This is a genomic window from Streptomyces phaeoluteigriseus, assembly GCF_001896135.2.
Classification (GTDB): domain Bacteria; phylum Actinomycetota; class Actinomycetes; order Streptomycetales; family Streptomycetaceae; genus Streptomyces; species Streptomyces phaeoluteigriseus.
This window is the reverse complement of the sequence record NZ_MPOH02000022.1, coordinates 57177-114329: the sequence shown is the minus strand read 5'-3', so window position 1 is coordinate 114329 and position 57153 is coordinate 57177. Positions and strand designations below refer to the sequence as shown.

Annotated in this window: 50 protein-coding genes and 15 pseudogenes (1 of these 65 cut by a window edge); 28 read left to right on the top strand and 37 right to left on the bottom strand. The window is 68.3% G+C overall.

Annotated features, from left to right (window positions below; all coding sequences use genetic code 11):
• Both BM536_RS36595 and BM536_RS36590 read right to left on the bottom strand, forming a co-directional pair.
• On the bottom strand, nt 1–594 hold the 5' portion of the coding sequence (locus BM536_RS36595; RefSeq protein ID WP_073497817.1) for a ParA family protein. 672 nt of this gene lie to the left of the window's left edge; only the first 594 of its 1266 coding nucleotides appear in the window; the start codon lies at nt 592–594; the stop codon falls past the left edge of the window.
• A gap of 991 nt (nt 595–1585) precedes the next feature.
• Complete coding sequence (locus BM536_RS36590; protein WP_073497800.1) at nt 1586–2155, bottom strand: hypothetical protein; 570 nt, start codon at nt 2153–2155, stop codon at nt 1586–1588.
• A gap of 927 nt (nt 2156–3082) precedes the next feature.
• On the opposite strand from BM536_RS36590, the gene BM536_RS36585 reads away from it, so the two are divergent.
• A complete protein-coding gene (locus BM536_RS36585) occupies nt 3083–3316 on the top strand; it encodes a hypothetical protein (RefSeq protein ID WP_073497819.1) in 234 nt (77 codons plus the stop codon).
• 324 nt (nt 3317–3640) lie between these two features.
• Here the strand turns inward: BM536_RS36585 and BM536_RS36580 are convergent.
• The 7 genes and pseudogenes from BM536_RS36580 to BM536_RS45115 all read right to left on the bottom strand — a co-directional run.
• A pseudogene (locus BM536_RS36580) lies at nt 3641–4531 on the bottom strand (IS3 family transposase); the annotation flags it as partial.
• On the bottom strand, nt 4512–4715 hold the full coding sequence (locus tag BM536_RS36575) for a hypothetical protein (protein ID WP_245873971.1): 204 nt from the start codon (nt 4713–4715) through the stop codon (nt 4512–4514). The pseudogene BM536_RS36580 and the gene BM536_RS36575, both read right to left, overlap by 20 nt.
• 606 nt (nt 4716–5321) lie before the next feature.
• Nucleotides 5322–6398, bottom strand: coding sequence for a winged helix-turn-helix domain-containing protein (locus BM536_RS36570; RefSeq protein WP_073499544.1), 1077 nt, complete (start codon nt 6396–6398; stop codon nt 5322–5324).
• Nucleotides 6399–7416: 1018 nt separating this feature from the next.
• Nucleotides 7417–7590, bottom strand: coding sequence for a hypothetical protein (locus BM536_RS40975; RefSeq protein ID WP_158086578.1), 174 nt, complete (start codon nt 7588–7590; stop codon nt 7417–7419).
• Nucleotides 7591–7626: 36 nt separating this feature from the next.
• Entirely contained in the window at nt 7627–7908 is a 282-nt protein-coding gene (locus tag BM536_RS44540) for a restriction endonuclease (RefSeq protein ID WP_342748874.1), read from the bottom strand.
• 46 nt (nt 7909–7954) lie between these two features.
• Complete coding sequence (locus tag BM536_RS44535) at nt 7955–8320, bottom strand: hypothetical protein (protein WP_342748873.1); 366 nt, start codon at nt 8318–8320, stop codon at nt 7955–7957.
• Between the two features lie 952 nt (nt 8321–9272).
• A pseudogene (locus tag BM536_RS45115) lies at nt 9273–10339 on the bottom strand (IS630 family transposase).
• Between the two features lie 905 nt (nt 10340–11244).
• Between BM536_RS45115 and BM536_RS36540 the strand changes: the two are divergent.
• Nucleotides 11245–11690, top strand: a pseudogene (locus BM536_RS36540) (lamin tail domain-containing protein).
• A 117-nt stretch (nt 11691–11807) separates the two neighbouring features.
• On the top strand, nt 11808–12005 hold the full coding sequence (locus tag BM536_RS40505) for a restriction endonuclease (protein WP_158086577.1): 198 nt from the start codon (nt 11808–11810) through the stop codon (nt 12003–12005).
• A gap of 135 nt (nt 12006–12140) precedes the next feature.
• Here BM536_RS40505 and BM536_RS36535 read toward each other — a convergent pair.
• The 6 genes and pseudogenes from BM536_RS36535 to BM536_RS36510 all read right to left on the bottom strand — a co-directional run.
• Nucleotides 12141–12725, bottom strand: a pseudogene (locus BM536_RS36535) (sugar nucleotide-binding protein); the annotation flags it as partial.
• A gap of 41 nt (nt 12726–12766) precedes the next feature.
• Nucleotides 12767–13710: pseudogene (locus BM536_RS36530) on the bottom strand (aminoglycoside phosphotransferase family protein).
• A 300-nt stretch (nt 13711–14010) separates the two neighbouring features.
• Nucleotides 14011–14415, bottom strand: a complete 405-nt coding sequence (locus tag BM536_RS36525; protein ID WP_073492583.1) for a hypothetical protein — start codon at nt 14413–14415, stop codon at nt 14011–14013.
• A 2-nt stretch (nt 14416–14417) separates the two neighbouring features.
• Entirely contained in the window at nt 14418–15092 is a 675-nt protein-coding gene (locus BM536_RS36520; protein WP_143651067.1) for a hypothetical protein, read from the bottom strand.
• A gap of 272 nt (nt 15093–15364) precedes the next feature.
• Nucleotides 15365–17050: a hypothetical protein gene (locus tag BM536_RS36515; RefSeq protein WP_143651065.1), complete on the bottom strand. Its 1686-nt coding sequence runs from the start codon at nt 17048–17050 to the stop codon at nt 15365–15367.
• Between the two features lie 709 nt (nt 17051–17759).
• Entirely contained in the window at nt 17760–18092 is a 333-nt protein-coding gene (locus BM536_RS36510) for a LuxR C-terminal-related transcriptional regulator (RefSeq protein WP_245873970.1), read from the bottom strand.
• Here BM536_RS36510 and BM536_RS45110 point away from each other — a divergent pair.
• Both BM536_RS45110 and BM536_RS36500 read left to right on the top strand, forming a co-directional pair.
• The gene (locus tag BM536_RS45110; RefSeq protein WP_107439661.1) at nt 18074–18610 is read left to right on the top strand and encodes a sugar nucleotide-binding protein; all 537 of its coding nucleotides are present in this window, start codon (nt 18074–18076) and stop codon (nt 18608–18610) included. The two genes, BM536_RS36510 and BM536_RS45110, sit on opposite strands and share 19 nt — an antisense overlap.
• Nucleotides 18586–18783 (top strand): hypothetical protein, encoded by a 198-nt coding sequence (locus BM536_RS36500; RefSeq protein WP_245873972.1) that lies wholly within the window; start codon nt 18586–18588, stop codon nt 18781–18783. Before BM536_RS45110 ends, BM536_RS36500 begins: the two co-directional genes overlap by 25 nt.
• Nucleotides 18784–18879: 96 nt before the next feature.
• Here the strand turns inward: BM536_RS36500 and BM536_RS36495 are convergent, their stop codons facing one another.
• Together BM536_RS36495 and BM536_RS36485 are read right to left on the bottom strand one after the other, a co-directional pair.
• The gene (locus tag BM536_RS36495) at nt 18880–19506 is read right to left on the bottom strand and encodes a class I SAM-dependent methyltransferase (protein WP_073492587.1); all 627 of its coding nucleotides are present in this window, start codon (nt 19504–19506) and stop codon (nt 18880–18882) included.
• Between the two features lie 755 nt (nt 19507–20261).
• Nucleotides 20262–20756 (bottom strand): YfbM family protein, encoded by a 495-nt coding sequence (locus BM536_RS36485; protein ID WP_073492588.1) that lies wholly within the window; start codon nt 20754–20756, stop codon nt 20262–20264.
• A gap of 781 nt (nt 20757–21537) precedes the next feature.
• Between BM536_RS36485 and BM536_RS36470 the strand changes: the two genes are divergently transcribed.
• The 3 genes from BM536_RS36470 (at nt 21538) to BM536_RS41975 (ending at nt 22534) form a co-directional block, all read left to right on the top strand.
• Nucleotides 21538–22074: a cupin domain-containing protein gene (locus tag BM536_RS36470; protein ID WP_245873969.1), complete on the top strand. Its 537-nt coding sequence runs from the start codon at nt 21538–21540 to the stop codon at nt 22072–22074.
• A gap of 35 nt (nt 22075–22109) precedes the next feature.
• Nucleotides 22110–22232, top strand: coding sequence for a hypothetical protein (locus tag BM536_RS39990; RefSeq protein WP_425444720.1), 123 nt, complete (start codon nt 22110–22112; stop codon nt 22230–22232).
• A 158-nt stretch (nt 22233–22390) separates the two neighbouring features.
• Nucleotides 22391–22534, top strand: a complete 144-nt coding sequence (locus tag BM536_RS41975; RefSeq protein ID WP_211363012.1) for a hypothetical protein — start codon at nt 22391–22393, stop codon at nt 22532–22534.
• 427 nt (nt 22535–22961) lie between these two features.
• Here the strand turns inward: BM536_RS41975 and BM536_RS41500 are convergent, their stop codons facing one another.
• Nucleotides 22962–23117, bottom strand: a complete 156-nt coding sequence (locus BM536_RS41500) for a DUF6131 family protein (protein WP_094103996.1) — start codon at nt 23115–23117, stop codon at nt 22962–22964.
• Between the two features lie 408 nt (nt 23118–23525).
• Here BM536_RS41500 and BM536_RS36455 point away from each other — a divergent pair, with 408 nt between their 5' ends.
• The 5 genes and pseudogenes from BM536_RS36455 (at nt 23526) to BM536_RS36435 (ending at nt 26508) form a co-directional block, all read left to right on the top strand.
• Nucleotides 23526–24356: a DUF2382 domain-containing protein gene (locus BM536_RS36455; protein WP_094103995.1), complete on the top strand. Its 831-nt coding sequence runs from the start codon at nt 23526–23528 to the stop codon at nt 24354–24356.
• A gap of 186 nt (nt 24357–24542) precedes the next feature.
• On the top strand, nt 24543–24812 hold the full coding sequence (locus tag BM536_RS36450; RefSeq protein ID WP_073492589.1) for a hypothetical protein: 270 nt from the start codon (nt 24543–24545) through the stop codon (nt 24810–24812).
• Nucleotides 24813–25318: 506 nt separating this feature from the next.
• Nucleotides 25319–25744: a phage holin family protein gene (locus tag BM536_RS36445; protein WP_211363015.1), complete on the top strand. Its 426-nt coding sequence runs from the start codon at nt 25319–25321 to the stop codon at nt 25742–25744.
• A pseudogene (locus tag BM536_RS36440) lies at nt 25741–26222 on the top strand (DUF3618 domain-containing protein). The gene BM536_RS36445 and the pseudogene BM536_RS36440 overlap by 4 nt, the downstream one beginning before the upstream one ends.
• A pseudogene (locus tag BM536_RS36435) lies at nt 26219–26508 on the top strand (DUF4235 domain-containing protein). The pseudogenes BM536_RS36440 and BM536_RS36435 overlap by 4 nt, the downstream one beginning before the upstream one ends.
• A gap of 413 nt (nt 26509–26921) precedes the next feature.
• Here the strand turns inward: BM536_RS36435 and BM536_RS36430 are convergent.
• Nucleotides 26922–27740 (bottom strand): SAM-dependent methyltransferase, encoded by an 819-nt coding sequence (locus BM536_RS36430; RefSeq protein WP_073492590.1) that lies wholly within the window; start codon nt 27738–27740, stop codon nt 26922–26924.
• Between the two features lie 347 nt (nt 27741–28087).
• On the opposite strand from BM536_RS36430, the gene BM536_RS36425 reads away from it, so the two are divergent.
• Nucleotides 28088–28342 carry a hypothetical protein gene (locus BM536_RS36425; protein ID WP_143651063.1) on the top strand — a complete coding sequence of 85 codons (255 nt, stop codon included), beginning with the start codon at nt 28088–28090 and terminating at the stop codon, nt 28340–28342.
• A gap of 702 nt (nt 28343–29044) precedes the next feature.
• On the opposite strand, the gene BM536_RS36415 is transcribed toward BM536_RS36425, so the two are convergent.
• Both BM536_RS36415 and BM536_RS36410 read right to left on the bottom strand, forming a co-directional pair.
• A complete protein-coding gene (locus tag BM536_RS36415) occupies nt 29045–29779 on the bottom strand; it encodes an alpha/beta hydrolase (RefSeq protein WP_073492593.1) in 735 nt (244 codons plus the stop codon).
• 715 nt (nt 29780–30494) lie between these two features.
• Nucleotides 30495–31337: an alpha/beta fold hydrolase gene (locus BM536_RS36410; RefSeq protein ID WP_073492594.1), complete on the bottom strand. Its 843-nt coding sequence runs from the start codon at nt 31335–31337 to the stop codon at nt 30495–30497.
• Between the two features lie 61 nt (nt 31338–31398).
• Here BM536_RS36410 and BM536_RS36405 point away from each other — a divergent pair, with 61 nt between their 5' ends.
• Nucleotides 31399–31875 (top strand): MarR family winged helix-turn-helix transcriptional regulator, encoded by a 477-nt coding sequence (locus tag BM536_RS36405; protein WP_073492595.1) that lies wholly within the window; start codon nt 31399–31401, stop codon nt 31873–31875.
• Nucleotides 31876–32205: 330 nt separating this feature from the next.
• A pseudogene (locus BM536_RS43545) lies at nt 32206–32424 on the top strand (hypothetical protein); the annotation flags it as partial.
• A gap of 38 nt (nt 32425–32462) precedes the next feature.
• Here the strand turns inward: BM536_RS43545 and BM536_RS45105 are convergent.
• Nucleotides 32463–32639, bottom strand: a pseudogene (locus BM536_RS45105) (LexA family protein); the annotation flags it as partial.
• A gap of 152 nt (nt 32640–32791) precedes the next feature.
• On the opposite strand from BM536_RS45105, the gene BM536_RS36390 reads away from it, so the two are divergent.
• On the top strand, nt 32792–33532 hold the full coding sequence (locus BM536_RS36390; RefSeq protein ID WP_073492596.1) for a class I SAM-dependent methyltransferase: 741 nt from the start codon (nt 32792–32794) through the stop codon (nt 33530–33532).
• 9 nt (nt 33533–33541) lie between these two features.
• Here the strand turns inward: BM536_RS36390 and BM536_RS43540 are convergent.
• The 4 genes and pseudogenes from BM536_RS43540 to BM536_RS36380 form a co-directional block, all read right to left on the bottom strand.
• A pseudogene (locus BM536_RS43540) lies at nt 33542–33774 on the bottom strand (ATP-binding protein); the annotation flags it as partial.
• 240 nt (nt 33775–34014) lie between these two features.
• Complete coding sequence (locus BM536_RS45100; RefSeq protein WP_425444722.1) at nt 34015–34218, bottom strand: Mu transposase domain-containing protein; 204 nt, start codon at nt 34216–34218, stop codon at nt 34015–34017.
• Between the two features lie 63 nt (nt 34219–34281).
• Nucleotides 34282–34374 (bottom strand): annotated as a pseudogene (locus BM536_RS45095) (transposase); the annotation flags it as partial.
• Nucleotides 34375–34516: 142 nt separating this feature from the next.
• Entirely contained in the window at nt 34517–35020 is a 504-nt protein-coding gene (locus BM536_RS36380) for a GNAT family N-acetyltransferase (protein WP_073492597.1), read from the bottom strand.
• Nucleotides 35021–35749: 729 nt separating this feature from the next.
• Here BM536_RS36380 and BM536_RS36370 point away from each other — a divergent pair.
• Nucleotides 35750–36480, top strand: a pseudogene (locus BM536_RS36370) (3-keto-5-aminohexanoate cleavage protein).
• 381 nt (nt 36481–36861) lie between these two features.
• Here the strand turns inward: BM536_RS36370 and BM536_RS40495 are convergent.
• Nucleotides 36862–37080, bottom strand: coding sequence for a hypothetical protein (locus BM536_RS40495; protein WP_073492599.1), 219 nt, complete (start codon nt 37078–37080; stop codon nt 36862–36864).
• 363 nt (nt 37081–37443) lie between these two features.
• On the opposite strand from BM536_RS40495, the gene BM536_RS36365 reads away from it, so the two are divergent.
• Both BM536_RS36365 and BM536_RS36355 read left to right on the top strand, forming a co-directional pair.
• Complete coding sequence (locus tag BM536_RS36365) at nt 37444–37998, top strand: DUF3291 domain-containing protein (protein ID WP_073492600.1); 555 nt, start codon at nt 37444–37446, stop codon at nt 37996–37998.
• Between the two features lie 496 nt (nt 37999–38494).
• Entirely contained in the window at nt 38495–39040 is a 546-nt protein-coding gene (locus tag BM536_RS36355) for an O-methyltransferase (RefSeq protein WP_079274965.1), read from the top strand.
• A gap of 913 nt (nt 39041–39953) precedes the next feature.
• On the opposite strand, the gene BM536_RS36345 is transcribed toward BM536_RS36355, so the two are convergent.
• Nucleotides 39954–41096, bottom strand: a complete 1143-nt coding sequence (locus tag BM536_RS36345; protein ID WP_245873968.1) for a glycoside hydrolase family 55 protein — start codon at nt 41094–41096, stop codon at nt 39954–39956.
• Between the two features lie 244 nt (nt 41097–41340).
• Here BM536_RS36345 and BM536_RS36340 point away from each other — a divergent pair, with 244 nt between their 5' ends.
• Complete coding sequence (locus tag BM536_RS36340; protein ID WP_073492605.1) at nt 41341–42042, top strand: CDP-alcohol phosphatidyltransferase family protein; 702 nt, start codon at nt 41341–41343, stop codon at nt 42040–42042.
• On the opposite strand, the pseudogene BM536_RS36335 reads toward BM536_RS36340, so the two are convergent.
• The 6 genes and pseudogenes from BM536_RS36335 to BM536_RS36315 all read right to left on the bottom strand — a co-directional run.
• Nucleotides 42043–42480 (bottom strand): annotated as a pseudogene (locus BM536_RS36335) (FAD synthase family protein); the annotation flags it as partial. It abuts the gene before it with no gap.
• Nucleotides 42477–44018, bottom strand: a complete 1542-nt coding sequence (locus BM536_RS36330) for a hypothetical protein (protein WP_073492606.1) — start codon at nt 44016–44018, stop codon at nt 42477–42479. The pseudogene BM536_RS36335 and the gene BM536_RS36330, both read right to left, overlap by 4 nt.
• A gap of 148 nt (nt 44019–44166) precedes the next feature.
• Nucleotides 44167–45417 (bottom strand): MATE family efflux transporter, encoded by a 1251-nt coding sequence (locus tag BM536_RS36325; protein ID WP_245873967.1) that lies wholly within the window; start codon nt 45415–45417, stop codon nt 44167–44169.
• Between the two features lie 449 nt (nt 45418–45866).
• Complete coding sequence (locus BM536_RS36320; RefSeq protein WP_245873966.1) at nt 45867–46922, bottom strand: YveK family protein; 1056 nt, start codon at nt 46920–46922, stop codon at nt 45867–45869.
• Complete coding sequence (locus tag BM536_RS43535) at nt 46886–47248, bottom strand: hypothetical protein (RefSeq protein ID WP_245873965.1); 363 nt, start codon at nt 47246–47248, stop codon at nt 46886–46888. The genes BM536_RS36320 and BM536_RS43535 overlap by 37 nt, the downstream gene beginning before the upstream one ends.
• Complete coding sequence (locus BM536_RS36315; protein ID WP_245873964.1) at nt 47245–48720, bottom strand: hypothetical protein; 1476 nt, start codon at nt 48718–48720, stop codon at nt 47245–47247. Before BM536_RS36315 ends, BM536_RS43535 begins: the two co-directional genes overlap by 4 nt.
• A gap of 295 nt (nt 48721–49015) precedes the next feature.
• Here BM536_RS36315 and BM536_RS36310 point away from each other — a divergent pair, with 295 nt between their 5' ends.
• The 3 genes from BM536_RS36310 to BM536_RS43525 are packed head-to-tail and all read left to right on the top strand — an operon-like array spanning nt 49016 to nt 51221.
• Nucleotides 49016–49996 (top strand): NAD-dependent epimerase/dehydratase family protein, encoded by a 981-nt coding sequence (locus BM536_RS36310; protein WP_073492607.1) that lies wholly within the window; start codon nt 49016–49018, stop codon nt 49994–49996.
• 32 nt (nt 49997–50028) lie between these two features.
• Nucleotides 50029–50511, top strand: a complete 483-nt coding sequence (locus BM536_RS43530) for a glycosyltransferase (protein ID WP_245873963.1) — start codon at nt 50029–50031, stop codon at nt 50509–50511.
• Entirely contained in the window at nt 50478–51221 is a 744-nt protein-coding gene (locus BM536_RS43525; RefSeq protein ID WP_245873962.1) for a glycosyltransferase, read from the top strand. Before BM536_RS43530 ends, BM536_RS43525 begins: the two co-directional genes overlap by 34 nt.
• A gap of 72 nt (nt 51222–51293) precedes the next feature.
• Here BM536_RS43525 and BM536_RS36300 read toward each other — a convergent pair whose 3' ends face one another.
• The 3 genes from BM536_RS36300 to BM536_RS36290 all read right to left on the bottom strand — a co-directional run bounded on the left by BM536_RS36300 (nt 51294) and on the right by BM536_RS36290 (nt 54594).
• Nucleotides 51294–52421 carry a glycosyltransferase gene (locus BM536_RS36300; RefSeq protein ID WP_073492608.1) on the bottom strand — a complete coding sequence of 376 codons (1128 nt, stop codon included), beginning with the start codon at nt 52419–52421 and terminating at the stop codon, nt 51294–51296.
• The gene (locus tag BM536_RS36295) at nt 52418–52975 is read right to left on the bottom strand and encodes an LbetaH domain-containing protein (protein WP_073492615.1); all 558 of its coding nucleotides are present in this window, start codon (nt 52973–52975) and stop codon (nt 52418–52420) included. The genes BM536_RS36300 and BM536_RS36295 overlap by 4 nt, the downstream gene beginning before the upstream one ends.
• Before the next feature lie 251 nt (nt 52976–53226).
• Nucleotides 53227–54594 carry a sugar transferase gene (locus BM536_RS36290; protein ID WP_425444721.1) on the bottom strand — a complete coding sequence of 456 codons (1368 nt, stop codon included), beginning with the start codon at nt 54592–54594 and terminating at the stop codon, nt 53227–53229.
• Between the two features lie 521 nt (nt 54595–55115).
• Here BM536_RS36290 and BM536_RS39965 point away from each other — a divergent pair.
• The 4 genes and pseudogenes from BM536_RS39965 to BM536_RS36265 all read left to right on the top strand — a co-directional run.
• Nucleotides 55116–55259 (top strand): annotated as a pseudogene (locus BM536_RS39965) (transposase); the annotation flags it as partial.
• 127 nt (nt 55260–55386) lie between these two features.
• Complete coding sequence (locus BM536_RS36275; protein WP_073492610.1) at nt 55387–55704, top strand: hypothetical protein; 318 nt, start codon at nt 55387–55389, stop codon at nt 55702–55704.
• Nucleotides 55705–55751: 47 nt separating this feature from the next.
• Nucleotides 55752–55898: pseudogene (locus BM536_RS43520) on the top strand (hydrophobic protein); the annotation flags it as partial.
• Nucleotides 55899–56399: 501 nt separating this feature from the next.
• Nucleotides 56400–56891, top strand: a complete 492-nt coding sequence (locus tag BM536_RS36265; protein WP_073492611.1) for a hemerythrin domain-containing protein — start codon at nt 56400–56402, stop codon at nt 56889–56891.
• Nucleotides 56892–57153 lie beyond the last annotated feature (262 nt).

The following is a 57153-nucleotide window of genomic DNA, read 5'->3' as shown; positions in this document are numbered from 1 at the left end:
GTGGCACTGCGGGTCGAAGTCGACGAGCAGCACCCGCAGACCGGGACCGGGGAGGTTTTCGATGTCGAGCGGATCGCCGTCCAACTCCGCGGTGTCCGTGTGGGTCTCGCTTGCACGCAGAGCCTTGGTGAGGGCCTTCGCCACACGGACGGGGTGCAGCTTGTCGGAGTCTTCCGCCAGCGCTTCACCCAGGCCGGCGGTGATGGCGGTCTTGCCCACTCCGCCCTTCTGGTTGCAGACGACGATGCGGCGGGTGATCGAAGGCCGCTCGATATCGGGTGCCGGGTTGGTGTCGAGCCACAACTGAACGGACTGGGCGAGCCCTTGGATGAGGGACACGCGCCGGTCGGAAGCGATCTGCCGGAAGTCCTCCCACTGGCCTGGAGGCAGGAAGGTGGAGAAGGAGTCGGCGCTGGCGGTGTCGACGGTCGCGGGGGTGGCGGCCAGGGTGCACCAGTCGCTGATGCCCTGTTCGACGGCAGCCTGGATCTCGATGCCGTGCTGAGCGGCTCTGATTTTCAGGTTCTGCCGGAGCCATCCCGGCAGTTTGGAGACGACCTTCTCGCGGTCGCTGGAGGTGACTGGCGAACTCATGAAAGACACCATACTAACGTCCTTGATCAAACGCAGCATCGACACGTTAGTTAAGCCAGGTTGATGCTGAAAGTGCGTCCCCACAGAGTGATTACGCGGTAATCACCACTCCCGGTTGCCCACCAACCCGAAACTGTCGGCACGGCTGATCCCTGGCAGTGCCTCCGAGGAAGACATCAGCCCCGCGAGCAGCCCGCCTCATGCTTCAGAAGACCAGCAACGACCACGCTGCACGGGTCAGCTGGGCAAACCGTTGACGTCGCCGCCCGGTCGAGACAGACCACGTGCACCAGACTCCATCAGTCCAGCGCCTCCCCCAGCCCAGCCACATCAGCAACCATCGAACCGGTACGCGCGATGAGTTGAGCCGGCATGAGACGGCCGTTCTCATCGAAGGGAACGGTCGACCGGTTGGCGGCGGGCAATCGGACACGACCGGAAAGGCCAACCACATCAGCCAGTTCAGCCCACGCCTTGAGACCGTGGCAGCGCTGGGTTCCGCTCGAGCCACCACAAGCTCCCCGCCCACTCCCCCGTAGACGGTGCCTGACGCTCGACGTCCCAACGAAACGACACAACCGTCGAACCAGCTCACCGGCCGCCGCACCGCTGTCTCCAGGCGACTGTCACAGGTGGCACCTGGACCGGTCCTCATGCGGCAGCGACGCATCGCCCAAAACAGGAGTCACCAACGCCAGTTGGAAGAGCCTGACCGCGGCGCCTCGGTCTCCGGCTCACGACGGACACCACTCCCCCGCTCAGCGTGCGAGCCGAGCGGATGTGCTTGCCCCGCAAGGGCCGATGCCCGCCTGCTCCCCCAAGCCGTGAGCGATTACGGCGTAATCACCAAGCATCACCGTGCATCGTCTTCGGACCCCACGCGGTCCCAGCCCCAAAGCCACGACCGCCGATGCGTGATTGTTAGGACCAGTCCGGACGACCACGCGGCACACACGGATGGAGACGGCGGTCTTGCCTGCTTCCTACGGAGTTACAGGGGTGCCAACTCCACCCTGCCTGTGAACCGGCCACCCACTTGATCGGCGAGCCAATGGACGCGGGCGATCTGATCGCCGTTCGGGTTCCGGACGTGCACGTGGATGGTGTGGTCCTGCGACGGCTCGTCCTGGTAGAGGTCTCGAGAATTCACACTCAGCGTGAGGTAGGCGTACTTCTGCGAGATCGCCTCCAGTCCCGCTTCGGGAACCGCAGGCCACCCATCCAGATCCCACCGAACAGCCGCAGCATCTGGCCCCAGAGCGGCGATGAAGGGCTCGGCGCAATCTAGCGGACGACCCCACTCGAACACCCGGATCGGCAGGCAGTCTGCAGGATCGTCGCCGACCTCCGACGAACCGTGCTCCTTGCCAGCCGACGCCCACCATTCGAGGTCGGGCAGTACGTGACGTACTCGCGCCAGGACATCCGGCGACCTGATCACGGCTTCGAAGTCGACCTCTCCCTGACCGATGTCTGCCATGCCCAGCAAGGCGCGCACCGCGCGTATCGCTTCAGGCAGGTCAGAGGTTGTGAGGACAGCAGCCGCGGCAGAGTTACTCATCCCGGAACCATAAGACGCCACTTACAGTCGGCCCGAGCGGGTTCTGACCTGCCTCGCCTTTGTCAAAACCGGAGCCGTATCACGAGCGACGCTGCGGTGATGGTGCCAATGAAGGCGTACCCACTTGTCGTACCGCGTGGCCACCGCTCGGGACTGCTTGAGTCGGTTGCTCGCCCGTTCCACGGGCGATTCCTGTAACGGTCCTCATCGAAGCCGAGTGGCCATCCGCCGCGTGAGCCTTTGCGTAGGCGGGCGGCCCGGCTGTTGGTTTTCCCCTGGATCGTGTGCCGGATGCGCCGACGCCGCAGCCTCTCGCAGCACGGGCTGTCGCTGTGCCTCTTGTCGGCCGTGAGGTTCTCGGGCCTCGTGCGAGGCCATCTCGAACCGACCCGCGGAACGCGGGTCTTTGCCGGCACCGTCCCGAACTAGGTGCAGTCCGCAGTTGACGCGGGCGCAGCGGCGGGTCGGTCCGGGCACCGGCCGCGTGCTGATGCGCTCGCCCGGTGGGGGAGTCCACCGGGGATGGCCCATTCGATCTCGCCCGCGACGTGTGCACGACGAATTTCACGAGTTCGTACTCATCGACCGTTCGGCTCGGTAGATCACTCTCACCGTCGCCGCCGACGACTGAGGCACCCACCGGGGCGTCCCCTGTTGGCGGCCTAGGGCAGATACAGCTGTCATCGCGGAAGACCCCCGCGCCAGCCGGCCACAAATGATTACGCCGTAATCACCCGCTGCCGGAAAGAGGGGCCCCTCCCACCCGTCGGCTGTTGACATCCCCTTCACCGTTCTCAGTGCCTGCCGAGGACAACCGAGTTGGCCTAGGGATAGGAATATCATCCGACGGGGCGCCTAGGTGTTTGGTCAAGGTCCAGGGCCAGTAGGTTCGTCCGGTCAAGGGCAGGCCGAGCCGTAGGGGTGTGCATGAGTGATGGTCAGGTCAGGATCAAGCTCACGGGTGACGAGGCGCTGGTGCTGTCGCACTGGCTGGAGAAGCTCCAGATGACGGACCTCAGCCGCGTTGTGGACGACCCGGCGGTCTGGGCGCCGATCCATCGGATCGCCGGAACGCTCGACAAGGCGCTTCCTGAGCTCTTTGCCTCTGACTATGACCAGCGGCTTGAGGCAGCTCGTCAGCGGCTTCGGCCGGAGGACTGATCGAGCGGTCTGGTCTCCTCACCTGGTCTCAGCCGGTTGAGGGCTCATAGACGGTTCCATCTCAGAGCATCACGAAGCGGACGTCGGCCTGGCGTCTGGCGCGGCAGAGCAGGGGCTGGGTGTGGTGTTCGCCCTTGGCCAGGTCCAGGGCCGCGGAAGACGTCGATGTCGCTGGGGTCGATCACGTGCAGGCCCTTCCATTCCGCCTTTGTCCGGCCTTGCAAGAGCACCGAGCGCGGTTCCGGCTCACGTATGTCGGCGAGTTCCAGCTCAGCTCGCCAGCCGGGGGGCCTTCCCCCGTGAAGGTGGGCACGCGATTATTGATCACGCGGCGAGCGTGAGTTTAACGGTGTGGTGTCGGCGTTCGTATTCGTTGGGGCTGAGGTGGCCGTTGGCAGAGTGCCGGCGGCGGGTGTTGTAGCGGGTCAGCCAGGCAAATACCGTCCTTCTGCAGGTGCCGGCGTCACCGTAGTCGCGGGCGCCCTGGAGGGTCTCGCGCTTCAGGGACGCGTGGAAACTCTCGCATGCCGCATTGTCCGCGCTGGTGCCGACCGCACCCATCGACCGGGTCACCCCGAACTGGTCACAGAGGTCGGCGAAGGCCCGGGATCCGTATTGGGCCCCGTGATCGGAGTGGAACACCGCCCCGTCGAGGCTGCCCCGGGTGCGGCCGGCCATCCGTAGTGCGTCGGCGACCAGGTCGGTGCGCATGTGATCGGCGATGGACCAGCCGACGACCTTGCGGCTGAAGCAGTCCAGCACGGTCGCGAGATAGAGGAACTCCCCGCCTGCGAGCGGGAGATACGTGATGTCGCCCATGTACTTCTGCCCCGGCTCGGCGTCGGTGAAGTCCCGCTGGAACAGGTCCGGGACCGGTGAGGCTGCCGGGTCGGGGATCGTGGTGCGGACACGTCTGCGCAGGCGGATCCCGGTGATGGAGAACGTCCGCATGATCCGGGCGACCCGCTTTTCGTTGACCAACCGCCCTGTCTCGCGTAGCTCGGCGGTCACGCGCGGGGCACCGTAGGCGCCGCCGGACTCGCCGTGGATCTCGCGGATCTCCTCGGCCAGGACCCGGTCCTCGTGCTGCCGGACGGCCCGGGCCTCGGCGCCGGCGAGCCACTTGTAGTAGCTGGACCGGTTCACGTCCAGGACCTGGCAGAGCCGCTTCACCTCGTAGGTGTCCCGGTGGTCGTCAACGGCCGCTGTCCGGGTCGGCGAGGATCCGGACTATGGCCACCCTCAGGTCGTCGGCGTCCGGCTCGTCCGCGGACGAGGGCACCGCGGGCACCGTCACCGCGGTCGGTGCCGCCGTGGCGGCGAAGGACGGGCTGGCGAGCAGGAGGGCCGGGGCGATGATGCCCGCGGCAATGCCGGGCGCTACGCGATCCAGTCGCAAGGGGAATGCTCCTCTTCGTTTGCTACGCAGGTGAGTTGAGGACGCCTCACGGCGTTCACTTCGATGATGCTGCCACCTGGGTCTGACAGTGGCAGTTGCCCCGCTGCGGTCGCAGGGCACCGTCGCCGCGGACGTGGCCGGTGTTTCATGGCGGCGCGCCTTCGAGAAGGGCGGCCCTGAGCGCGGCTCGTGGCTGTCGAGGCATGACCGGGGCGAGACGATTCCTGGGGCGGTCGTGGTGGGTTCCGAGCGCGTGGTGGTACCGTCGCGGCCTTGCCGCACGGTTGGCCCGCGAGCATGGCGGCGTGGCCCGCAGCTGGCAAGACGAGGCTGCATCCGGGCACGCCGCCTCTGCCCTCCGAGCCGCCCAAGTCGGCCATCACACCTCAGGGTCGTTGACCCTGTAGCAACACACCCGCCCAGCGCGCTACGCCATGGACGGTAGCGCGCGCTCATGGGTCTAGCGTACGACCGCCCCGCGGCAAAGGCTCGTCGCGACGGGCCTTTGCCGGGCCCAGGCGAGGCTTCTCATCTGGGGCTCTGCGTCCAGTCCAGCCCCTCTGTGCGTCTGGCCGGCTAGCTCATCTGAGGTGTGACGTCTGGCGTTCAGGAGCCGGCTGGAGCGGAACCGTTGGTGTTTAGCAGGGTGAGGCCGAGATGGGTCAGCGTGTGAAGGGCGACCTTCCGCTGCCGGGTCAAAGTGGTCAGCCCGGCGCTGCGCAGGGTGGTGGCGTGCTCGCTGGCGCTGGCCGGTGATATGCCCGCCAGCTGCGCGAGCTGCGTGGTAGTGCACGCAGGATGGTCGGCTATCACGCACAGCACGATTGCCCTGGTACGGCCCAGGAGTGCGGATAGAGTTGGCGGTACCGGGGCATCGACCTGGCGCATATCCGTGGGGGAAGCCCAAAGGGCAGCCGCGTGGACCGGGTTGTTCAGAGCCGGATACACCATGACGACCGTCTCGGCCTGGGGGCTGGCGAACAGCTGTGGAACCGGCCCGCAGAACACCGACGGGGCCAGAATGAACGGACGGCCCCCCAAGTGGAAGTCGGCCTTCGGGTGGGTCAGGGGCCGATAGCCCGGAATCTCGAGCACGGGGGGCTGCCACACGGCCATCGGGCGCAGACTGTCCAGCAGTGCCCCTGCCCCGCCCTGCACCATGAGCCGCCCACGCCGGGCCACCTCCCCCACCAGGTGCTGGTCGATACGCCCCCAGTACGGGTCAACCGCCACCCGGTTCCAGCCCTGTAACGCGACGGCCATCCTTCGCACCATCCGCGGGTCGCCATCCATCGCTTCGGCCAGCCACGGTGCCCGACGCGTACTCGCGCGCGGAAGTACGGAGAACTCCGCGCGCAGCCGCCGCTCCGACGCACTGATCAGCCGTTCTATCCCCTCGTCCATACAGCCCACGGCGCCCACGAGAGTGAACAGATCGACCAGGCCCCCAGCAGAAGAGCTGAGAAAGCGCGCCGTTCCCCTCCCATCGGCGCCGATCTGCGGACCGGTACGCGCACGCCAACCACCGAACAGCGCCGCACGGTCACGCCGCTGCACAGTCTGCAGACTCAGCTGCGTCTCTGCCAGCGGCCCCAGCACCGTGACCTGCACCTGCGCCAGGTCCTCGACAGTGAAGTGAACCCGTAGCACGACATCCCCCTCGCCCCTGGTGATCCTTCCCATCGCTCTCGTTTCGGGACAGGCCGAAACGAGTCGAACTCCGCACCAGGCTGGGCGCAGGGTGTACCTGATCGGTCACGCGGGCGCCCGTCACGATGCACGGAGGCATGAGGGACCACAGCAGCCGCTGCTGAGACGTATGAGTCCAGCTCAGTGGTCAAGCAAAGGATGCTCGCCAAGGCCCGATCGCTGCCGCGGAAAGCGGCGAAAGCGAGTACACGAAGAGCATGCACATTCGGCCCCCCGCCGCCTGGCGTGGCCGGCCCACGACGAGGGAGAAGCATGGGCATTCGCAAGAAACTGGCTGCTATCGGGGTGGGGGCGGCACTGGCTGTCGGCGCTATGGCCGTTCCGGCGCAAGCGGCACCGCCGTCGACGCCGCTACCGCCGCGCCCCGGTGGCAATACACCGGGGCCAGGTACTACTGGGCGATCGAGTGCAATTGGGATGCCAACGAGCTGACCTACGCCACTGGATGGCCGACCCAGTGCCGCGGCCCGCACACCGACGGCTACTACTACCTCTGGGCCTACCACTAGAGCACGGGATCGCACATTCCCGCTTCAGGACTGGCTGCGGTAGACCAGTCGCGTGGCTCATGGCCATCTGGCTGATGATGCCAAGTGGGAGTTGATCGAACCGCCATTGCCGCCGGGGCGTCCGGACCGATCCCTGACCGTGGCCATTTCCACGCGGTGATGCGGAGGTTCCGGAACCGGCCGCCCCTGGCGGATGACGAAGCTGCGGACCGCCAAGCAGTTGGACCGGAGCCGAGAGGTGATTGACCCCAGCCATGTCAGAGCCGCTCGAGGGGCCCAGATAGCGGACCCGGCCCGGTCGACCGCCAAGGCCGGGCAGCAAGCACCACGTCCACCGGTGCGCCGCCAGTCGAGGGGCGCCGAATGGCGCGTCGCCGCTACGCCCAGCGAAATGGAGACAAGGTCACCGCACGCCTCCGTTGGACGCGGCGCTGGAACGGGGAATGCCGTTGCATGCTCGTGTGCGGGAGCGGCGAGGCACGTCACGAACTCTGTATTGCTGAGTCCTCGCTGAACCAGCCCCCGACGTCGTCGCGTACCCAGGGCCATGCGTCCTGCGTCAGCCACTTCCAGGCGACTTTGGCTATGGCCACGCCGAGGATCAACCAGAGGATGACCTTCAGCACCGGGTCCAGTGACCCGTCCTCGTCGAACACCGTTCCCCCCTTTCCCTGCCCTCGCGGTGGCCCGCTCTACGCGGCTCGTCGAACTGCGGTCCTCCGCGCCCTGCGGGCGGGCAGTCGCAACAGGGTGTGCAGCGGGACTCCGTCTTCAGCCCATTGCCGCAGCCGTTGGCGATCGACCCAGTGGACCTGGTGCCGCTCGCCCCATGCCTTGGCGTCCCGGGTGAAGCCGCCGTTTGTGACCACGACCGCGACATCGGCTTTGTGCACGGGTCCGGCGGTCCCCTTGACCTGGTACATCACCTTCGAGTCGACCCTCCCGCCCACGGTGGTGTGCTTGGCCTGCAGCACGATCCGCCCACGCTGGGCATGCTGGCCGATGACGTCGGCCGCCTGATCACCGGCCTGCGACCTGCTCAGCCGACCAGCCGTCCCGGATGAGGAGATCCCGCAGCGCGAACTCGAACTCCGCATCACCGAGCGAGTCGATCCGGTCGAGCGGGAGCCGCAGGACCGCGACGAGCGCGGCCTGTGCCCGACGCAGCCGAACCCGCCGCACCTGCCGCACCTGCCACCAGGCGGCAGCCAGCAGGACCGCCACCGCCACAGCGACCGCGAACGGCCACCCGCGCACAATCGCGCGCCACAGCGCCGTGGCTGCCTGCACCAGCATGGTGACCACCGCCAGGGCAACGAGGGCCGCCGCCATCCGTTCGCGGCGACCACGAGGCGCGCGCAGCCGCATCCGGATGCCGCCCATCACCGGCTCGGCGATGCGGACACCGACGGAGTGGAGGCCGGCTTGTTCGTCTCGGCCCCGCTATTGCTGCTGCCGAACCCGAAGACCTGTCCCCACAGCCAGACGAAGGCGACGATTCCCGCGATGGTCCAGCCGCCCAGCTTCTTTCCACGTGGCCGAGGATTCCTGCGGATGTGGCGACGAACCTCGTGAAATCCTTCCGGCGGCATGCCCTTTCCCCCTTCTATGACCTGGCAACTTGGTGATGCTGCCCCTGTGGATATGGGTGTATCAGCGGGCACTGACAAAAACTGATGGATCATCACGATGGTCAGCCAGCATCGAGTAGAAACCAGCCAGGGCCCATCGAGCCGTCCTCGTCGACCGATGAGGTGAGCGAACACCTCGCCTCTGACCTGGTGGTTCTCGGTGTCATGCGGTCGTCGTCCGCTGACATGCCCGCACCGCATCTCGCCGATTCAGCGCTGGTTGCCGACAGTTCACCTGCGTCGACGATGTGAATCGACCTGCAAGTCAGTGCGGAGTTGGCGCGAAAGCGGAGACATTGAAGAGCACCCAAGGCCGGATTAGGCCATCGCTTTTCAGCCCATGAGGGGACGCTCTCGAAGCCGCCGACGACGTACAGCGACGCTGAAGGTGGCTAGTAGCGACGGCGAAGCCCGCGCAGCCAGCTCCTACCCCGGCGGCACAAGGCGTCACGGTGAGGCGGGCCGCGGAGCCTGAGAATCGTCAGCGAGGGTGATGGTCATCCACGGAACAGCCTCCTGCCGATAGGAGTGCCCGACGGGGTCGGTACCGCTGCGGTCGTCGACGCTGAAGCCGGTGACCATGATCATGTCTGAGCCATCGGCGACCGAGACGACGTGTGTTCCGCAGCGCGGGCAGAAGCTGCGGCGAAGGGGTGGGGCCTGATGACCGAACTACTGAGATTGAATTCGTGATGTCGTGCTGTTGGTCAGGCAGGCCTGATGGCCAGGCCGGTCTCGGCGAGGCAGCCGTCTATGAGGTGGCTGCGGTACTGGATGTGCCGTAGGCCGCGGCGGATGCGCTGGGCGAGGTGCTCGAGAGTAGTGAAGGCAACGTTGGAGAGCCAGCCACGTCGCAGGGGGACCAGATCCCTTCGATGGGGTTGACGTCGGGTGCGTAGGGCGGCAGGTAGTACATGGTCAGCCAGTCCAGGGCTTCCGCCCATTCCCGCAGATCAGCGGCTTTGGGGACGTTGAGGTTGTCCCAGACGAGCACGATGGGGCCGCCGAGCTGCTGATATGCGGCGATCAGCAGGTCGCGGTAGTCGCGCCAGGAAAAGCTCTTGCGCCCGTCGCGCCGGCCGACGTCCCGGCGTGGCCGGTAGATCAGCCTCGAGCGGTGGCCGGGTTTGTAGCAGGTCAGCGCGGCGATCGATATCCGCCTGCGGGAACGGCCCCGCACCCGCACCACCGGGGTCCGGCCGCGCTGTGACCAGGTCTTCGCCTGCGGCGGCGTCTTGGAGAAGCCGGCCTCGTCCTCGAAGACGAGCCAGGCGCCACGGGCCGCCGCGAGTCTTCCGCGCAGGGCCACACCTCCTTGACCCACCCCGCCACCGCCTCGTCGTCCCGCTCGATCGCACGTCGGGCCGGGACCTGGCAGGACCAGCCATCACGGACCAGCAGCCTGCGCACGCCCTGGATCGTGTAGGTCAGGTGGAAGCGCAGGCCGATCACCGTCTTGATCCGCGCCGGCGTTCAGCGCTGGTCCTCCCAGCCGTGCGCGGCCGGGCTTTGGGCCAGCTCCGCCTCCATCTGCGCGAACTGCTTCTCACCCAGCCTCGGAAGCGACGCCGGCCCCTGCGACCGCAGAGCCCGCGGACCGCCCTCCTCCCACATCCGCCGCCACCGCTGCACCGACCGGACGCTGACCCGCAGATCCTTCGCGATCGTTGAGCTCGCCTCACCCTGGGCGAACCTCTCGGCCGCCCTGAGCCGTAACTCCTCACGAAACTGCTGCCGTTCGACGGTCAACCCGCTCCCTCAAGGGATACCGCATGCCTTCGGTGATATCGCACGGGAGACGAGTCGTCAGCCCCTGCGACTCCACGAGTTCAACTTCAGTAACCTGCATCCACGTGAAGAGCAGCGCGGCCAGTGTCGCGAGGCCTGGCAGGCTGAGGATCACCAGGGTGAACAGCTGCCCAGGTTGCCTGCTGTCGGCCCTCGCGCCGGTACGTCGCCCACGAAGCCGGCGACGGGTCGTCGCTTGTCGATCGACGATGCGGCGAAGCCGCCCAGCGCGGTGATTGGTCACGCACCTATGGCACACCGCCAAGCGCGCGGACGGCTGAGCCGCCACACCGAACGACCACCTGCATGGGCGGAGCACACGGTAAAACGCGGAAGAGCGGCACATAGATGAGGTCTTGGCAGGGCTGCGACAGATGATGACCGAGCAGGGAAGCACCCCTGCGGACGAGGACGTCGACACCTACGTGGAGCCCAGAGGATCTCAGTGATATTGCCCGAGGCGCGTCCCAGAAGCGGAGAGCTCAAGGCCCGCTGCCTTCCCTCATGGCCGTACCGGGGAAGCGGCGCTTGCACGGCTGTTACGCACTTTCAGGTGAGGGCCTGGTCTCGGCTGGGGTGGCGCGCTGGGTGTGCTGAAGTGCATGGGTCAGGGTGCGCAAGGCGTTGCCAGTCGTCAAACCGTCAACATGGTGCATCCGTGCCATATCTGAACATTGCATGTGAGTGTCACGGCAATGTGGGTGATTCGTAACGAGGTGCGCGTAACGCGCTCACCTTGTCCATGGAGCACAGGGTGTGAGTGCGCGGCCGATCGGCCGCCACCCGCACATCGCACCAACCGACCTTCACCACGAATGCTTTCGGGGTGGGGGAGGGGTGCCCGTACTGCAGGGGGCCTTCGTGTCTTCTTCCGCTGTCACCGCTCGTCGTCTGGCCGCAGCCTCGCTCGCTGCCGCCGCTGGCGTGGGGGCGGTGGCGCTGCCGGCGTCGGCCGCCGACCGCACGCCGGACCGGCCCAAGGTAGAGATCAGCGCCGTTCAGTACGACGCGCCGGGCCGTGACACCCGCACCAACCGCTCGCTGAACAAGGAGTGGGTGGAGCTGACCAACACCACCCGCCGCGCCGTCAACCTGGACGGCTGGACCCTGTCGGACGCCGACGGTCACACCTACACCTTCGACCACTACCGCCTCGCCGGCCGCGCCACGGTGCGCATCCACACCGGCGAGGGCCGCGACACCCGCACCGACCTGTACCAGGACCGCAGCCGGCACATCTGGGACAACCACTCCGACACCGCGACCTGCGCAACCACCACGACCGCATCATCGACAAGGAGTCCTGGGGCAGCCGCCACCACGGCGGCCACCACTGACACCACCACCCCGTGCTGCACGGCTGACTGACGCGTAAGGCACCGGCACTCACAGGCAGCGGCGCGCCCGGCCCCTCACCCCGGGGCCGGGCGCGCTGCTCGCCTGCAAGGCCGTGGGTGAACACGCAAGTGCCCTCCTCCCGGCTGACCGGGAGGAGGGTGGCCGTCATCGTCGCCCTGAACGGGTTCACCCGGCCCGCGACGGACTTCGCCCGGCGCCACGGAATCATCCTCGTGGGTCGGCCGGAGCTCAAACGCTGGGCACACGGCGAGCATCTGTACGCCGTGGTCAAGGAGGAGCACTCGCCCGCGTAGGCACCGCGTGCGGTGTGGTGGTTGGTTTCGAGTCGGTAATCAGGGCGAGGGCCTGGGGGTTGTCGTCGGTGGTGGCGGCAAGCAGGTCGCGTTGCTGGTCAAGGCGGGCGGTCAGAGCTGGCCCCGCCCGTCCGATCAGCGGTCGGGGTTTTGGCACCGGAGGAACTCCCGGGCTCCGCGAAGGCGGGTGGCCAGGCATGTCTGGGTGACTCGACTGTCGAGGTGGACACGGAGTCCACCAGGGAGGCCACTGTCGGCGCGAAGGCCGGTCGGCAACAGCGATGCGTCAAGGCCGTCCCGCTGCGCAATGAGGATGCCGAGTTCGTGGCGAGTGACGGCGTCCTGGCCGACGAGGTGAAAGACGCCAGCCGCATCGGACAAGGTGAGCTCCCACAGTGCGGCGGCCAGATCGCCGACGTGGACTGGGCAACGGACATCGTCCGTGAACAAGGCCCCGTCCCGCCTGCCAGCGGCCAGGGCGTGCACCATGCGCTCGTGCTCGGACTGGCCATCGCCGACAATCAGCGAAGTCCGTGCGACGACGGTGCCCGCGTCCAGGAGCCGCGCGGCGGTCTCGGCCGCCGCCTTCGCCGCCCTGTATGGCGTTACCGGGTCGGGTCGACACGTCTCGTCGTACAGGCCGTCGCGGCGGCCGGAGAAGACGGCGTCACTCGAGACGTGGACCAGTCGGATGCCCCGTTGAGCCGCGGCTTGGACCAGTGAGCCGAAGCACGATAGTTGTCACCTAGGCAGGCTTGTTGTCACCTGCCGTTGGGCGGAGGGCACCGGTTGAGCAGCGATTCCGCGATCGCGACGGAGGATCGAGCGAGTCGGCACTCGCCGTCGTCGATGTCCCAGAGCGAGTTCTGCAGCAGCCGCCCCAGGGTCCAGCCGGTCGCGCGTGCGCGGTCCAGGCCGAGGACATCGGTGAGCAGGTCGAAGCGGCGCCGCACGATGCGCAGGGTGTCGCCCTTCGCAACGACGTCGTCCCACCTGCTGTCCAGGGCGGGCCACAGATCGAATCCCGGGTCGCCGGCGAGCGGCTCGGGATCGATGGCGACCCACGGCTCGCGCCGGGCGGCGAGAACGTTGCCGTAGTGCAGATCCCAGTGCAGCATCCTGTCCCCGGGCTCACCGGCCAGTTCAGCCACCGCAGATGCCCAGCTCCGCAGGAGCCGGCGGTCGGCCGGGTCGGCCAGCCTCTTGAGTGCCTGTGGGACCTGCTCCAGCATCTCGGAGGCGATGTCGCCGAGACTGCGTAGTCCCTGCGGCGCGGGGACTGCGACCAGCCGCGTGTGAAGCTCGGCCAGGGTGCTCATCGCCACGTCGTCGTCGTTGATCGAGGCCAGCGTGCGGGCTCCGTCCAGGCGCTCCAGGAGCATGCTGCTGCTCATGGGTCGTGATCGAGCAGTCGGACCATCCCCCTGCCGTTCCAGGTACGCAGGCCGATCAGTGCGGCGGTGGTCTCCTGTCTGGGCATCTGGAGTCTGAGGACCGCGGGCGTACCGTCGGGGCACAGCACCGGCAGTACCAGTGAGGCTTCTCCGGCTCTTGCAGTCCCGTCCCGTTCCAGAACCCAACGTTCCAGCATGTTCGCCGCGAGAGTCGGCAGCCCGGCGATCCAGGCTCTCCCCTCCTCACCGAAGCCCGTGGCGTACGACGCCGTCAGGTGATGCGGGACCTCGTCTGGTTCTAACGTGCTCACATCGGGCCTCCTTCGCAGGGGATCAGGTTCACGCCGCAACCTACCGAAGGTCGACGGACAGCCTGCCGTCGCGGCGCACCAGTCATCTCGAAGCCAGTGCGGACACCGGCCGTCGCGTTGTGAAACCGCCGCAAGTAGCGGCCCCCGATCTCTGCCACTGGCGACAGAAGGGCTGCTGAACGCGCAGGTGTGCAAGCCACATGCCTCACTGGTGACAAGCAGACTGCCTCGATCGACCCCATCGGCACGTCATCCGGCTCTGCCAGTGACAACTATCGGGCTTCGGCACACCCGAGATCATCAGTTTCCGGGGGGCAGCGCGTCGGTAACCGCGCCGCTGGCTGCCGCCGCGGCAGCTTGGACGGCAAGCGGCACGACAACGGTGGTGACGGTCTCCAGGAGACCGGGAGTGTGTGCGGCAATCCATTGACGCAAGCGGGCGCCGATACCTTGGACGGGGCGGCCAGCGTCGGCCTCGGACTGCAGTTCGTCGAGGAGCGCGTCCGCCTCGGCGCGGTTGCCGCCTTCTGCGAGGGCGGCGATCTCGCCCCGCAGGTTGGTAAGGGCTTTGTGCAGGTCGGAGTGGTGGGTGGTGTGGTTCTCCTGGTGCTGCTCGACGGTGTGGCCGGCTCCGACCTGGGAGCCGGTGACCGCGCCGCCGATGCTTATGCTGAAGTGGTCTCCCGTGGGCGGTTGCTGTGTCAAGGTCAGTTCCCCACTGTGAATGTGACGGATTCTTCGGGGCCGCCGGGGAGGCCCTGGGTGGCGTAGGTGAATATGACGGTGTAGGGCCCCGTCGCGGGAGTCACCTGAACAGCGATGTACTGCTGCCCTGGATTCAGGCCGGTGACGAACCCGCCGAAGTCCGTTCCGACCTCGAAGGGCAGACGTGTCCCGTCGGGCTGGACCACATCGAAGTCCTGAGGTCTGAGGCCGACGCCTCCGGGCGGGGCGTCAAGGATCTTCACGGTGAAGGTGATCAGGAGACTTGCCCGGCCCGAACGCAGCTTCGGTGCCACATTGTTCGGGGCGTCGAGAGCGACATCGCTGCGGTACTGGCCGCCGATCATGTTCAGTTCCATCCACTTGTTGCGCAGCACGCCGCGGCCGACCACGCCGTAGGGGATGTGCGCCACCAGTGGTCCACCGCGTATGCCGGGGACGAGCGGAACCGTGGTGGCGTCCTCCGCGTACCCGGGGAACTCCAGCCTGGCATCCTCCCAGCGGAAGCCCTGGTACAGCGGGAACGTGAAGGTCGCCTCCCTCCAGTCCGCGCCCACCGAGGTGGTGTCCGTGCTGGAGGGGGTCCGCGTGCCGCCCTGCAGCAGGACAGGCAGGTATTCCAGCCGTCGGCTCCTCGGCCCGACGAGGTCGTTGCGCACCCGAGAGGTGACAAGCAGTTGCGGGCCGCCTTTGGCGTCGCGGTTGACGAGGGCGCCGGTGATCTGGTGGCAGAAGCCGTCCGCACACGCTGTCTCGCCGATGTGCCGACTTCCGAAGGGGAAGTCCTTCCACGGATCCGTCGCTTCTGAGGAAGGACTCCGTTCGCCTCCTCCGTCGTCTCCTCGACCGCCGCCGGCACCGCCGGAGCTCGTACTGTCTGACGCCGTACCTCCCGAGGTCGCGGGCGGATTCGACAGCGTGGACTCGTCCATCACCGGCTGCTGGCGGACGACGAGGGCCCCGCTTCCGGCGTGCCTGCTCCGCCGAAGGCCGCGGTGAGGCCGAACGCCGCCACAGCGACCGCGGCCGCCGCTGCCAGCAGGGCCTTGCCGGTGAGCAGGCCGTGATGCCATGGACCGGCCGGTGCTGAGGAGGGCGGCGCGGCCGGCTGCTGGGCCGTCATGGTGCCTGGATCCGGAGGAGGAGGGGAATCGTTCAGCAGCTCACGCAGCGCCTCCCCGCCTCTCACCCCGAGCGCGGCGGCGGCCGAGAGTAGCGCAGTCGCCTTGGCCACGTCTCCCAGGCAGAGGGCTCGGATACCCGACTCGTGGGTGAAGTACGCCTCATCGTCGCGCAGCCTGGAGCGCTTGGCTGCATGCAGGCCCGCGTCGAGCAGTCGCCCCCACGCCCGCCAGCGCAGCCCGAGCATCAGGCGCGGGGCGCCTGCGCGGGCCAGGCGGGCAACCAAGGTGTCCAGACCCGCGTCGGCCGCCCGCTGCACCAGCGCTGTCACGACTTCCACCTCATCCGCGGCGTCGGCGGGCTCGGCGCGGGCCAGCCAGTCGGCAACGGCTCCCGCCACGGCGGGCAGGCGGGAGTCGTCCTGGTTCTCCTCCAGTGCTGTGGCGACGCCCTCCGCCAGGCGCAGCCGCGCCTCGGTGCGGACCAGCAGTCTCGCGCGGACCAGTTCTTCCACGTCCGCGGCAGTGCCGCCCGGCAACGCCTCGACCAGGGCAGTGCTCCACTCAGAGTCGCCTGCCACGGCTAGTTGCCGCAGCAGTCCCGCCGCTGCGGAGCTGATCCAGGCCATCAGTTTGGGAACCAGCAGCGGCAGTCCGTCCGCCGGCGGTACTTCCGGCGGGAAGCCGTGTTCGGCGGCCTCTCGCAGATACGCGGCGACCAGGCCGAGGCGTCCCGGGTGACCGTCCGTCGACTGCCAGGCCCGCTCCGCCTGCGCGGATTCCTCCGCGGTGAGCGGTCGGCCGAGGGCGTCCTGGAAGAGCGTCAGCGCCGCGGGCCATGGCAGGCCCCGCAGGCCGATAGTGCAGCCACCGGTGAGGCTCATCCGCCCGGACGCGGTGACGACGACGCAGTGGGGCAGCGCGTGCACGAGATCGGCCAACTCGTCAGCAGAGCAGTCGAGATCGTCGATCACCACCAGAACACGCAGGGCGGCGAGCAGACTGCGGCGCTGTGCCTGCGCCGGCAGATGGAGGCCGGTGACCTGGTAGGTGGCGAGGAAGATCTCCTGGAGCACCTCTTCCACCGGGAGGCCGCGTGCGGAGAGCAGCACGGTGCCCTCGACGGCGGCCGTCGCCGTGCCGAGTGTGCCTCGGCCCGTGGCGTGCAGCAACAGCGTGGTCTTCCCGATCCCGGACGGCCCGTACACCTGCACCGGTTCAGCCGCGTCCACCGCGTCGGCCAGACGGGCGAGTTCCCGCTCACGGCCGAGCGCACTGAGCGACCTGCGAGCCTGCACAGTACGGGCCAGCGGGCGGCGCTCCGCACGGCCCATCTCGGCGCCGTCCATGAACAGCACGGTCGCGAATCCGTCCGCCTGGATCTGCACCACTTTGCCGCCGATGCCCACCTGCGACCCCGTGAGGTCGCCCCCCACGGCCACCGATCCGCTGCCCGCTGCCTCTCGCGCCACATGCCCGTCCAGCTCAGCGGCCACTTCGGACTCCGCCGCTGTGGCTGCCGACACCTCGGACGGCCGTAATCCACGGCCCGGAGTTGATCCGATCTCACCCGGCCCGGCTGTCGGCGTCCCCACCGCCGCCCGGTCCGGCGCGTCCGCGTCAGAGGTCGACGCGGCATCGTGGCCGACCGAATCCCCGGCGTCTTCCTGCACAGGCTCGCCGCCCCCAGGCTCCTCCGACACGAGTTCCCCTCCCCTCCGGGCGACCCGCGCGCGAGCGGAAAGGCACACCAAGCCAGGGCCCCCGGACCCAGTATTCTGGCCATTCCCCACTCCGTGCCACCAGAACACCTCATTCCGGTCCTCGCGATGCGAACGGAAGGGGATCGACCGCCAAGCGCTTACAGCCGGACCGGGCTTGAGGTACTGCGGGAGGGGTTCCTTCGCATTGTGCTCGGCGATACCGCCTCTGTGCGCGGTGCGGGGCTCGGTTACGGGCCATCGCGGCCAGGGGCACAGCTCTCCGCTGCCGACAAAGTAGACGGCGTTGTGCACAGACCGAAGACATGTGGTCGACGAGTCTGGCGTAAGGCATATATGCCGATCGCTGCTGGATTCTTGGGCACGTTGGTGAAGCCTGAGCCGGCAGGCCGTCGCCCAAGTGGTGGGAAACGATCACCGTGGCCTCGGTAAACGAACTTCAGGCTCGCGGCGTAGGACCGCCCAGCACATTCCGTCGGTGCCCCTATGGGTTCGGGCTCAAGCCCAGGGCTACGGCGATGGCAGCGGTGTCCCGGCCCCGGGCCAGGAGGGTGAGGATCTCCCGTTCCCTGGGCGACAGCCCCGGGATCGCCGAGTCGTCGTAGGCACGTCGCGGAGGTCCGGAGGGCTTGGGACGGGCGCCCAGAACCATGACGAGGCCACCGGCGGCGACTGTCCGCAGGGCTTCGACGAGCTGCCCGGCTGTGATGTCGTCGGTCAGGACTCCGGTGGCACCGGCTGCCAGGTGCGGCTCGATCTCATCGGTCCGGCGGGCGCCGAGGACCACAGCTTGGGCCCGTGTTGCCGTCCGGCGCACCAGCGCGTCGAACTCCGCGCCGGTGTCCCGGAGCGACCGGTCCAGCAGCGGTCCGTGTCGATGGACGACAGCAGCTCCCGCAGCTGTTCGGGGTCCGCCGCCTGTCCTGTCACCGACAGGACCGGGTGGCTGCCGATGACGTGGGTCAGGGCCGCCCGTACCAGTGTCGGTCCACCAGCGACGACGGCGTTCACGGCTTGCCACTCGCCGTCCTGCATCCGGCCGGACGCCAACAAGCAGCTCGCCTTCTGCTCGGGTCCTGGCCGGGAGACGGCACCGAGCCGTACTCCGAGCCGGCCCCGACCAGTCCGGTCAACGCGTACGGCCGCAGCAAGCTGGCCGGCGAACGGGCGGTTGCCGAAATCCTGCCCGATACCGGCTACACCGTGCATGAACGACGGTGGCATTCACGATGCTCGCTGACGTGCGGCGACCGTGACGCAGGCCCGGTCGGCCACCACAGGGAAGTGACAGACCCCCTGCGGGCGCCGCCGTGGTGCTCCTCGACCACGGCGTGACCGTACGGCGCGGCCAGGGCCACACGCTGCGCGGCAGCACCACCCCTGCGGTCCACCGCCAGCTCCTGGCCCACTGCCGGCCCCTCGGCGGTGCCCAGGGCGTCCCGGCCCATCGCAAGGCCCGCCGGGAGTACGAGAACCGCGTCTGCGCCCTCGCCACGGCCGGAGCGTGATCAATCCAGGGCTGCCGCAGAACTCTCACAGACGAACATTCATGAGAACGACCGCGCGCGTCGTCCGCGGCGCGAAGCCGCCCGGTGCGACTGAGCTCACTCCGCCGCAGCGGCGCGGTGCAGTGTGAACCAGAACGTCGGGACCGGGTTCGTGCCGGGCGTCACGTCGGCCAGCTGCCACCCGGCGAACCTGGCGCTGAGTTCGTCCGCAGTGACGCCGGACCACGTGTCGTCAAACGCCCCGGGCCCGTACCCGAACATCAGCAATCGTGCGCCGGGGGCGGCGCGCTTGGTGAGGCCGGCGGCGTAGGCGTCGCGGCGGTGCGGTGGAATCCCGCAGTAGCAGCTCAGGTCGAAGAACAGGTCGTACGGGCCGGGCACGCCCACCTCGTCGAGTCGGGTGGCGTCCCCGCACAGCACCGTGACGTCCGCTTCGGCCGCGGCTGCCTTCTCCCTCGCCTGCCGAACCGCGCGGTCGACCAGGTCGACGGCCGCCACCCGCCAGCCGTGCCGGGCCAGGTACACCGCGTTGGTCCCGGTACCGCAGCCGAGTTCGAGGACCTGGCCCGGCATCAGCGCGTCGGGCCCCTCGATCAGAGCTACGAGCTCGGGCGGCGTGATGCCGCTGTCCCACGGCGGCTTGCCGTCCCGGTAGAAGTCCTCCAACGCGCGGCGCGCAGCCGCCTCTTGGTCGAGTTCCGCAGCCGTCCGAGTCTCGCTCATCGCTATCCCTCCAGGAAATTAGAGTCTCACTCTAGTGAGCAACTCTAGAGATAGACTCCAGGCATGGGTGCGGTCAAGGGACCCGACGGACAGAACGTCAAGGGCCCCGACAAGCGGGCCGAGCGTTCGCGGCACACCCCGCGAGAAGATCCTCACGGCGCGCGGGACCTGTTCGTCGGCACTTCGCGTTCCGTAACAAGCGTGCCTTGTTCAAGGACGTCGTCGACATGTCCATCACGGGCGACGCTGAACCGGTCGCCACGATGGACCGCAACTGGTTCGGCGCCGCGTGCGCCGAGCCAACCGCGGCCGGGCAACTGCGCGCTCACGTGCGGGGCGTGCGTGACATCCTCGGCCGTGTCGCGCCGATCATGTCGCTGATCACCGCTGCGGCGGCCACGGACCCGGAGACCGCCGCGCAGTGGCCCGCCGGCCCCGCCTCGGGCCCGACCCGCGCCGCACCGTCCAGCACGCCGCAGCGAGGCGCTGACCTCCAAGCCCGACGCCCGCGCCGACTTCGACACCGCCCACGCGCCGCGGACCTGGTGTACGGGCTGCTCAGCCCAGAGCTGTACCGACCGCCACCGCCCGACGAATCCGGTAGACGGCGCGGTGAAACGACAGAGGGCGAACAGCAGCCAACGACCCCCCGCCCGACCCCGTCACGTGCTCGCACGCGAACGTCGACTCCAGCAGCGCGATGCTGCCGATCACCCTGTACCGACAAGCACGTCCGGACCATCCTCAGCAGTTGATCAGTCGATCCAGAGCAGCATCGCGTCACCGGTGGACGCGGCACCCCCGAAGAACTCGGTCAGGGGCGTGAACAGGTCGCCGGCCCACTCCAATGAGGCCGGCGAGTCCCAGATACCGGGATAGATCTCCGCCTTGGAGAGTTCGCAGGGATCGACACCCTGGATGAGCTGGTCATACGTGGTCCGGTGCAGGGCGCCAGCGGCCAGCCGCACCCGGTCCGGGGGCAGGTATCGCGGCGGTCCGTAGCCCCAATGGTCGGCGGCGAGGGTTTCCTCGCCATGGACGATATCGACGGGGAAGTCCGAGCGTTGCAGGAGGAACCCGAGCATGTGCCACGTCTGGTGCGTGGTGAAGTGCCGCGCCCCGGTCGGCGCGGGATCGCTCACCTGCACGTCCTCAATCGCGGCAGCCAGATCCCACGCCCATTCCGGATCGGTGAGAGCCCGATCCAGTTCCGCAGGCGTAACGCGCAGGTACTCCCCGTTCATACTCATGGGCGGCAGCCTAGGGGCCGCCTCCGACAACGCGGACGGCCGCTCCCGCAGCAGTCATTCCGCGCAGCGAGGTCTGGTGCCCTTCCTTGCCATGGCCAGCAAGAAGACCACGGCAGCGATCCCCGGCCGAGCCCGCCGTCGTCCGCCCCGCTCCCCTCACCGACGACCCCGTCGCAGACTCAGGTCTGCTGATCAGGCGCATGTGCCCGGGCCGGGGTTCGGTGTCGGCGAGGAGCGGTTGTCGGGGCCTGTGTTGTCGCCCCGTGACCGTGGTCGGGCCTTCATGGTCGGCCGCCCTCTGGTCGGGGGCGGCCGCTGCGCTTCGTCGTACGCGCGGCTCCGGACCGAGACGGCGCCGCGCCGTACGGAGGCGGGAGCAGCCACGATGACGGACGTGGACGTAGGTGGCGGGGACCGACTGGCGCTGGCGGTGCTGGTCCAGTACCGGATGATCACCACTGAGCAGATGCACCTGGTGCTCGCGCAGGGGTGCGGATCGATCAGCCCCGGCGCCGGCTGGCCCACCCGCGTACCGAAGGGCTGGTCGACCGGGCCACCCCGCCGCGGGCCGGGCGGACCCGGGTGTGGTTCCCCACGCGGTGCAGGGTGCAGGTCGCCAGTGAGTGGCCGGAGCTGCGGGGGCGGCGGCCGCCGAAGACAGTGGCCGATCCGACCACCGTGCGACTGCGGGTCGGCCATGGGCTGACAGTGATCGAGGCAGCGGCCCTCTGCTGCCCGAAAGCCCGTCGGCAGTCAGCTGTAAAGGACGCAGCGTTGCAGGGTGAACCAACACGCTGTTCCGGGCGTTCACAGGAGGGAAACCCAACTCTTCCTATTTGCCAAGGAGTTCATCATGTTGGATCGTCGCTCTCTTCTGCGGACCAGTGGCGTGGCGGCAGCCGGCACGCTCGGCGCCGCCGCATTCGCCTCGACTGCTGAGGCCTCTTCCACACCGTCCCGCGTTCATCACTCGTTTGATCCCGACCCGACCGCCGGCGTAACGCGCACCTTGCTCCAGGACAACCCCTCGCCCGCCGAGGGCTGGAAGACCGTGCAGACCCTTGTCGAGATACCCCGGCGTAAGGAATCGGGCCGCCACAGCCACCCCGGAGTGGAGGTCGGATACATCGTCCGCGGCGAAGTGTCGATGGAGTTCGACGACGGGACCACCCTGCGGCTTCGCACAGGCGACCCTTTCTTCATCCCCTCGGAAACCATCCACAATGCCCGCAATATCGGGACGGTAACAACGATGATGCTGTCCACCTACGTCGTTGACGAGACCAAGCCGCTGGTGATCACACACACCCATCCTTGAATCTCTTGCAGTGCATGGTCGCAGGTCAAGAAGGCGTGGAATGTCTGGACGGTGCGGCCATCGCCGGCGGGTATCCGCCCAATGCCGAGCCGTACCCCCTGCCCCGGGACACCCGCGAATGGGACGAGGAATACCGGTGCCGCCTGGACGAGACCTGACCGCGCCACAGCGCCGCGTCGGCGCCGGGCACGGCCGGTGACCTGTGGGATACCCGCCGGCTAGGAACTTGCTGGCAGGGATCCGCGCGACAGACCGGAGTCTGACCAAACGGCTCGCTGCCAGTGCCTCCCCCAGGCTTCACCGGGCGCTGCCAGAGGTGGAGGAGACTGCGGAGGGAACCAAGCTGTGGTGCGGCTCGGCCGCGGTGATGGCCTGGCTGGGCGGCTGGCGCGGCCGCAAGGCCGCCGCCGCGGGCCTGGCCGCTGTGGCCGTGGCTCAGCTGGTCTCCAACGGCGTGTGAAGCAGATCGTCACGCCGACCGTCCCCACCCCCCGAGGAGTGGATCCCGCACGACGAGCCGTCGCAATCGCCTTCACCAGCGCCGTTGCCCGGCGCGGCCGCTGGCCGGTGCCCCGTGCGCGGTGCCGCCAAGGTGGCCTCGAACGCGTGCAAAGCGGCGCCCACTACCCCAGACCCCAGCGACGTCGCCGCCGGCACCGGCGCGCCCATTAGCCTGGCCGGGGCGCCGGGGCGCCTGGCTCACCCGCCGCGCCCCGCACCTGGTCCTGCGCCACTGGCTCCAGCGGTTCGTTGCCGGGGCACTTCCGTGCGGCCTGCGGGTAATGCCTGGTCACTGGCGTTGCCTCGGCAGCTGCGCGCGGCGATCCGGCACACGGCCAGACGCAAGGCTCGTGCGTCAGCGTGCATGCAGGTGTGCTGAGGCAGCGTCACCAGTAGTGCCGGCGACCGGCGACCGCGTGTCCCATGGAGCCCATGATCCACAGGGCGGCGCCGATGACCACGAGGATGATCCCGATCGTCCACAGGATCGATACGCCGGTGACGAACCCGACCACCAGCAGGATGATGCCGAGGAGGAGCATGACCGCCTCCAGTACGAAGTAGTGGTGCTTTTACTGTGCACCGCAGCATCGTTTTGGGGAAGTGCCGGTGTCTACCTATTTCAGGCTATTCAGGACCAGATCGTGCCGACTGCCGGTGCTGGGACCGTGCCGTTTCGGCACTTGGCACACAGCTCTCATGGTTCCGATTCGCATCGATCACCCTGACCGCATCGGCGATGACCGCCCGGCTCGTGACAACGGCGGATCTTCCCCGCTCCAGCCAAGCTCGGCGAGCTGGACGCCATCTGGTCCGGCCCGGGAGTGAGAGCACCTCTGGAATGCGCTTGTCACTTGGCTATTCAACAAGATTGTCACGGTTTGATGCGCAATATGGTGGTGAGCCGGACGGGGTGAACCGAACGCGACAACAGAGAGGGTGAGCAGGCTGTGATCACCCAGGAGCAGATCCCGACTGTGCTCGACCACCCGGTCTACGACACGGACGGCAACAAGATCGGCGATGCCAGACACGTCTTCCTCGACGACGCCACCGGCCAGCCCGAGTGGGTCAGCGTCAAGACCGGCTTGTTCGGAACCAGCGAGTCCTTCGTACCGATCCGTGACGCCTCCATCGTGGAGGACCACCTGGAGGTCCCCTACCCCAAGAACACGGTCAAGGACGCACCCAACGTCGACGTCGACGCAGGAGGTCACCTCTCCGAAGACGAGGAACACCGCCTGTACGAGCACTACGGCATCGACTGGGACGCTGCCTGGCAGCAGGCCAACCAGCCCGGCGCCGGCGGCTGGGCCCAAACCGACACCGGCGAGAGGGCCCACACCGACACCAGCGAGACGACCGACATGTCCCGCTCCGCAGAAACCGGTGTCGGCGGCGATGACGCCATGACGCGCTCGGAAGAACGCATGCACGTCGGCGCCGAGCGCCGCGAGGTCGGCCGGGCGCGGCTGCGCAAGTACGTCGTCACCGAGGACGTACAACAGACCGTGCCGGTACGCCGGGAGGAAGTCCGGGTCGAACGCGAGCCGATCACGGACGAGAACCGCGATGCCGCCCTGTCCGGGCCCGACATCAGCGAAGCCGAACACGAGGTCACCCTCCACGAGGAACGCCCCGTGGCAGAGACCGAGACGGTGCCGGTGGAGCGGGTGCGCATGACGACCGACGAACGGACGGACGAGGAGACGGTGCGCGGCAAGGTCCGCAAGGAAAAGATCGACACCGAAGGCATGGACGAAGACCGGCGCGACAGGTAGCCGAGCCTGCGTCGCCCGCCCGCACGCTGCCACCCGGCGAACGTGCAGAGGGGGCCCGGCACGTCGAACGGCTGCCGGCCCCCTCCCCCCGGGACATCGAGACGCTGCCCTCAGACAGCGAGCGGGCTTCAGGCGGCCGGGACGGCGTGGGCAATCAACACACGAACAGAAAGCGAGTGGGCCCTCATGACCCAGGTCGAGCAGCCCCTGACAGACGCCGCCATCAAAGTGCGCCAAGTCAACCACTACCAGTTCAGCTGGGTGGCCGGGGACCCCGGCCAGCGCGGCACCTTCACCCTGCAGCTGGTCCTGGACGAAGGCGCCGGGGAAGAAGTACTCACTGTCGACGCCGACGACGCCGACGTGCTGAAGGATCTGCTGGAGCACAATCACACAGTCCAATACGACGCCCCACGCCACACCCTGATGTTCGGCGTGACGCCCGCCGGTAGCTGACCGCAGCAGCCCACCGCACACGCCACGACGACATATCGGCGCGGCTGTGTCGTGCAGGGAAAGGACCGCGTCGGGATGGCCGCCGGACAGACCGTGGGCGGCGGCCTGCACGCCCTGGGGTTGGGCGTGTCTGACCAGACGATGAGGTCTGCGGAGAACAGACCGACACCAAAGGCATTCAGGAAGGTCGGCCGGAACACGGAGCCGAGCTGCGTCGCCTACCCGCACCGGTCCGCTCGGTATCTGCACGAGCGGGCCGGCGCTGCGTGCCCGGCAGTCCCGCTGCCCGCACGCGCACAAGCCGGCCAGGCAGCCGCGGCGGCGCACCAAGGCCGCACCGTGCGGGCAACCCGCGAGCCGCAGCTCAACCCCCTTTGCCAGAACACCGCACCGAGCCTGTCCTGATCTTGTCTGTTCGGGGTACTCGCGTGCTCACCAGGAGACGGCCGCGCCGCGGCCCGTCGTAGTGGACCGAAGACGAAGGGGAGGTGATCGTCGTGTCGACCATGCAGCCACCACCTGCCGGCCCCGACCGGAAGACGCACAGTACCGACGAGCCGGTGAGCGAACTGGTGCAGCGGGCCTCGCAGCAGCTGACGGAGTTGGTGCGCGGCGAGATGAGGCTGGCGCAGGCAGAAATGAAGGAGAAGGGCAAGCGCTACGGCAAGGGCGGCGGCCTGTTCGGCGGCGCCGGCATCGTCGGCTTCCTGATGGCGCAGGCGCTGGTCGCCACCGCGATTGCCGCGCTGGCGGTGCCGCTGCCGGTGTGGGCGGCGGCGCTCATTGTCACCGTCGTCCTGGGTGTGATCGCCGCGATCATGGCCATCAGTGGAAAGAAGCAGGTCGACCAGGCCGCGCCGCCCACGCCCGAGCAGACGGTCGAGAGCGTGAAGGCCGACGTGGCCGAGATCAAGGAGAGTGCACAGCGATGACCCAGCCGCCTCACGACGAGCCCACCGCCTCCAACCCCGACGAGCTGCGCGAGCAGGTCGAGCAGACCCGCCAAGAACTCGGGCAGACGGTCGAGGCGCTGGCCGCCAAGACGACGTCAAGGCCCGCGCCCAGGAGAAGGCCGCCGAGGTCAAGGAACAGGCCGCCGCGAAGGCTGGCGAGCTGAAGGAGCAGGCCGCGGCCAAGGCCGGGGAAGTGAAGGCGAAGGCAACCGGCCTGGCCCACCAGGCACAGGACAAGCTGCCCGACCCGGTCAAGGACAAAGCCGCCCAAGCCGCCGAGCAGGCCAAGGCCAAGGCGGCCCAGGCCGGTCAGCTCTGGCAGGAGAAGGCGCCTCAGCCGGTGCGGCAGAAGACGGCCCAGGGGGCGCAGCTGGCCCGGGATAACCGCAACCTGCTGCTGGCGGCAGCCGGTGCGGCCGCCGTGGTGTGGCTGGTCTGCCGCCGCCGGAAGGGGTGAGCTGGGGGAAGGCATCGAAGATCGCGCACAAGCCGGTCGGCCTGCCCCTGGAAGCCGTCAGCGGCAGGCTCGCCGGTAATCGTTCAAGCAGGCGTGGAAGATGCTCGGCCACGACGAGGACGCCTCCGACGCCACCGACGAGGAGCGCGCCTGGACAGAGGCGCTGCTCGCCACCACCCTGCCGGACGCGATCTTCGCCGAGGTCAAGGCCGCCGTCGACCGAACCGGCGTCGCCGCCACCCGCCGTACGACCGGCACCTGGCGGCTGACTTCAGATGCGAAATAGGGGGTGCCGGTGTGACGTGGATACCGGCACCCCCTGCCTGTAGGTCTGCCTCGTTCCGGAAAGGTCCCACGGCCGTGTCCGCTTCTCACGCGACATCCGCCCAGACCGCTGTGGCAGCCATCGGCATCCGAGGTCAACTCGGAGTGTGGCTGACCCACACCAGACCACACGAGCCAAGCTCACCACCGAGCAGCTCGCCGCGTTGGTCGGCCTCGGGCTGGACTGGGCTGCGGCGTAAGGCTGGTGGGCAGGACCCCGGGAAGCTCGTGCAGCCACGCAGCCACGGTCTGGGCGGTACGGTCGGGCCGGACGTCAGTCCGCTCAGTTGCCGGCGTCGATACCGAGGTGCTTCGCCACCCCGGTGATCTGGCGGCCAGAGACGCAACCGCCCGGCGATTGCCTCCGGTTGACGTCTAGGCTTTCCGGGCCAGTCCGGCGGCGATGAGGTGTTGCCAGACCGTGAGCTCTCGTCTTTCTCCCGTGTCCCACGCGCTGTCGGTTTCGTCGGGATGCCACAGGGAAGCGGCGACGATCCCGGGGTCGAGGATCTCCAGACCCTCCAGCAGGGAGGCGATTTCCGCGTCGGTGCTCCACCGGCCGCGGCCGAACGTCTGCTGGAGGACCTTCTCGGCCTCCACGGTCTCCGGGTTGTTGCCAGAGCGGAAGTGGCTGACGAAGAAGTGGCTTCCGGAGGGGACGTGGTCTCGCCAGTACCGGACGATGCCGGCCGGGTCCTCGTCGTCGTTGATGTGGTGGAGGATGGCGCTGAAGATGACGGCGACGGGACGAGTGAAGTCGATGATTTCGCTGGTGTCGGGGTGAGTGCGGATGCCTTCGGGGTCGCGCACATCGACCGCGACGACGCGGGTCCGGTCGTTGTGCTCCAGCAGTGCGCGGCCGTGGACCAACACTTGGGGGTCGATGTCGACGTAGACGACCCGTGACTCGGGAGCGTGCCGTTGCGCGACCTGGTGGACGTTGTCCACGGTCGGCAGGCCACTGCCCAGGTCGATGAACTGCCGAATACCGGTGGTCTTCGCGATCTCCCTGACCGCCCGCGTCAGGGCCGCGCGATTGGCGAAGGCGATGGCCACCGAACCGGGTAGGTCGCGCTTGAACACGTCGCCGATCTCACGGTCCACGGCGTAGTTGTCCTTGCCGCCGAGCAGGTAGTCGTAGACGCGGGCGATGCTGGGCCTGGTCGGGTCGATGGAGGAGCCCTCGTTCGTCATGGCTGCCATTCTTCACCGCAACGCCGCCTGCGCAGAACCGATTTGGGGTCCTCCAGCCGATCGGGACGGCGAGAGGCCATGGACACCTGGGTTCGGTGTCAAAACGCCCCGATTGGATGACAGGGCGACTGGCTTCACTGTCCAAGGACACCGACTTCGCGATGCGCGCCCCGTCCCGAGTTCGCCGAGCCGCTTAAGCCCTGGTACGGCAAGGACAAGGTCGTGGCCCGGCTGCGCGACCACGGGCACCAGACGGCGGGCTTCAGGGTCGGCGGCGGCTTCGGCGGACCGCTCCACGGTCCTGAGCGCACAGCGCTGCTGAGCAGGCCCGGCAGATGCTGGAGCGGATGACGGCCGGCTCCCAGTTCCTGCGCCGCCACCGCGGCGGCGTTGTGCCACTCCCCCACATCTGGGTCGCCGGGCACCCGCAGCCCATCGCGCTGGATCCACCGGCGCGCGGCGCGGACCTGCTCACTCCGGTCAACGAGAAACACCTGCACCAGGTCGCGGGCGCGCGCAGCCGGGTCGACGACGCCCTGGAACGGGCGGAGCCGCGGTCAACCGCGGCCCGCTGGCTCCGACCATGGCCGGCGCCTGGGTAGCCGTCGAATCCCTGCTGTCGCCCCCGACGACCCCAAGGACGAGAACGAGCGGTCCGGCAAGGCAGACCGGATGGCGGCCATCATCACCTGATCCTGGCCCCGCGCCGAGCTCACCGCCCTGGCCCACCGCCACAAGCCCCGCGCTCAGGAAGCTCTTCCAGGGGCAACGCCGACTGCACGACGAACCAAGACCGTGCCCGCCTGGTCGCGGACGCACTGCGCCGCGGCGCCGAGGCGCTGGGCTTCACGGGCGCATCCACGAAGTGCACCGACCGGCCCGCCGCGCAGCGGATGGCGGACCTGGTCCACGATCCGCGGCCCGTGTCGGCCGACGTCGCCCGGGCCTTCCGGATCGCGCTGCGCCGCCCGTACCGGATCCGGAACATCATCCGGCACGGCGGCGCCACTCAGGGTGTCGCCCTGGAAGCCTCGCTGCGCACCGCCGCGCCCCTTGTGGGAGCGGGCCTGGACCGGATCGGGCTGGCCCTGCCATTTTGCCGATCAGTCCGGCGGAACGGACCGTCACCACCGACCCACCCCTGCGGGTGAGCGCGGCCTGAGCGAACGCGCGGCACGGGCCCCTGCCGAGAGTTCAGCAGGGGCCCACGGTGTGGGGAACCGCGGAGGACCGGAACCTGGCCTCGATGAGCGGCATGCCGGCCGACGTCAGCTACCGTCCGCTGCCGGTCCGACGGCCCGCCCTCACTTCAGATGGCGGGTGAAGAACCGGGCCGCGGCGTCTCCCGCGAACTGCGGGACGCCGGTGTGCCCGCCCATGTTGGCGTGCAGGGACTTCTCTTCGGAGCTGAAGGCGTCGAACAGGTCCAGAGCCGCCTGCCGGTCGTTCCCTTCGTCGTCCCACTGCAGCAGGACGTGCAGCGGAATGGTGACCTGGCGGGCCTCTTCGAACATGGCGCGAGGCACGAAACTCCCGGCGAAGAGACCGGCGGCCACGATGCGCGGCTCGACCACCGCCAGCCGGATGCCGATGGAGATCACTCCCCCCGAATATCCCACCGGGCCGCCGATCTCAGGTAGCGACAGGAGGGCGTCCAGGGCGGCCTGCCATTCCGGGACCGCCTTGTCGACCAGCGGGAGGATGAGGGCATCCACGATCTCGTCGCTGACCGGCTCGCCGGCCTCCATCGCCCGGCGCAGGTCGGCGCGGGCCTGCTCGGCGGCGGGCCACCGGGGCCGGTCGCCGCTCCCGGGGAGCTCGATGGTGGCCGTGGCAAAGCCCTCCGCCGCGGACTGCCGGGCCCGGGCCACCAGTCGGGGGTACATCCTGCGCAGCCCGAGAGGAGGGTGGCCGAGCAGGATCAGCGGAACCGGTGCGGATGCGGATGCGGGTGTCCACAAGATGCCGGGGATCTCGTCGAGGGTGAATTCGCGTTCGTATACGACGTCATCGAGGCGCTGCTCGGAAGTGAACTGCATGGTCGGGCCTTTCGGGAGTGCACCGGAACGGCGCTCCCGGACGTCTGTCTATCGCCCGACCGTGACCCCGGAGGGGAGCACCCATGTCGATACAGCGTTCACGGGTACCACCTCCTCGATCTCTCGCACGGCCTTCGGAAATGTAGCAGTGGCCGCCTCGTCCGCCTATCGGGTTTTCGCGGAGCGTCCGTGTCCGGATGCCACGCAGGCGCTACGCAGAGCAACTCGGGTGTCGTCGCGAATTGCCGAGTGGCGGCTCTTCGACGAAGGGGGCGCACTGGCCCTGTCGCTACTCATGAACAACGAACACGACACACCGCCGACGCCCCCCAAACTCGTCTACAGGCGCTGTCGGTTCTCGGGATTCTGGCTCAGCTTGTGTGAAGCGGAGCGGGGATGCCTTCGCACACATCGTCCGCACGCATCTGACCTGGTCGGTTTCGAGCGCACCGCTGCCAGGAGGACAGCGCGTCGGCCATCTTTACGGAAGTTGGGGCAGAACCCGAGAACGGACAGTACTTGTCCATCAGTTTGAGCAGCAGGCGGCGCTCGTGACGGAATCGAACAGCTCGCGAGGTCGGACCCCACGCGCACAGCCGAGAGGGGAGGCGCCAGGGAGGTCCGGTGTGACTGTCACGGCGGGGCAGGCTGACCCGTGGCGGAGGGGCTCGGGGTCGGGCGGGCATCGGAAACGGACCATGACACCGGAGGGTCCTCAGGGACGGACGGGCAGTTCCTGGCCCAGGCTGCGGAGGAAGTCGGTGAGGATGCGGGTGTACTCCTCGGGGCGCTCGAGGTTGGGGAAGTGCGCGGCGTCATTGATCATGACCGTCCGGCCTCGTGGTGCCGTGCGGGCGACGGATTCGGCCATGGCCCGGAGCTCGGGTGCGTCCTGTGCGCCGTTGAGGGCAAGGACGGGGACGGCAATCCGGCCGGCCCGGGCGCCGAGATCCCCGACCGGGACGTGGTGATCGGCTTCGCCGGGAGTGTGCTTGCTGATGGTTCGCTGGCGCATCTCGCGAAGACGGGTGTAGATCTCGGGCCGGACGGCTTGCCGCGGTCGCTCGGGGCCGTGCGCCCAGGCGTCGCTCGCGTCGTGCCAGGCCTCGATGTCGCCGGCAGCCAGAGCCTGGAACTGCGCGGCCTGTGCTTGCTTGGACCAGGGCTCGGTGAACTCGCGGTCGTCCGTGCCGCCGCCGGAGATGACCAGGGCCCGGACCAGATCGGGGTGTTCCAGCGCGGTCCCAACGGCGATCACTGCCCCCATGGAGACGCCGGCGAGGACGGCGGGTCCGGCGCCCAGGTGGTGGAGCAGCTCGGCGAGGTCGTCGGCCTGGCGGAATGGGCGGCTCGCGTTCGCGGACCGTCCGTGACCGCGAGCGTCGGGTGCGATGACGCGGAACTCCTTCGCGAGGGCCGGGATGTGCTCGTCCCACATGGTGTGGTCGAGGAAACCCGCGTGCAGCAGCACGACGGGGAGGTCTGTGCCGCCGGTGTCGCGGTAGGCGAGCTCGCCGTCGGAGGACGCGAAGAAGCGGAGATCGGAAGCGTTATCCATGACAACTAGATTGTCATGAGAGGAGAGTGTTGACAACCCGATTGTCATTTATCATCAGCGTATGAGTGATGGAGAACGCCCGCTGCCTCCCGACGAGGCGGGTCCGCGGCTGATGGAAGTCTTCGCCTTGGTGGGACCGCTCTACCGGCGGGTTCACCGCAAGATCGAGCAGGACGCCCCGCGGCAAGGGCTGTCAGTGGGAGTGCGCGCGGTGCTCGATCTGCTACGAGAGCACGGACCGATGACGGTTCCCCAAATGGGCCGAGCGCAGTCGATCAGCCGTCAGTTCGTCCAGCGGATGGTCAACGATGCCGCGGCGGACGGTCTGGTGGAGGCCGTGCCGAACCCGGCGCATGCTCGATCCTCGCTGATCCGCCTGACCGACGCCGGCCGCACGGTGATCGAGGCCGTCGTCGCCCGGGAGCACGCGCTGCTGCGCGAGGCGGCGGACGTTCTCACCGTAGCGGAGGTGGACGCATGCGTCCGAGTGCTCAGCCGGATGCTTGCCCTCTTCGAGGATCCCGAAGCCAATAGCTAAGGGTTGTCCCGTAACTCAGGCCAGAGGTCGATGGGGGACCACAGACAGATCGGCTTGTCCGGTTGCGCCCCGACTTGTGGTCTCAGCGCGACCCCGACCAAGCAGGTCGAACCGGACATTGGCAAGCGGTGTCCTGAGTTACGGGACAACCCTTAGCCAACAGCTCGGGTCGGACGATGGCGGCGCCGCGGCGACGGTCGGTATGAACGCCTCGCCCTTGTGCTGACGTTTCGGTCGACATCGAACACGCCGGATCCGGGGTGCCTCCCGCAATGGTGAACAGATGCCGTCCGATTTCGGGTTCTGGTTCAGCATCTGTGGTTCGGCCACGGGCGCATGCTCATCGGCGACGCCGACGGTTTCTGGGACCCGAACGTCTCCTCAGCCCCGGACTTTCTCGCCTGGTATGAACGATGGCTCGACCACATGGCTGCCGGACAGGACAACCGAGCCCTGGAACTCACCTCGCCCCGGCTCCGAGCACATCTGAATCGGCGGCCGCGACGGTGGCGAAGACCGTGTGGAAGGTGTGCGACGGCACGGCCGTGACGTGTACCAGCCCCGGCACCGCGACCGTCACGCACCAGCGCCCCGCGCTCTTCCAGGTTGGCCAGGTGACAGGCAACCGACGCTGTGCTGCGCATCCCGATCTCCCGCGCCGGCTCCCGCAGCGACATCGTCTCTCCCCGGTCCTGGATGGAGCGGCGGATCACGCGGAGAATCTCCTCCTCCCGCTCGGTCAGATGCTCCGGCCGCCGGTTCACCACTGACGCTCCTGGTTTCTCGGTGGGGGCGGGCAACGTTCGTCGACGGTTTCGGGTAACAGTTCGGCGATCAGACAGCTCGAAAATGTCGATGAGAACTGACAACGCTGCGGGCTCTTCCCAGCGTCAGCGGGAAGCGCATACTGAGCGGTGTGGCGACTTACAACAGCATTGGTGCGACCTACGCTGACACTCGGCGACCGGACCCCCGAATCGCCGCCAGGATCCATCAAGCCCTCGGTGGTGCCACCACTGTGATCAACGTAGGAGCCGGCACCGGCTCCTACGAACCCTCACACACGGTGCTGGCTGTTGAACCCAGCTCAGTGATGATCGCCCAGCGCCCAGCCGGATCCGCACCGGCCCTGGAAGCATCCGCAGAGGCGATCCCTCTCGCCGACGACTCGGTCGATGCGGCGATGGCCCTCCTGACCGTGCACCACTGGAGCGACCTGGAAGCCGGCATCAGTGAACTCCTCCGCATCGCCCGGCAGCGGATCGTCGTCCTCACCTTCGACCCCGACATCAACCACAGGTTCTGGCTTCTGGAGGAGTACCTGCCCGAAGCAGCCGCTTTCGACAACACACGCGCCGTCGCGATCGACCGCTTGGCCAGGCTGCTGGGAGGCGCCCGCGTCGAAACCGTCCCCATCCCGCACGACTGCACCGACGGATTCCTCGCCGCCTTCTGGCGCCGACCCGAGGCATACCTCGACCCGGAAGTGCGGGCCGGTATCTCGCTGTTCGCCCAGACCAGTGACGAAGTCATCCAGCCGGGCTTGGCCCGGCTGTCAGACGACCTGTCCTCCGGCCGGTGGCACCACCGCCATGCCGACCTGCTCGACCGCGAAGCCCTCGATAGCGGTTACCGGCTCCTCGTGGCCGACCTGTAGAACCAGGCCGCGGGCGATGGTCCTGGTCAGGACTTCTCGTCCGCCGCCGCCTCGACCAACTCGTCGACCAACTTGGTGGCAAGTGTGTAGCGGACCCGGAAGCCGACCGTGGCGGCCTCGTTGCCGAGCACGATCAACAGGTGGGACTTGCCGGTGCACCAGTCGCCGATCAGGCAGAGCGGCAGCCCTTCTTGACCCACTCGCAGGTCGCCAGGGCCGTGAATGACGGCTGCGTCGACGTTCCCAATGACCTCGAAGTCTGACCTCGATGTCGAAGGCCCGCAGCGACTTTCTCCCGCGTGAACTGCGCCGTCTTGACGCCCTGAGTGCGGAGGCAAGCCCACTACCAGGTGCTCGTGGGGGACGTGGCGGCCCATCAGCAGGACCTCGATCAGGGCCCGGGTGCCGTCCCGTTCGCCATGGGCAGCAGCCTTCGCCGCCTCCCACCAGGCGTCATGGACGGGCGTGAACCTCCCTGCGGATCACGCCTGTTCGAAGGTGGTGGCCCCGGGAAACGCTCCGGGCTTCCGGACCAGGGCTTCCAAGTAGTGGTCCAGATCCAGCCGGGCCTTCCCCTTGACGATCAGCCGTTCGTGGCGAGCAATCTCACTCCGGCCGTCGTAGACCACCAGCTCGGACGCGTGCAGTACCGCTCTCACCGTCCGGCCGATCAGCCGCACCGGCACCGAGTAGCGAAGGGTGCGGACACTGATCTGGCTAAAGCGGTTCACCCGCAGGCTGAGCAGGCGTACCGCGACGACCAGGAGCAGGCGGAGGGTGTCGGTCACGATGTGCCGCTTGCGGCCCGGCACCTTCTTCCCGCCGTCATAGCCGCGTGAGGCGGGCACCGTCCGGCGTCTTGTTTCCGCTCCGTCCCCCGCACTACCAGGAGGCCCTGCTTTCACGCGCGGAGACCGCCGCAGTCACTCGATCGAGACTCCCGTTCGATCGACAGCCTTCGAGATCGGTACGTGCAACAACCACTTACGTGTCGGGATGCTCCGGCAGGGCGAGCCAGTCCGACCAGGAGATCTCGCGGCCGAGGAAGCGCGGCTGCTCGAACGGCCAGTCGGCGGCGATCCACTGCGGCACCAGCGCATCGAGGGCCTGCTCGACCTTGCTGCCCACCAGCTCGTCCACCACCCACCAGGAGATCTCGCCGTCCGCGCCGGCCCTCTCCGGTGGGTCGATGTAGACACAGCCGAGCAGAGCTGTCTCCGCCGCGTCGAACAGCGCGTAGTTGAAGGACTGGTGCGCGGCGATCTCCTTCTCGTGCCGCAACAGGTCGGCCTGGTCGGCCTCGTAGGTCATGGTGGCCGCGGGCCAGCCCCAGGCCGGGCCGAAGATGGTCCACAGCCGCTCGCGCGAACCCATCACAGCCGGATAGTCGAGCGGGGTGTCCGCCTCCCGGATCGGCCGCAGGTGATGACCACCGCCCGGCAGCGGTACCAGGACGGGGTGGACGAAGTCATCGGGAAGCCAGCTCATGACGCCCGACCGTAGCAGCGCGCGGCCGTCCGCTCCTCTGGATTTGGAGGGCGGTCGCCTACGCGGCGAAAGGCTCCGCAGGGCTTCAGCCGAACGATCGTCGCTGCAGGCTATGAGTGAGGCCCGGGGACACTGCCCCCTTCACCACCACGCCCCCAGCAACCCACCCACACCGCCCAGCATTCCCACCCCCGAGCCGGGCAGGACGCGGGCTCCCGCCCCGGCTCGGGCGACATAGGACGGGAACCCACTCCACATTCTTCTCTCGAGACCGAGGCGGATACATCGGGCGCTGTGCGGCCCGCGGGCCGCAGACTTTTTCGTTGTCTTCTTGGCCGCGGTGGTCTTCTGGTCGGTCTTCGATGCCGCCTTCTTGGCCGCCGGGGCTTCGCAGTCTTCCTGGCGGGCTGCAACGTCACCGCGGCGACAACTTCCCCACCTGGCTCGCCGCCGACGGACTCACCCAGGGCACCTGCACACAAGATCGGCATTCGACCCCAACAGAACCGCCCCGCCGCCCTGTTCACCCTCTCCGCCGAACTGCCCGCCGCCATCCTCGCCCGAATGCTCGGCGCCCACATCCCAGTCGCCGTCCACATCCGTCCAATGGCAGAAGGCATCCGCCGGCGACTGGGCCGCCTACACCGCCGATGTCAGCCGCCGCAACGTCGGCCCACAGTGAGCACGCAGCAGTCTCTGCATGTCAGACCCGACTGAGAAGATCACGCCATGCTGCAAGTCTGTCTGAACGGTGCCAGAAGCCGCACGGAATGCACTCACCTCCCAGCGACCCCACAGGAGCTTGCAACGGCAGCCCGCGCAGCCGTCGCCGCCGGCGCCCAGGACATCCATCTCCACCCCAAGGACCGCGACGGCGCAGACACATTGGACCCCACTGCCGTCGCCGCGGCCCTCAAAGCCGTACGGGCCGCCGTCCCGGGCATCCCCGTCGGCGTCACCACCGGTGCCTGGGCCACACCGGACCCCGGAGCACGCGCGGCCCAGGTCCGATCCTGGACTGTGCTGCCAGATCACGCCTCCGTGAACTGGCACGAGGAGGGCGCCACCGAAGTCGCCACCGCCCTGCTGGACCGAGGCATCGGCATCGAAGCCGGCATCTACTCCGGAACCCGCGCGTACGGCGCTTCCTCAGCTGGCCAGAATCCCACCGCGTCCTGCGCGTCCTGGCCGAGATCACCGACACCAACCCACAGACCGCGATCCGTGCCGCAGTCGACCTGCTCGACGAACTCCGCCCAGTCACGACCTCGCCGATCCTCCTGCACGGCGAAGACGACGCCGCCTGGCCCATCCTCCAGCTGGCTGCCTCACGCCGACTGGACACGCGGATCGGCCTGGAAGACGTGCTCCAACTACCGGACGGCACATCGACCAAGAGCAACGCCGACCTCATCCACGCGGCCCAAGAGATCATCCAGCAGGCCTTCGGAAGGTTCTGATACCCGAGCCGGCCGGCACTGCTGGATAGCCGCATGATCACACCGGAGCACAGCGACCAGGGGCCGAAGGCGTCGCCGGGAAAGAGGAAGAGGCGGTTGCCGATCACGGGAGTGGTGTGGAAGTGACCTTCCGTCACAACGTGGTGCATGAAGTAGGTGCCGGCCGAAACGTACGCGCACCACCGGAGTGCGCGAGCTGCGCGCCACCGTCGCCGACGTCGGCTGAGGAGCCGTCACGCGGCGCCGCACGGCTGCTGCACACACCCGGCCGCCCCATGGAGACGCCGCTGCCCGGGTCGGCTGGAACGTCGACCCGGGCAGCGGCGTTGGTGGCTGGAGCGGGCGCCGAGTGGCGGCCCAGCCCCGGTCCGCCCTGTCAGATCAGGTCCATGGCAGCGAAACCCGTGAGAAGCCCGAAGGTGGTGAAGGCGCACCGCAGGCGCCGATGAGCAGCGCTGGGTGGTAGCCGAGTTCCGGACCAGCCGGCTTGTCCCTGTGCGACCCGTAGAAGCCGACGAAGAACACGACCTGGTCCGCCAGGGCCGCGACCAGAGGCCACGGAGGGGTGGAGGAGCCATCGACGGCGGCGGAGAGGGACACGCGGACTGCCGTACGAGAAGGGGGAAGCGGCGTTGTCTCGCAGTTCCCTAGGTTGTCTGTTCCGAGGTGGCTGGTCGATGTGGACTTCCACGAGGCGGGCCGCGCTCTACCGCCGCAACCCCTGCCGGGGCCTTTGCAAGAGGCCACTTGAAGAGGGAAAACGCAACTTCGACAGAGTCTTCGGAGGTGGCTATCGTCACCGGTCATTCGGCGGCGCCCACAGTCGCGTAGGAGTTTCACCAGCTGAGTCGATCACGCCCACAACTCCCCACCCGACGGGCAGGCCATCGAATCGAGCGCACGCCCGGACGGCTAGACCTTCACAAGTTCCTCCACCAGATCCCCTCGGCCAGGGAGACACGCATGCCCCATCTTGCTCTGTACACGTTCGGCGTCCTGAAGTCACCCCTCACCGATCCCGGACCCCTTACGCGGGAGTTCTACGAGAGCGGTGAGGCCGTCTACCGGGAGATCAGCCGGCACCCCGGATATATCGCTCATGCTGAAGCGGCACGCCACATCCAGGGCGTACTCTTCGACGCGGACTGGGGTGCATGGGGAGAGTTTGTTGTTCCGGCCTGGTACGGCAAAGGCCGCAGTGCGGAAACCACCGCCCTGGCCGCAACCCTCTCACTCTGGAGCGGCCTGCGACCCGCCTTCGATGCCATCTACACCGGTCTGCACCGCGCGGCGCTCAACAGGCGTTACGACTGGTTCGAGCGGACAGGGCACCCGGGTCACGTGCTCTGGTGGGTCACCGGCGGCGCGATACCTACGTGGCAGGACGGGGTTTCCAAGCTGGAGCACCTCCACGAATACGGCTCCGCGCCGTACGCCTTCACCTTCAACCACTCGTTTGACCCAGGCGGAACACCGACCCGACTCGAAGGCGTCGAAACGAAGAGCGAGGTTCGCTGAACAAGTAGCAGACACGCGGCGTCAGCCGCTCGGTCACTTCCAGTCTTCCTCGGGCCTGCTCACACTGCGACGGGCCAGGACCCAGTGCCGCCGGTCCTCGCGGTGTGAGGGCCTCGTTTCGAAGCGGGCCCAGTCGTAGATCCGCCGGCCGTGGGCGGGCCCGCGTAATGCCGATACTCGCGTGCATGTGCACGGCCTGGTCGCCCAGGGGGGCTCAGCAGGTGGATCTGGGACTGCACCCACACTGCGGCGATCTGCGCATCGGCGGGACGAAAGTGACGTCGTCAGGGTCGAAGGCCTTCTGCCCGCGTCGCCTGACCGGCCCCTCCCGGGTGCCACCTGCCGTTTTCGATGCTTGGCTGTTCATGACAGGGGCGGTAGTCGGATTCCGTTCGAGTAGGCCCCGAAGCACCAGCCCCGATCCCCTGAACCTGAACGCATACACGGCCGTGGCCCGTGCGTAGGCGTCGGACCTCACCACCCATGGAAGGTTCACATGGAATCTGCTGTGTACACGCCGATGTCGGATCTCAAGGATGCCACCCTTGATCACCGACGCATCCACGGATGCGGCTCGCAGCCCGTCGTCGACGGCGCACAGCTGGCGGCCTGGGCCATACAGGCAGGCGCGCGCAGCGCCGTGGAGATCGGTACTTTCCTCGGATACTCCGCCGCATGCCTCGCCAACGCCGGGATCCTCGTGCAGACCGTGGACCGCGACCCCGTCCACGTCGCGCTCGCGCAACGGCACCTGAACGAGCGAGGTCTGGCCAACCGCGTGAACTGCATGACGGGCGAAGCCGTGGAAGTCCTCGCCGACCTGCCCGCGGGCGAGGCGGACCTCGCCTTCTTCGACGGCATGGAGGTGAGCGTCGCCGAGATCGAGGTACTGGCCAGGGCACTGCGCCCGGGCGGATTGCTGCTAGTCAGCAATGTGAAACTCGGCAGCGAGGCAGCCGAGGTCCGCGAGTTCATCGGCGGCTGGCAACCCCGGGAGGACGGCGAGGTGCTGTTCGCCGTCAAGCCGCCACGAGCATCCTGACCAGCCACACTCGGGCAGTCAACGCCACACCGGACACGGCGATGATGCTTGCCGCGGCATCTGTGGGACCATGGGGACCTCACCGGTTCTGCTGCTTCAAGCCGGGCCGGTAGGGCACTCGAAACGCTCACTGCTTGATCTCGACAAGGCCGTGGCCTAGTGGGAATCCTCCTCGCCGATGGCAGCTTCGAGACTCTGGCGGAGCTGGTCGAGACGGCCGGCCCTGTGCACTTTCCCGCGTCCCTGACGGAACGCTGCCCCTTGCCGACGTTCTCCATCCGCCAGTTAAAGACGTCCAAGAGGCCCAGCCAGGAGCCTGCGTCGTCGGCCCGGCCAGCCTGACCTCCACGCCCGACCCGCGCGGTCGGCGGGCCGGTATTCCCCTGCCCGCGCCTCTCGCCTTCGTTCGTCTGCACGCCGCAGTGGCGCTGGACCCGCCGGATGACTGGCCTCACCTGGCCACCGTTTGTGGAATGCCGGGAAGGTGACCGCGATGGACTGAGCGCCGTCAGTCGCGATTACGTGCCCCGGACCCTGGGCGCGTTGCTGGTACAACCCCAAGGCGTCGGCTGCGGAGCCCGCCTTGGCGCCCCCGCCGTGAAGCGGAGCGCCAAAGCGCGATCCTGTTCCTGGACCGCACCGGCGTGCAGTGGCGTTGGCGTCGCCTGCCGCACGACCTCCCGCCCTGGGAAACCGTTGATTGAGGTCTGCCATCGCCGGGGCGAGCACATCGATCAGCGCGTCCACGTCGAGCAGGGCCTCGACCTGCGAGCGGCCCAGAAGCGGCATCCGCCTCGACCTCCTGACGCCGGTCATCCGGCCGGCGACCCCATGGCCACGGTGTCGACCGCAGCGCCTGTTGCTCCGGCGGGGCCGCACGGCTCTGTACGGAATCCACCATGCGACCGGGCGCCTACGTGTCGACGGCGGAGTTGTCGAGGCAGTCGACGAAGCGGACAAAGTCGGGGCGGACGTTGTCCTCGGCTACGGCGAACTCGTGCGCCGAGTGACTGCGCAGAAGGCACATGTCGTAGCGGGCCACGGTCGGCAGGGCCTTCCGTCGGCCGTCCGTTCGGTATTCGTGGCGGCCTACCAACTGGCAGGAGTCATAACGGATCAGGGGTCCGCGCGGCCCTACCGTATAGCGGTGCGCCCGTGCCTCGGGGGCGAAGTCCTTGAAGGACAGTCCGGTGTCGTCGCAGTCGCTGAAGTGAATCGTGCCGCTCGCCCAGACGCTGTCGATGACCTGGACCTGCGGGTTGCGTACCTCGAACCGGATGTCCTGGGCGTGGAACCGCTGTACCGAGTCATGGTGTCGGGCGACGGGGAAGCGGAAGAACGTGCTGGTGGTGCCGTACTCCTCGGTGCTGTGCGGACGCGTGCCGGTGATGATGTACGAGCCGCCGCGGCAGGTGATCGAGCCGCCGTAGGGGAACTCCAGAAAGTTGCCCCATTCGTACTCGACCTTCATGTCCGTGAACCAGTAGTTGAGGAACTGGTCCTGGTCGTTGGGATCTGGCTGCTGCCGTTGTGAGAGGCCGGAGTACAGGAACGCCCGGCGGTAGCTGCCGCCGACCCGGCAAGCCTCCCAGCGCATCTCAGAGTTGGTGTTGGTGCCGTCAAGGGCGATGCCGAACTCCCACTCCCCCATCCATTCGCATTCCGAGAAGCGGTAGTCCTGGGCATTGCCGGTGGAGTACGAGCTGAAAAAGGAGGCGCCCGGCGTGGCCGAGCGAAACTGGATGCGCTCGAAGGAGAGGTTCGACCAGATGTCCTCGTTGCGGCAGAGGTAGGAGCCCGGGCCGTTGTCCGGACGGAAGACAAGGGTGGTCATGCGTTTTCCTGCTCCGCTGAAGCGCAGGCCGTTGGCCGCTGACAGCGGAGCGACGCCGTTGAGCAGCGCGTGTGCACGGGTGATGAGGAACTCTCCCGCGGGGATTTCGATCACCGTGCGTCCGACCCCCCGGGCGACCCGGGCGGCCGCGAGCGAGTAGGCGATCTCGAAGGCGGCGGTGTCGTCGGTTAGTCCGTCGCCCACCGCTCCGAGGTCGGCCACGTTCAGCACTAGCGGCAGTCGGGACGTCGACGGGCGACCTCTTCGGGGTCCGGCGGGGACCGGTGGTGTCGTGGGGCCGTGAGCCGCTCCGCCGGCGGCGGAAGCACTGGGAGCGGTCAAGGCCATCGCTCCGATCCCCGACGCTGCGCCACGCAGAAGTTGCCGACGGCTGACATGAGACATCCGGACTCCCCGTACTGCCATAATCGCCTTCTTTCCAGCAATTCATCCCTTAAGGACATGAATGACGGAGTTTGCTGCTGTACTCAAGCACCTGTCGACGGCACAGAAGCCGCCGAAGGGAGCATCGCTGTACACCTTGTTCGTGAATCGGCCGGCCGGCCGGTTCCTGGCCGCCTTGGCCCACCGTGCAGGGGCGACGCCGAATCAGCTCACCGTCCTGAGCGCGGTGTTCACCTTTCCCGCCCTCGCCGCGGTGGCCCTGATTCCGCCGGGGACCGCAATGGCGGTCTGCGTCGGCGCGGCCCTCGTCCTGGGGTTCGCGCTGGATGCGGCGGACGGTCAGCTGGCACGGAGCCAGCGATCAGGAAGCCCGTCGGGCGAGTGGCTCGACCATGTCGTGGACTGCATCAAGATCGTCGCCCTGCATCTGGTCGTACTGGTGTCGTTCTACCGGTTCTTCACCCTGCCCAGTCCGCTCTTCCTGCTGGCGCCGATGCTCTTCGAACTCGCGGCCGTGGTGATCTTCTTTGCCGGAATCCTGACGGAGAAGCTCAAGTGGCGGGCGCCGGATCACGCTCCGGCGCCCGCTCCTCCGGTGCTGCGGTCCGTCCTGCTTCTGCCGGTGGACTACGGCCTGACCTGCGTCAGTTTCCTATTCCTGGGCAATCAGGACTTCTTCCTCACGGCGTACTGCGGGCTGCTCCTGGCGCACGTCGTGTTCATGGGCGCTTTCCTGGTGAAGTGGTTCCGCGAGCTGCGCTGAGGCAGTCTGGGACGCTCCGTTGGTCGAGAGCAGTTCAAGGGCGGCGCGCAGCAGAGTGCTGGAGGTGTGCATGGTGTACGGGAAGTAGACGACCTCGACACCGACCTGCTCGAAGCGCCGTTCGAGCTCTTCCCACTTGGGTGTCCCCCGCCAGTCGTCGCCCTTGAAGATGACGTGGAAGCCGACTCGCTTCCACGTCTTCAGCTTGTCGACGTCCGCCTCCACGACGGCGTCGTCGACGTAGCGCAGACTGCGGACGATCTCCAGGCGTTCGGCGAGCGGCACGACGGGAGCGTGGCCCTTCAGGCTCGCGGCGAGGTCGTCGGAGGTCACGCCCGCCACGAGCCAGTCGCAGTGCTGACGCGCCTCCCGCAGGATGTTGAGGTGTCCGATGTGGAAGAGGTCGTAGACGCCGGGCGCGAATCCGATGCGTGTCACTGAGGGTCACCCGCCAACGGGTCCGGGGCCGCCGCCTCCTCCGGGGCCGCCTCCTCCGGGGCCGCCTCCTCCGGGGCCGCCTTCTCCTGGGCCGCCCTCTTCGGCACGTTCACCGTCACCGAGTTCGACTTGGCGGAGACGTTCGTCCCGTCGGTCACCTCGATGGCGTAGCGATGACTGGTCCCGGCGGGCACGGTGTCGGTGTAAGTCATCTGTGGACGGTCCCAGTACGTGGATGCCTTCTTCTTCTGCGCCACGAGTTTGCCGTCGCGGTAGACCCGATACGTCAAGGACGCGTCGTCCCGGTCCCAGGAGGCGCGCCAGGTGACCACGACCTTGCCGGGACTGGTGTCGGACAGTGCCAGGGCGGGAACCTTCGGCGCTCCGGTGTCACGGTTGCCGAAGCGCGTCAGGCCCTGCTGCGGTACGTCGTTGACCCGGGTGAACTCACCGCCCGCCCACAGGACGCCGGCCGACACCGCCAGGGTACGGGGGCCGACTTTCTCCCCCAGCCCGTCGTTGGTGTCGGGGAACCAGTGCAGAATCCTGCGGTTGTCGAGTGACTGGGCCAGCAGGTGCTGCCGGTCGCCTCGCTCGGGAAAACCTCCGGGCGTCTCGTTGCAGTTGTGTGCGTGGGAGGCGCTGTAGAGGACGCCCTTGTAGGGCAGGACGGACTGGGTGGCTCCGAAGCAGGTGTCCTTCCACAACATCGTGCCGTTGGCGAGGCGACCCGCGATCCGGCCGTCGAAGATGCCGGGGCCGTGGCCCTCTGCGCCCACGTAGAAGCGGGTGGTGTCGCGCGCGATCGTCTTGACCGACGACTGGGGAGGGAACCAGCCCGGATACGTGAGCACGGTCTTGCCGCTGGCGGCATCAAGGGCGACGAGTGAGCGCGCGCCCTGTCCGTTGACCGATTCGAAATCACCCCCGACAAAGAGCCGTCCATGCGAGGTTGCGGCCGACAGCGCCCGTACGGGCAGGTCGACGTCTGCTCGGAACGGCAGCAGGGATCCCGTGGTGGCGACGGCGGCGACCCGGTTCCTGGGCTGGCCCGCGACGCGGCCGAAATCGCCGCCGAAGTAGATCGCACGGTCCGTGGTGTCGATGGCGCGGACGGTGGCGGACACCGCCGGCTTGAAGCTCTTGCGCAGGGAGCAGCCGGCGGTGTCCAAGGCCGCCAGATTGGCCACGCGGACGGATCCGACCTGGTTGAAGGAACCGCCCACGTACAGCACGCGGCCGTCCGGGGAAGCCTTCATGGCCCGCACGGTGTGGTTGTTGCCGGTGAACGACGGGGCGCAGGGTAGAAGTTTGCCGGTTGCCGCGTCGAAGGCGGCGAAATTGCGGCGCTTCACCTGTCCTTGGCCGGGGGCAGCTCCTGGTGGGCGGACGTTCTCGAAGGATCCTCCGACGTAGACGACACCCTTCGCGGCGGTCAGCGACCAGACGATGCCGTCTGTCTGCCAGGTGGCCAGCGGATCGGCGGTGAAAGCGGGCGCGCCGTCGGCGGCGGTGGCTAGGGGGGTGCCTAGCGGCACGGTGGCGCAGCAGATGAGAGCTGTGACCGCGACCCTCGCGGCCGGCTTCTTACGGCTTTTTCTCAGGTACACGGGAGTCCCCGGATGGCAGTGGTGTGAGGGAAGCGACGCCGCTGTGGTGACGCTGACGGTGCGCACGCGTCTGCGTTCATGCGGCGCGGTGCCGCAGCGCTCCGACCAGATCGCCCAACCTCAGCAGCGTCCGATATCGGCATAAAGTAATACCAAATACACACAATCCCAAGACCATTCCCACGGCGAGTCCCCACGAGGTGTCGCCCTCGGAAAGACGGGACACCGCCAGTACCGCCGTGACGGCGAGCCCCACCTCGAGAGCCCTGATGTAGCCCCCGTCCACGGTCGTGAAGCCGAGGCGCATCCGGACAAGCACGGCCGCCGTGAGGTTTTCCACCACGATCGCCGCACCCCAGGACACCGCGGCGCCGAGCACACCCCAGGCCGGCACGGCGAGGACGCCGACGGCAAGCTGAACCGTGAACGCCACCGCGGTGACCGTCAAATGCCAGCTGCTCCGGCCGGCCATGAGCAACACGGTCTGAGCGCTGCCGACAGCGACGTTGACCATGGAGGCCGCGCACAGCACGACGAGTGCGAGGGCGCCATCGGTGAACCCCGGCCCGAAGACGGACAGGATCGTCCCGGGAAAGCAGGCGACGACGCCGAACAGGGGCCACGACAGGAGCACGGTCCAGCAGGTCGAGACGCGGTGCAGGGCGCGCGCCTCGGCAACCTTCTCCACGGCCAGCAGTCGGCTGAGTTCCGGCGCGACGGCAAGCCGTACGGCGAGTTGGACCAGGGTGCCCGCCGTGACGATGCGGCCAATGGCGGTGTACACCCCCGCTTCTCCGCTGGTGGCAAGCGCCGACAACAGGATGACGCCGATCCAGACGGCCCCGATGTCGAAGACGGAGGACACCGCACGGGGTGCGGCGAAGCGCCAGAAGGCCCGCCAGGGCACATCCGCGCCCGCTGCCCGGCGGGGTGTCGGACGCCGGGCGCGACAACGGCGTAATGCGAACCAGGCGGCCACCGACCCGGCGAACGACGGCAGCAGCCAGGCCGAGGCCAGGGCAGTCACACTGGGCGCACACCAGACGACGGGGATGGCGATCAGAACGCGCAGCACCGGTTTGCCGATCTGTTCCACGCCGACGAACGGCACGACTGTGCCGTATCCCCGCGCGGCGCCGAGCAGGACCATACCCACGGTGGCGGCGGGCAGGAAGAGTCCGAACAACCGGATGAGTGCGGCGGCGTCGGCAGGAGGCAGCTGGGGCAGGAGTGCGGTCGCCACCGAGGGGAACAGCACCAGAGGCACGGCGGCCGCGGTGCCGGCCACGGTCGCCGGCAGGAGAGCTGTGCGCACCAGCGCGGCCACCGAACGGCCGCGTCGACGGCGAGGTCGCGTGGGACGAAGCGCACAAGCCCGGTGTCGGCGCCGAGCTTGCAAGCGTTGCTGAGAATGGTGAACATGGCGACGCCCGTGAAGATGACGCCCGCCCCCTGTGCCCCGACAGCCCGGGTGATCAGGCCGACGAGGAGAAACGAGAAGACCGCGTTCGCCACGGAACCGGCCATACCCCACCAACGCCCCGCGCGGTGGCGGCGACACCACTGCCCGTGGCCTCGGGGCGGGGGCGGGTGGTTGCTTCGGGGGTGGTCACCGGCGGGAGATGCTCAGCGTGGCGTCCCGCTCGGAGAGTTCCGTGGAGGGGAGGCCTGTTCGTGACGGGAGGCGGTGCTTCGGGCGGCGTAGGGCACTCAGTCTCCGGCGCTTGCGACCGGCTTCGAGCACGGCCCCAAGGATGCGTCCGCCGGAGCAGCCGATCAGCTCCTGCATCTGCCGGAGGTCCTCCCGCCGGGTGTGGCCGGGTCGAACGACCACGAGGATGCCGTCGGCACGCTGCGCGACGGACAGCGTGTCAGCGTGTGTGAGGAAGGGCCCCGCGACGACGACGGTCGACGCGCCGGCGTCGGCGTCGGCGGACTCCGTCCGGTCGAACGGACCGGTGGCCCTGCCCGAGAAGAAGGCGAAGCGGCCGGCGACGTCGGCCTCGACGAAGGCGCTCCGGCCGGAGGGAACTCCCCCGTGGTGGGGGCCTCGATGGGGATCAGGGGCAGTTGGGTGGCGAGGCCGGTGGTGTGTGCGGCGGTGTCGAGCAGAAGCACGTCGCTGCCGTTGTCGGCGAGGGCGGCGCCCAGATTGGCTGCGACCTCCTCGGCGTCGCCGGCCCGCCGGGGGGCCACCACGAGCACCTGGCCGGGACCACCCGGGTCGCCGATCTGCCTCAGCCGGAATGCCAGAGCCCGATAGGCCTCCGTCCGGGGGCTGGCGGTACGGCCGACCGTCAGCAGGGCGCGGTCTCCGCCGTCGTCGGAAGGCAGGACACCGACCACCGGAGCGCGCAGGGCGCTCTGCACCTCGCCGACCGAGCCGACCCGGCTGTCCAGGGCGGAGCGTACCCAGGCCAGCATGATGCCCAGGAGAAGTCCGGATGCCAGTCCGAGGGCGAGCGAGGTCCGCGGCCCGGGGCCGACGGGCAGGGCGGGCACTGTGGCCCTGCGGACGACGTCGCCACCGTCGGTGTCGCGGGCCTTGATGTCGAGAACGCGCTTCTGCAGGTTGTAGAGCTGGTTCTGGGCTGCGGACTTGGCAGTCTCCACCCCCTGGGACAGCCGCTGGTTCAGCACGGCGATCTGTTGCTGCAGAGCGCGGGTCGTCCGCGCCACTGTGGCGTCGTTACGACTTTCGCGGTCGGCGAGATAGGCGTCGGCGAAGGCGTTGGCGCCGCGTGCCGCGCGCTGGGGGCCGTCGGCGGTGAACTCAAAGCGCAGGACCTGTGATTTCAGCGGGTTGGTGACCCGCACCTGTGTACCGAGCATCCCGGCCTGGCTGTCGGCCGGCCCAGGAGGCGCGCTGCGCGCACGGCGACGGTGGCACTGGCGGCGATCCGCTGCTCGGTGCTCATGCTGACCTGGTTGTCGGCCGAGACGCCGACGGCGCTGAAGGGGTCGGTGGTGGAGCGCACCAGGACTTCGCTGGTGGCGGCATAGGTGTGGGCGCGCTGCTGTGACAGGGCCAGGCCACCGAGGACACCCAGGAGGATGCCCAGCGCGATCAGGGCGCGGTGGCGCAGGATGCGGCGCAGTTGGTCGCGTAGCTGGTCCGGTTCGTCGTACCGGTCGTCGAATGGGATGGGGCCGGTCACCGGTGCCCTCCTGTTCCGGAGATGGATGCATGACGGATGGGTGCGATCGGCACCGCCGATGGGGGGAGCCGGCCGGTGCGGGTGCTGATGAGCAGCGGAACGGTCAAGAGGAGGGTCAGCGGGCCTGCGATGCCGAGCAGGCTGCCGCGCAGGAAGACCATCTGGTAGAAGGCGAAGGCAGGCACCAGCAATGCCGCGAGACTGCCCGACCGGCCACGCAGCAGGTGGCGTACGTCGTCCACCCGCCGTCCGAGCGAGCCGAGCAGACAGAAGACGCCGACCACGCCGAACGGACCGGCCCAGAGGTAACTCTCGATCCACAGCGGCGCGGAGAGATTGAGGAACTCGTAACCCGCGTAGCGAGCCAGTCTGATGCCGGTGTCCTCGGGCTTCTCCGGCCACATCGAGCGCGGCACCATGAACAGCGGTGGACCGAGGGCGTCCTGAGGGGAGAACCCGTTGTCCCGTGTGAAGTCGATGCCTGTCTGTACCTGCTGGAAAGCGTCATAGTCCCCGTTGGTGGTGAACTGGGCGGCGAGGGAGGTGACGGCCACCTCCTCGCGATCGCTGTAGCGGAAGTAGTCGCTGTAGGGGAAGACGACCAGGAGCGCCGCGATGAGTGCGGCGGCCGTGATCCGGAAGGCGCGGGGACGGCTCAGCCGGGGCACGGTGAACAGCAGGGTCAGTACGATCGTGCCGACCCAGAACCGGGGTTTGCTGACCGGGTTGTTGACGACCGCGTTCAGCACGATGAGCACTGGAAGCAGCAGTCGGCGCAACACGCGAAGCCAGCGGTCGCCGCCCGTCAGACGGGGCACGTGCAGCAGTCCCAGCAGCGCCCAGAATGCGGGCACGGACAGTGACCAGCTGAGCAGCACTTGGAGGAAGGCGCCCTCCCCGTCGCCGATGGCGCCGGCTTCCGTGATCGCCTGACGGCTGGTGAAGTAGGCGGTGAGGCGACCGGGCTGACGCGAGATCAGCAGCAAGGCGAAGGCGAGGGCCAAACCGCTCAGCGCCAGCAGGCGCCAGGGTGCGAGACGGCGTGAGAGCAGCCGTTCCAGCAGTCCTGGCCGGGCGGTCGCCACGCGGGCCTGCCGGTGGCGCGCGGCCAGCGCCGTTCCGGCGCTGTAGGCCACGAGACCCAGCTCGATGACAGCGACCGCTTTGAAGGTGGTCGCCTCGCCGGTCCGGTAGGGCCACGGGTACGCGTCGGAGGCGAGCATCGCCAGGGGCGCCAGGCCGAGCCAGATGTAGGCGAAGACCCAGAAGCCGAAGCCGACCAACCGCACCGTGGGAGCAGTGAGCACCCGGGCGAGCGCACCACCGGCGTGGACGACGACGACAGCCTGCGCAGGGAGCACAGACGACATCCGCATGCCGTCCGACTGGAGGATCAGCCCTGGCAGCAGGACGATCAAGGTCACGGTCCACAGGGAGACCGCAGCCACGCTGCGGACGCGGGCGCCTCGCATCCAGGCCTCTCCGTCGAGTGATTTTTCGTCCTGAAACGTCACCAAAGGATTTATAGCGGTCCTGACCCCAGAACGGGGCTCACCACGCACGAAGCAGAAAAATCGGTGTATTAGTCCTCAAACATGGTCATCGAGTGATCTCCATGACCACCAGTGCGCCTTAGATCTGAAATCAGGACAAATCTGCATAGGTTGTCGCGCAGACCTCCGCAGGCCCGGCGCTGGATCGGCCGTGACAGGCGGCGGTGGACCTACTGATCACGCATCAGACCTCCAACGCACAAGGGACTCGCGCATGAGCAAGCAGACCGATGTCGTCGTGGCCGGAGGCGGGGGATTCATCGGCGGTCACCTCGTCGGTGAACTTCTCGCCCAGGGGAAGACCGTCCGCTCCATCGACATCAAGCCTCCCCACGAGTGGTACCAGCTCCACCAGGACGCCGAGAACGTGGTCGCCGACCTTTCGCTGCTCGACAATGCGCGGGCGGGCGTCCAGGAAGCGCGGCAGGTGTACATGCTGGCCGCCGACATGGGCGGCATGGGCTTCATCGAGAACAACAAGGCCGCCTGCATGATGTCGGTGCTGACCAGCACTCACATGCTCCAGGCGGCACACGAGGCCGGCGTCGAGCGCTACTTCTACTCCTCCTCCGCCTGCGTCTACGCCGCCGACAAACAGACCGACCCGAACGTCACCGCCCTCAAGGAGCAGGACGCCTACCCGGCACAGCCGGAGGACGGCTACGGATGGGAGAAGCTCTTCTCCGAGCGCATGTGCCGGCACTACGCCGAGGACTACGGGTTCACCACCCGCGTGGCCCGCTACCACAACGTGTACGGCCCCCACGGCACCTGGACCGGCGGTCGCGAGAAGGCGCCGGCCGCGGTGTGCCGCAAGGTGGCCGAGGCCGTCGTGTCCGGTGACCACCGGATCGACATCTGGGGCGACGGACAGCAGAGCCGCTCGTTCATGTACATCGACGACTGCCTCCACGGCACTCAGATGATCATGCACGCGGACAGTGGTGTCCCCGTCAACCTCGGCTCCTCGGAACTGGTGACGATCAACCAGCTCGTCGACATCGTCGAGCAGATCGCCGGCATCCGCTGCGAGCGCACCTACCAGCTGGACGCCCCACAGGGCGTACGCGGCCGCAACTCCGACAACGACCTGATCCGCGAGATCTACGGCTGGGAACCATCCATCCCCCTACTCGACGGCCTGGAGAAGACCTATGCCTGGGTTTACGACCAGGTCAAGCGCTCCCACCAGTGAGACCGAGCCGAGACCCCGCACACGGAGGGCCGATGAGGATCCTCGTGCACGACTACAGCGGTCACCCGTTCCAGGCGCAACTGAGCCGGGAACTGGCACGACGTGGCCACGATGTCGTCCACTCAACCTGCACCGCCTACGTGTCCGGCAAGGGGAACCTCGCCGGAGACGCTCCGGGCCTGCGCTTCGTCACCATCGGGGACAGCACCGCGCTCCGCAAGGAGCAATACTGCCGACGGCTGGTCCAGGAAACCTCGTTGGGCCTTGAACTGGCCCGGCAGGTACGCCGGGAGAAGCCCGACGTGGCCATGCTGTCCAACCTGCCCATCCCCATGCTGGTCGCGGCAGCGGCCATGCTGAAGCGGCTGGGCATTCCCTGGGTCCTGTGGCACCAGGACGTCACGACCGTCGCACTGAAGACTTTCGCCGGCGTCGCGAAGTCCATGGGCGTCGCCGCCAAGGTCTTCGGGGCAGGCGAGAAGTGGTCGGCACGCAGGCCGCGGCCATCGTGGTGATTGCACAGTCCTTCCTGCGGATCCACCAGCAGTGGGGCACCGCTGCCAAGGTCACCGTCATTCCCAACTGGGCACCGCTGGACGAGATCCTCCCGCGGAACAGGGACAACGACTGGTCTGCCGAACATGGTCTGAACGGAGTGCGGACGGTGCTGTACTCCGGCACCCTGGGTCTCAAGCACAACCCGGTACTGCTGGTGCAGTTGGCCGAACGGCTGCGGGACCGGGGCACCCCGGTCCGTCTCGTCGTCGTCAACGACGGCCCTGCCGTGCCCGTCCTCAGAAGGGCCGCAGCCGCCCGCGGAGTCGACCTGACCCTGCTGCCCTTCCAGCCCTACGCGCGACTGCCCGAAGTGCTGGGCTCGGGTGACCTCCTCGTCGTCGTCCTCGCAGCGGACGCCGGTCAATTCTCCGTCCCGTCCAAGACGCTGTCGTATCTGTGCGCCGGACGTCCGGTGCTCGGCCTGATGCCCGGCGACAACCTGGCCGCCCACCTGATCCGGCAGGCCGGCTCCGCGGTCTTCCCCCCGGCGGAGTCCGCACTCGACGAGGCCTCCGCATGGGCCCAGGAAATCCTGTCCGACCCGGCTCGCGCCGAGTCCCTGGGCAAGGAGAGCCGTGCCCTCGCCGAGCGGGAGTTCGCCTTGGAGGACTGCGCCTCCCGTTTCGAGGACATTCTCCGCGCGGTCAGCCGCACCCCGGCGCGCTGACGCCCTTGCGGGCACCGGCCGTCTCGGAACCACCGCGCCTGCGGCGGGCCCGAGACGGCCGGAGCATCCGGATCAACCGCGATCCGGTCCCCCCCGGTAGACGTCCTCGAGTCGGTCCACGACCGCCCGGATGGAGAAGACCTCCTCGATCGCACGACGACCGGCCTCGGCCAGAGAGCGGCGTAGCGTCTCGTCGGCAAGCAGCAGGCACACCGCGTCGGCCAGAGTCTCCGGGCTGCCGTCGGTGACCAGCGCCGCTCCCCTGCGTGTCAGTTCGGCCGCGATGCCGCTGCTGTCCGTGCACACCACCGGCGTGCCCTCGGCCAATGCTTCCAGCACTGTCATCGGAAACGGCTCGTCCACACTCGGCAGGACGTAAACGGCGGCTTTGCGGTAGGCCTTCAGCGCCGCGGAGTGCTCCAGCGCACCGCCGTACGAGACCACCCCGGTCAGTCCGCGATCCGCGATCAGCCGACGCACGGCCGGGAGCGACCCTTCGTCCGCACCGAACAGGGTGAAGCGTGCCTCGGGCACCTCCTTGTGGACCAGGGCGGCCATCTCGACGAACGTCTCCGGGCGTTTGCGCGGATGAAGCCGGGCCAGGAAGATCACCTCGCGGTCGCTGCGCGGCAGCGTGCCCGCCTCATCACCCACGGAACGCAGGCCATTGGGCAGGGAAACCAGCGGTGGCCCCTCCGGACCCAGTACGTCGGTCAGGGCCCGGCGCTCCCGCTCGGTGAGCACGAGACAGCAGCGCGACCGGCGCAACAGAGGCACGTAGAGACGGTCGAAGACACGCGCAACGGGGCTACTGCGGGGCTCGACCATGCCGTGGGTCTGGGTGATGAAGGCGGTACGCCGCAGACGGGCGACGACGAGCGCGGCGAGCGAGACGAGGTCGCGTCCCGCGTGCAGTTGCACGACGTCGGCGCGCCCCATGGCCCGCCACAAGTCCCGCAGCAGCAGCGGGTGCATGAGTCCCAGACAACCCCGGCCCGGGACGACCCGCCATGCCGGACGGGACAGGAAGCGGACGGCGCCGAGGCGGCGCGCGGCGGGAGAACGGCCCCGCCACAGCGACACCAGCGTCACATCGTGACCGCGCGTGGCGCACTCCCCGAGTTGGGCAAGGGCCACGCTCGTCGGCCCGCCAAAAGCGCCATCGTCGCTGACGAGGGTGACGACATGAACCAGTCTCATGCCGTGGTTCCCTTCGCTGACACGGGGGGAACGGACACGTCCGTTGCAGGCGCACCGCCCACGGTCAGAACCTCGCCCGGTGCGAGGTCCCGGTGGGCGACGGCGCCGGCACCCACGACCGCGCCGCTTGCGACGGTGACCCCGCGCAGTACGACGGCGCGCGCCGCGATCCAGCTGCCCGCTTCCAGCCGGATGGGGCCGTTGTCGAACTCGAAGGTGGCGGAACGGCGACGATGGCTGCCCGTGCACAGCAGTGCGCCCTGGGAGACGCAGCAGTCGTGGCCGATCGTGACCTGTTCCAGGTTGAGGATCCAGGCGTCCTCACCGATCCAGACATCGTCACCGATGTCCAGTTTCCAGGGCCAGTGGACGCGCACTCCGCGCCGGATGAGCACTCGCTGCCCAACGCGGGCCCCGAAGGCGCGCAGTAGTGCCGGCCGCCAGCGCGCCGGGAACCACCAAGTAGCGAAGAGAAGGTGGAGGACGGCGTACCACGCGGCCTGGACCGGCAGGGCGCGGCCCTTGTCGTATCCGGCCCCGGTGAAACCGCGCAGGGAGCGCTCCCCTAGGGGTTGGTGCGTCGTGGTGCCGTCGGTGTCACCCGGGGGAGGGGCGCTTCCTGACTGTGCGGCTCTGTGGTGTGTGGCTGAGGTCTGTGCCACGGCGGTGTCCCTTCCAAGGGCCTGAGACGTCTCCAGCCGCGATCCTTACCGTCCCCCGGGACGGATCACCCGCGATCTCCGCGTGTTGGTGGCAGGCCTGCCCGGATGGCGGATGCGGCCCGGAAAAAGGGCCGCATCCGCCCTCAGTAGGCGCCCTGGCCTTCCAGCACCACGCGCACCGTGCGTGCCATGACGTTCATGTCACCGGCCAGCGACCAGTTGTCGACGTAGCGCAGATCGAGCGCGACCGTCTCGCGCCACGACAGATCCGACCGCCCGCTCACCTGCCACAGACCTGTCAGGCCCGGTTTGACGCGGAGCCGGCGCATCTCGACGCTGTTGTACTTGGCGACCTCCTCGGGGAGCGGAGGGCGCGGACCGACGAGGGACATGTGGTTGAAGAGGATGTTGAACAGCTGAGGCAGCTCGTCCAGAGAGTAGCGGCGCAGGATGCGCCCCACGGAGGTGACCCGGGGGTCCTGACGCATCTTGAACATGTGCCCGTCGTTCTCGTTCTGCGCCTCCAGCCCGCTTTTCATCCGGTCTGCGTCGACCACCATGGTGCGAAACTTCCACATGGGAAACAGCGCCATGCCGCGGCCCACCCGTGTCTGCCGGTACAGGATCGGCCCGGGCGAGCTGAACCGGACGGCAAGAGCCAGCAGCAACAGCAACGGTGAGAGCAGCACGATCAGTGTCAGTGCACCCATTCGGTCCAAGAGGGCTTTCGCCAGCGTGTGCATGCCGCGCTGCAACGGCGGCGCGATGTGCAACAGGGTGAGACCGGCTGCCGACGTCGGCCGTACACGCCGCCGCGCCACGTCGACGATCCCCGGCAGCACCACGAGTGAGCGGCCCTGGTCGTGAAGCATCCATGACAGTCTGCGCACCCGATCACCGGAGACATGCGGACCGGGTGCCACGAAAACCGTGTCGGCCGCGAGTTCCTCGGCCGCCCCCAGCACCGCCGCGGCGTCCTCCTCGGGCGTCTCGGGCGTCTCGAGGGGCAGCCGCCCACACACCGGCACACCGGAGATGACGTCGCCCTCACCCACCGGGCAGGCGCCGACCACCACGTACTCGTGGTCGGTGCGCTGGGCAAGTTGCTCGACAACGGCGTCGACCGTCGGGGGCTCACCGACGACGACCACGTGGCGCAGGGCCCGGGCGGCCCGGCGGGACGCCAGCAGGTGACGGTGGATCAACTTCTGGCAGACACCGGTCAGAACCAGGGCGGGGATCAGTGCCGTGAACGCTTCGGCCGGCACGCTGTCCAGCCCGCAGACCACGCGCAGTGTCGCCAGGGCACCGACAAGGACCAGCCAGTCCCGTATCACGGCCCTCAGGCCGCCCCCGTCGCCCCACGCCAAGGGTGTGTACCGCCTGCTCACCACTCCGATGAGAGGCCAGAGCAGGGCAGCCGCGGCCGCCAGGCGCAGGGGGTGGGGCTCGCGAACCTCGACAAACGCCGCCGCAACCGGAAGTGCCGCAGCAAGGAGGTCCACGCTCATCGAGAAGGGGGCGTACCAGCGCGCCCGACCCTCCTCGCGGTGGATTGGGCGATGTGCCACCGGCGTCGGCGCCTGACGGGACATCGCGATTCTGAACCGCCGCATGGTGCTCTCCCTCAAGTCCCCCGTTGTGAAACGCGAGTCCAGCTGCCGAGCGCAGGCGCTGACCGCCACACCCACAAGAATGTGCCTCTTATATCACTAAATAGGTATGAAAAGCATCATTACGTCGATACGCCGCTACGCCGGTCGCATCGCCGGACACGCCTGCCGGTCCGACCGTCGCATCGCCCCCGCCGGAGGCCGAACACCGGCCTCCACCCGTTGCACGACAACCAGGCCGTCGTCGCGCCGGCAGGACCAGAACCGCTGCATCAGCGCTGCTATGCCCACGCAACACACCACCTGGAGAGTCTCCGCGTCGACCGGCGGCTCGAGGGAAATCCGGCCCGAGGGCTCGCTCCGCTGCACTACGCCCAGATGGCCCTTTTCAGGAAAGCCGTCAGGAAGGCCGACAGCACCTGGGCATCGCTTGGGGCAGCACGCGGCCGGTGCGGCGTGCTCAGCGTGAGAAGGGCGCCCTGCATCTGCGGGGGCTGCTGCTGGACGGCCGGCGCAAGTCGATGCAGCCGATGGCAGGGCGCCTTCGGGTGGACCACCAGCAGCTTCAGCGGGTGGCCGGGCTGCTGGGTGGGCACGGGCCCAGACGGCGTATTCCCACGTGCGGCTCCAGGCCGGCGCTGATGGAGTGGCACACGTCAAGTTTGTCCCCCACAGCTCTGGAGAACAGTCATGATGTCTTTCCGTCGGGCCGTCACGGCCACCGCTCTGGCAGTCGCCGCTGTGTCGGTGAGCGCCGGTGCTGCTTCGGCCTACGACCAGCCCGCCGAGCACTACCCACTCGAGGTGCTGAACGCGCAGTGCAACGACGCCACCAACCAGTTCGGCGCCGTCAACGTCAATCAGGGCCCGGTGTGCATCGACTTCGGCTCCGACAACGGTGAGTACAAGGAGTCAAGCCAGAACGAGACGAGTGCCGCGTGCAACTCGGCCGTCACGCAGATTGGCTGGGTCAACGTCAATCAGGGCCCGGTGTGCATCCGCTTCTGAGCCGCCGATGACCGCCTTCCCCGGTGCGGGACGGCTGCGGTGAGAGGCTGTGGGCGGGGCTTCCGGCTCTCCTCCTGGCCCTGATCCTCTTCGACTCGGGCTTCGCGCTCAGAGCACTGTGGTGGATCGCCGTCATCATGCTCGTTGTCTGGCTCCTCGGCTTCGTCAGGCCCAGCGCGGACCCTGGCAGCCGGCCGCAGGGGTCGCTGCGATCGCTGGCAATCCACCACCCGCAGCCAACCTGTGGGCTCCGGGAACACCCGGAGCCCACAGGCATGTGTCACGTGTGATTCCTGGGGTCACGCTCGGTCGGCTGAAGACCGCGAGATCGGAGCCTCCACCGGGAGCGGGCCCCGGTCCCCACCAGGCCGGGCCGTCGCGGCTGCATGGGAACGCGTCCTGCCTCATCCGGAGCCGTGCGGTCGCCTATCAATAACAGCAGTCGCAAGCGGTTCCTGCCCCCACTGATCGACCAGGCCGGCTCCGCCGGGCCACCGAACGCCCGGCATCCGCCGACAGCACGGAGGCAAGCGCATCGCAGGCCGATCGGGTGGCGGGCTGTCTCGGTGAGACGGTGCAGGCCGGTGCCCAAGGGTTCTGCTCGTCGTTCGATCAGGTGGTCGTCCTGCTGAACGCCACGAGATGGGGTAGCAGGATTCCGGCAAGGTCCCCGTATGAAAGTGATGCTTGTTCCCATGGCAGAGACACGAGACGTCGTTGAACTCATTCTCCAGGACCACCGGAAGATGGAGGATCTCTTTCGCCTGATGCGCAGCGTCGAAGCCGACAGAGCTGCCGCGCTGCGGGAATTCTCCGACCTGCTGATTGCGCACGCACTGGCGGAAGAGGCGAAGGTCTATCCCGCCCTCAAGCGCTACAAGAAGATCGACGACGAAGAGGTGGAACACGGCGAGGAGGAGCACGAGGAGGGCAACAAGGCACTCCTGGAACTCCTGGAAGTCGACGAGGTCGGCTCCGAGGAATGGGACGAGAAGCTGGAAGAACTCGTGCAGGCAGTCACCCATCACGCCGACGAGGAGGAGCGCACCATCCTCAACGGAGCACGCGAGAACGTGGCCATGGAGCGGCGCGAGGAGCTGGGCGAGGCATTCGTGGAAGAGCGCGAGCGTCAGCTGAAAGCAGGCTGCGGTGCCGTCGACAACGTGCGGCGCATCGTCGGCTCGTGACCACCCCGTTGCCACGCCCCCGGGCTGTCGGCGCGGGGAGGACTGCTGCCGTGGCCTGAGGACGGCGGCCTTGATCTTCCGGTTCCCGCACAGTTCCTCCTCGGGTACTGGGTCGCGGCCGTAGGCAGTCTGGGGCTTTGACGGCTGCGAGTCTGGGTCTTGACGGTTGCGACCGACTCGCGGGTGGCCTGCTGTTTGGCGAGCGAGCGAGCGGTGCGGGATGTCGGGGCGGCTGGGGCCCGGTGGTTTGGAGGCGCAGGTT

Coding starts and splice junctions, on each gene's coding strand:
- BM536_RS36590 (WP_073497800.1), bottom strand. CDS start 2,155: ATGAGTAACTCTGCCGCGGCTGCTGTCCTCACAACCTCTGACCTGCCT.
- BM536_RS36585 (WP_073497819.1), top strand. CDS start 3,083: ATGAGTGATGGTCAGGTCAGGATCAAGCTCACGGGTGACGAGGCGCTG.
- BM536_RS36570 (WP_073499544.1), bottom strand. CDS start 6,398: ATGGGAAGGATCACCAGGGGCGAGGGGGATGTCGTGCTACGGGTTCAC.
- BM536_RS36495 (WP_073492587.1), bottom strand. CDS start 19,506: ATGAGCGAGACTCGGACGGCTGCGGAACTCGACCAAGAGGCGGCTGCG.
- BM536_RS36485 (WP_073492588.1), bottom strand. CDS start 20,756: ATGAGTATGAACGGGGAGTACCTGCGCGTTACGCCTGCGGAACTGGAT.
- BM536_RS41500 (WP_094103996.1), bottom strand. CDS start 23,117: ATGCTCCTCCTCGGCATCATCCTGCTGGTGGTCGGGTTCGTCACCGGC.
- BM536_RS36450 (WP_073492589.1), top strand. CDS start 24,543: ATGACCCAGGTCGAGCAGCCCCTGACAGACGCCGCCATCAAAGTGCGC.
- BM536_RS36445 (WP_211363015.1), top strand. CDS start 25,319: ATGCAGCCACCACCTGCCGGCCCCGACCGGAAGACGCACAGTACCGAC.
- BM536_RS36430 (WP_073492590.1), bottom strand. CDS start 27,740: ATGACGAACGAGGGCTCCTCCATCGACCCGACCAGGCCCAGCATCGCC.
- BM536_RS36425 (WP_143651063.1), top strand. CDS start 28,088: ATGACGGCCGGCTCCCAGTTCCTGCGCCGCCACCGCGGCGGCGTTGTG.
- BM536_RS36415 (WP_073492593.1), bottom strand. CDS start 29,779: ATGCAGTTCACTTCCGAGCAGCGCCTCGATGACGTCGTATACGAACGC.
- BM536_RS36410 (WP_073492594.1), bottom strand. CDS start 31,337: ATGGATAACGCTTCCGATCTCCGCTTCTTCGCGTCCTCCGACGGCGAG.
- BM536_RS36405 (WP_073492595.1), top strand. CDS start 31,399: ATGAGTGATGGAGAACGCCCGCTGCCTCCCGACGAGGCGGGTCCGCGG.
- BM536_RS36380 (WP_073492597.1), bottom strand. CDS start 35,020: ATGAGCTGGCTTCCCGATGACTTCGTCCACCCCGTCCTGGTACCGCTG.
- BM536_RS36365 (WP_073492600.1), top strand. CDS start 37,444: ATGCCCCATCTTGCTCTGTACACGTTCGGCGTCCTGAAGTCACCCCTC.
- BM536_RS36355 (WP_079274965.1), top strand. CDS start 38,495: ATGGAATCTGCTGTGTACACGCCGATGTCGGATCTCAAGGATGCCACC.
- BM536_RS36340 (WP_073492605.1), top strand. CDS start 41,341: ATGACGGAGTTTGCTGCTGTACTCAAGCACCTGTCGACGGCACAGAAG.
- BM536_RS36320 (WP_245873966.1), bottom strand. CDS start 46,922: ATGCTCGGTACACAGGTGCGGGTCACCAACCCGCTGAAATCACAGGTC.
- BM536_RS36315 (WP_245873964.1), bottom strand. CDS start 48,720: ATGCGAGGCGCCCGCGTCCGCAGCGTGGCTGCGGTCTCCCTGTGGACC.
- BM536_RS36310 (WP_073492607.1), top strand. CDS start 49,016: ATGAGCAAGCAGACCGATGTCGTCGTGGCCGGAGGCGGGGGATTCATC.
- BM536_RS43530 (WP_245873963.1), top strand. CDS start 50,029: ATGAGGATCCTCGTGCACGACTACAGCGGTCACCCGTTCCAGGCGCAA.
- BM536_RS36300 (WP_073492608.1), bottom strand. CDS start 52,421: ATGAGACTGGTTCATGTCGTCACCCTCGTCAGCGACGATGGCGCTTTT.
- BM536_RS36290 (WP_425444721.1), bottom strand. CDS start 54,594: ATGAGCGTGGACCTCCTTGCTGCGGCACTTCCGGTTGCGGCGGCGTTT.
- BM536_RS36275 (WP_073492610.1), top strand. CDS start 55,387: ATGATGTCTTTCCGTCGGGCCGTCACGGCCACCGCTCTGGCAGTCGCC.
- BM536_RS36265 (WP_073492611.1), top strand. CDS start 56,400: ATGGCAGAGACACGAGACGTCGTTGAACTCATTCTCCAGGACCACCGG.